49 protein-coding genes and 2 tRNA genes (2 of these 51 only partly in view) are annotated in these 56,366 nt (G+C 66.9%); 34 read left to right on the top strand and 17 right to left on the bottom strand.

All coding sequences use genetic code 11. From position 1 onward, the window contains the following. From tig to clpX, 3 genes are all read left to right on the top strand, one after another. On the top strand, nucleotides 1–1,138 hold the 3' portion of the coding sequence (tig, locus tag AC07WJ_RS31360; RefSeq protein ID WP_494938646.1) for a trigger factor. 218 nt of this gene lie to the left of the window's left edge; 1,138 of the gene's 1,356 nt are visible here — the last part of the coding sequence; its start codon lies off the left edge, out of view; its stop codon occupies nucleotides 1,136–1,138. A gap of 175 nt (nucleotides 1,139–1,313) precedes the next feature. After that, complete coding sequence (gene clpP, locus AC07WJ_RS31355) at nucleotides 1,314–1,949, top strand: ATP-dependent Clp endopeptidase proteolytic subunit ClpP (RefSeq protein WP_494938645.1); 636 nt, start codon at nucleotides 1,314–1,316, stop codon at nucleotides 1,947–1,949. Nucleotides 1,950–2,228: 279 nt separating this feature from the next. Beyond that, complete coding sequence (gene clpX, locus AC07WJ_RS31350; RefSeq protein ID WP_494938644.1) at nucleotides 2,229–3,485, top strand: ATP-dependent Clp protease ATP-binding subunit ClpX; 1,257 nt, start codon at nucleotides 2,229–2,231, stop codon at nucleotides 3,483–3,485. 181 nt (nucleotides 3,486–3,666) lie between these two features. Here the strand turns inward: clpX and AC07WJ_RS31345 are convergent, their stop codons facing one another. Continuing rightward, on the bottom strand, nucleotides 3,667–4,029 hold the full coding sequence (locus AC07WJ_RS31345) for a hypothetical protein (RefSeq protein ID WP_494938643.1): 363 nt from the start codon (nucleotides 4,027–4,029) through the stop codon (nucleotides 3,667–3,669). 610 nt (nucleotides 4,030–4,639) lie between these two features. On the opposite strand from AC07WJ_RS31345, the gene lon reads away from it, so the two are divergent. The 3 genes from lon to AC07WJ_RS31330 all read left to right on the top strand — a co-directional run bounded on the left by lon (nucleotide 4,640) and on the right by AC07WJ_RS31330 (nucleotide 7,741). Continuing rightward, complete coding sequence (gene lon / locus AC07WJ_RS31340) at nucleotides 4,640–7,066, top strand: endopeptidase La (RefSeq protein WP_494938642.1); 2,427 nt, start codon at nucleotides 4,640–4,642, stop codon at nucleotides 7,064–7,066. 196 nt (nucleotides 7,067–7,262) lie between these two features. Further along, on the top strand, nucleotides 7,263–7,538 hold the full coding sequence (locus AC07WJ_RS31335) for an HU family DNA-binding protein (RefSeq protein WP_494938641.1): 276 nt from the start codon (nucleotides 7,263–7,265) through the stop codon (nucleotides 7,536–7,538). A 127-nt stretch (nucleotides 7,539–7,665) separates the two neighbouring features. Then, nucleotides 7,666–7,741, top strand: a tRNA-Val gene (locus tag AC07WJ_RS31330). Nucleotides 7,742–7,778: 37 nt separating this feature from the next. On the opposite strand, the gene AC07WJ_RS31325 is transcribed toward AC07WJ_RS31330, so the two are convergent. Then, nucleotides 7,779–8,894, bottom strand: coding sequence for an oxidoreductase (locus AC07WJ_RS31325; RefSeq protein WP_494938640.1), 1,116 nt, complete (start codon nucleotides 8,892–8,894; stop codon nucleotides 7,779–7,781). Nucleotides 8,895–9,168: 274 nt separating this feature from the next. Here AC07WJ_RS31325 and AC07WJ_RS31320 point away from each other — a divergent pair, with 274 nt between their 5' ends. Together AC07WJ_RS31320 and AC07WJ_RS31315 are read left to right on the top strand one after the other, a co-directional pair. Further along, on the top strand, nucleotides 9,169–10,383 hold the full coding sequence (locus AC07WJ_RS31320) for an MFS transporter (RefSeq protein ID WP_494938639.1): 1,215 nt from the start codon (nucleotides 9,169–9,171) through the stop codon (nucleotides 10,381–10,383). Between the two features lie 226 nt (nucleotides 10,384–10,609). Then, on the top strand, nucleotides 10,610–12,754 hold the full coding sequence (locus tag AC07WJ_RS31315) for a sodium-translocating pyrophosphatase (RefSeq protein WP_494938638.1): 2,145 nt from the start codon (nucleotides 10,610–10,612) through the stop codon (nucleotides 12,752–12,754). Between the two features lie 311 nt (nucleotides 12,755–13,065). Here AC07WJ_RS31315 and AC07WJ_RS31310 read toward each other — a convergent pair whose 3' ends face one another. Beyond that, complete coding sequence (locus AC07WJ_RS31310; RefSeq protein ID WP_494938637.1) at nucleotides 13,066–13,518, bottom strand: outer membrane protein assembly factor BamE; 453 nt, start codon at nucleotides 13,516–13,518, stop codon at nucleotides 13,066–13,068. Between the two features lie 152 nt (nucleotides 13,519–13,670). On the opposite strand from AC07WJ_RS31310, the gene AC07WJ_RS31305 reads away from it, so the two are divergent. The 7 genes from AC07WJ_RS31305 (at nucleotide 13,671) to AC07WJ_RS31275 (ending at nucleotide 19,490) form a co-directional block, all read left to right on the top strand. Continuing rightward, nucleotides 13,671–14,210, top strand: coding sequence for a ubiquinol-cytochrome C chaperone family protein (locus tag AC07WJ_RS31305; RefSeq protein WP_494938636.1), 540 nt, complete (start codon nucleotides 13,671–13,673; stop codon nucleotides 14,208–14,210). Continuing rightward, nucleotides 14,207–14,752, top strand: coding sequence for a DUF177 domain-containing protein (locus tag AC07WJ_RS31300; RefSeq protein WP_494938635.1), 546 nt, complete (start codon nucleotides 14,207–14,209; stop codon nucleotides 14,750–14,752). Before AC07WJ_RS31305 ends, AC07WJ_RS31300 begins: the two co-directional genes overlap by 4 nt. A gap of 138 nt (nucleotides 14,753–14,890) precedes the next feature. Next, complete coding sequence (gene plsX, locus AC07WJ_RS31295) at nucleotides 14,891–15,955, top strand: phosphate acyltransferase PlsX (RefSeq protein WP_494938634.1); 1,065 nt, start codon at nucleotides 14,891–14,893, stop codon at nucleotides 15,953–15,955. Further along, complete coding sequence (locus AC07WJ_RS31290; RefSeq protein WP_494938734.1) at nucleotides 15,949–16,926, top strand: beta-ketoacyl-ACP synthase III; 978 nt, start codon at nucleotides 15,949–15,951, stop codon at nucleotides 16,924–16,926. The genes plsX and AC07WJ_RS31290 overlap by 7 nt, the downstream gene beginning before the upstream one ends. A 147-nt stretch (nucleotides 16,927–17,073) precedes the next feature. Continuing rightward, entirely contained in the window at nucleotides 17,074–17,388 is a 315-nt protein-coding gene (locus tag AC07WJ_RS31285) for an integration host factor subunit alpha (protein WP_494938633.1), read from the top strand. 143 nt (nucleotides 17,389–17,531) lie between these two features. After that, nucleotides 17,532–18,341 carry a MerR family transcriptional regulator gene (locus AC07WJ_RS31280; RefSeq protein ID WP_494938632.1) on the top strand — a complete coding sequence of 270 codons (810 nt, stop codon included), beginning with the start codon at nucleotides 17,532–17,534 and terminating at the stop codon, nucleotides 18,339–18,341. A gap of 669 nt (nucleotides 18,342–19,010) precedes the next feature. After that, the gene (locus AC07WJ_RS31275; protein ID WP_494938631.1) at nucleotides 19,011–19,490 is read left to right on the top strand and encodes a hypothetical protein; all 480 of its coding nucleotides are present in this window, start codon (nucleotides 19,011–19,013) and stop codon (nucleotides 19,488–19,490) included. 256 nt (nucleotides 19,491–19,746) lie between these two features. On the opposite strand, the gene AC07WJ_RS31270 is transcribed toward AC07WJ_RS31275, so the two are convergent. Then, nucleotides 19,747–20,151 (bottom strand): GFA family protein, encoded by a 405-nt coding sequence (locus AC07WJ_RS31270; RefSeq protein ID WP_494938630.1) that lies wholly within the window; start codon nucleotides 20,149–20,151, stop codon nucleotides 19,747–19,749. 201 nt (nucleotides 20,152–20,352) lie between these two features. Here AC07WJ_RS31270 and AC07WJ_RS31265 point away from each other — a divergent pair, with 201 nt between their 5' ends. The 3 genes from AC07WJ_RS31265 (at nucleotide 20,353) to AC07WJ_RS31255 (ending at nucleotide 21,917) form a co-directional block, all read left to right on the top strand. Further along, nucleotides 20,353–20,766 (top strand): cupin domain-containing protein, encoded by a 414-nt coding sequence (locus tag AC07WJ_RS31265; protein WP_494938629.1) that lies wholly within the window; start codon nucleotides 20,353–20,355, stop codon nucleotides 20,764–20,766. 121 nt (nucleotides 20,767–20,887) lie between these two features. Further along, nucleotides 20,888–21,169 (top strand): transglycosylase, encoded by a 282-nt coding sequence (locus AC07WJ_RS31260; protein WP_494938628.1) that lies wholly within the window; start codon nucleotides 20,888–20,890, stop codon nucleotides 21,167–21,169. Between the two features lie 154 nt (nucleotides 21,170–21,323). Then, nucleotides 21,324–21,917 (top strand): hypothetical protein, encoded by a 594-nt coding sequence (locus AC07WJ_RS31255; RefSeq protein ID WP_494938627.1) that lies wholly within the window; start codon nucleotides 21,324–21,326, stop codon nucleotides 21,915–21,917. A 179-nt stretch (nucleotides 21,918–22,096) separates the two neighbouring features. Here AC07WJ_RS31255 and AC07WJ_RS31250 read toward each other — a convergent pair. The 3 genes from AC07WJ_RS31250 to AC07WJ_RS31240 form a co-directional block, all read right to left on the bottom strand. Next, a tRNA-Pro gene (locus tag AC07WJ_RS31250) sits at nucleotides 22,097–22,173 on the bottom strand. 14 nt (nucleotides 22,174–22,187) lie between these two features. Next, nucleotides 22,188–23,441, bottom strand: coding sequence for an O-antigen ligase family protein (locus AC07WJ_RS31245; protein WP_494938626.1), 1,254 nt, complete (start codon nucleotides 23,439–23,441; stop codon nucleotides 22,188–22,190). Nucleotides 23,442–23,503: 62 nt separating this feature from the next. Then, complete coding sequence (locus AC07WJ_RS31240; protein WP_494938625.1) at nucleotides 23,504–25,069, bottom strand: undecaprenyl-phosphate glucose phosphotransferase; 1,566 nt, start codon at nucleotides 25,067–25,069, stop codon at nucleotides 23,504–23,506. A gap of 406 nt (nucleotides 25,070–25,475) precedes the next feature. On the opposite strand from AC07WJ_RS31240, the gene AC07WJ_RS31235 reads away from it, so the two are divergent. Continuing rightward, on the top strand, nucleotides 25,476–25,694 hold the full coding sequence (locus tag AC07WJ_RS31235) for a DUF1127 domain-containing protein (protein WP_494938624.1): 219 nt from the start codon (nucleotides 25,476–25,478) through the stop codon (nucleotides 25,692–25,694). 176 nt (nucleotides 25,695–25,870) lie between these two features. Here AC07WJ_RS31235 and AC07WJ_RS31230 read toward each other — a convergent pair whose 3' ends face one another. Beyond that, entirely contained in the window at nucleotides 25,871–27,022 is a 1,152-nt protein-coding gene (locus tag AC07WJ_RS31230; RefSeq protein WP_494938623.1) for a glycosyltransferase, read from the bottom strand. Next, a complete protein-coding gene (locus AC07WJ_RS31225) occupies nucleotides 27,022–27,654 on the bottom strand; it encodes a polysaccharide biosynthesis/export family protein (RefSeq protein ID WP_494938622.1) in 633 nt (210 codons plus the stop codon). Before AC07WJ_RS31225 ends, AC07WJ_RS31230 begins: the two co-directional genes overlap by 1 nt. A 162-nt stretch (nucleotides 27,655–27,816) precedes the next feature. On the opposite strand from AC07WJ_RS31225, the gene AC07WJ_RS31220 reads away from it, so the two are divergent. Next, nucleotides 27,817–30,099: a GumC family protein gene (locus AC07WJ_RS31220; RefSeq protein WP_494938621.1), complete on the top strand. Its 2,283-nt coding sequence runs from the start codon at nucleotides 27,817–27,819 to the stop codon at nucleotides 30,097–30,099. Between the two features lie 84 nt (nucleotides 30,100–30,183). On the opposite strand, the gene AC07WJ_RS31215 is transcribed toward AC07WJ_RS31220, so the two are convergent. Both AC07WJ_RS31215 and AC07WJ_RS31210 read right to left on the bottom strand, forming a co-directional pair. Further along, nucleotides 30,184–31,386, bottom strand: a complete 1,203-nt coding sequence (locus AC07WJ_RS31215; protein ID WP_494938620.1) for a GNAT family N-acetyltransferase — start codon at nucleotides 31,384–31,386, stop codon at nucleotides 30,184–30,186. A 381-nt stretch (nucleotides 31,387–31,767) separates the two neighbouring features. Next, entirely contained in the window at nucleotides 31,768–32,610 is an 843-nt protein-coding gene (locus AC07WJ_RS31210) for an AraC family transcriptional regulator (RefSeq protein WP_494938619.1), read from the bottom strand. 139 nt (nucleotides 32,611–32,749) lie between these two features. Between AC07WJ_RS31210 and AC07WJ_RS31205 the strand changes: the two genes are divergently transcribed. From AC07WJ_RS31205 to AC07WJ_RS31185, 5 genes are all read left to right on the top strand, one after another. Next, nucleotides 32,750–33,979: an MFS transporter gene (locus AC07WJ_RS31205; protein ID WP_494938618.1), complete on the top strand. Its 1,230-nt coding sequence runs from the start codon at nucleotides 32,750–32,752 to the stop codon at nucleotides 33,977–33,979. A 31-nt stretch (nucleotides 33,980–34,010) separates the two neighbouring features. Beyond that, nucleotides 34,011–34,535 (top strand): GNAT family N-acetyltransferase, encoded by a 525-nt coding sequence (locus AC07WJ_RS31200; RefSeq protein ID WP_494938617.1) that lies wholly within the window; start codon nucleotides 34,011–34,013, stop codon nucleotides 34,533–34,535. A gap of 162 nt (nucleotides 34,536–34,697) precedes the next feature. Next, nucleotides 34,698–35,753, top strand: coding sequence for a polysaccharide deacetylase family protein (locus AC07WJ_RS31195; RefSeq protein WP_494938616.1), 1,056 nt, complete (start codon nucleotides 34,698–34,700; stop codon nucleotides 35,751–35,753). Between the two features lie 120 nt (nucleotides 35,754–35,873). Continuing rightward, on the top strand, nucleotides 35,874–37,142 hold the full coding sequence (locus AC07WJ_RS31190) for a lipoprotein-releasing ABC transporter permease subunit (RefSeq protein WP_494938615.1): 1,269 nt from the start codon (nucleotides 35,874–35,876) through the stop codon (nucleotides 37,140–37,142). After that, complete coding sequence (locus AC07WJ_RS31185; protein WP_494938614.1) at nucleotides 37,135–37,833, top strand: ABC transporter ATP-binding protein; 699 nt, start codon at nucleotides 37,135–37,137, stop codon at nucleotides 37,831–37,833. The genes AC07WJ_RS31190 and AC07WJ_RS31185 overlap by 8 nt, the downstream gene beginning before the upstream one ends. 286 nt (nucleotides 37,834–38,119) lie before the next feature. On the opposite strand, the gene AC07WJ_RS31180 is transcribed toward AC07WJ_RS31185, so the two are convergent. Next, the gene (locus AC07WJ_RS31180) at nucleotides 38,120–39,085 is read right to left on the bottom strand and encodes a helix-turn-helix domain-containing protein (protein WP_494938613.1); all 966 of its coding nucleotides are present in this window, start codon (nucleotides 39,083–39,085) and stop codon (nucleotides 38,120–38,122) included. 261 nt (nucleotides 39,086–39,346) lie between these two features. Between AC07WJ_RS31180 and AC07WJ_RS31175 the strand changes: the two genes are divergently transcribed. Next, nucleotides 39,347–39,925: a hypothetical protein gene (locus AC07WJ_RS31175; protein ID WP_494938612.1), complete on the top strand. Its 579-nt coding sequence runs from the start codon at nucleotides 39,347–39,349 to the stop codon at nucleotides 39,923–39,925. Nucleotides 39,926–40,033: 108 nt separating this feature from the next. Here AC07WJ_RS31175 and AC07WJ_RS31170 read toward each other — a convergent pair whose 3' ends face one another. Continuing rightward, nucleotides 40,034–40,441, bottom strand: coding sequence for a YbaY family lipoprotein (locus AC07WJ_RS31170; RefSeq protein ID WP_494938611.1), 408 nt, complete (start codon nucleotides 40,439–40,441; stop codon nucleotides 40,034–40,036). A gap of 576 nt (nucleotides 40,442–41,017) precedes the next feature. Here AC07WJ_RS31170 and dnaE point away from each other — a divergent pair. The 3 genes from dnaE (at nucleotide 41,018) to AC07WJ_RS31155 (ending at nucleotide 45,570) form a co-directional block, all read left to right on the top strand. Continuing rightward, a complete protein-coding gene (gene dnaE / locus AC07WJ_RS31165) occupies nucleotides 41,018–44,452 on the top strand; it encodes a DNA polymerase III subunit alpha (protein WP_494938610.1) in 3,435 nt (1,144 codons plus the stop codon). A gap of 70 nt (nucleotides 44,453–44,522) precedes the next feature. Continuing rightward, on the top strand, nucleotides 44,523–45,104 hold the full coding sequence (locus tag AC07WJ_RS31160) for a nucleotidyltransferase domain-containing protein (RefSeq protein WP_494938609.1): 582 nt from the start codon (nucleotides 44,523–44,525) through the stop codon (nucleotides 45,102–45,104). 58 nt (nucleotides 45,105–45,162) lie between these two features. Further along, nucleotides 45,163–45,570, top strand: coding sequence for a VOC family protein (locus tag AC07WJ_RS31155; protein WP_494938608.1), 408 nt, complete (start codon nucleotides 45,163–45,165; stop codon nucleotides 45,568–45,570). Between the two features lie 178 nt (nucleotides 45,571–45,748). Here AC07WJ_RS31155 and AC07WJ_RS31150 read toward each other — a convergent pair whose 3' ends face one another. From AC07WJ_RS31150 to AC07WJ_RS31135, 4 genes are all read right to left on the bottom strand, one after another. Continuing rightward, nucleotides 45,749–46,237, bottom strand: coding sequence for a GNAT family N-acetyltransferase (locus tag AC07WJ_RS31150; protein WP_494938607.1), 489 nt, complete (start codon nucleotides 46,235–46,237; stop codon nucleotides 45,749–45,751). Between the two features lie 122 nt (nucleotides 46,238–46,359). Further along, complete coding sequence (locus AC07WJ_RS31145; protein ID WP_494938606.1) at nucleotides 46,360–47,991, bottom strand: methionine--tRNA ligase; 1,632 nt, start codon at nucleotides 47,989–47,991, stop codon at nucleotides 46,360–46,362. 197 nt (nucleotides 47,992–48,188) lie between these two features. Then, on the bottom strand, nucleotides 48,189–49,499 hold the full coding sequence (locus tag AC07WJ_RS31140) for an MFS transporter (protein WP_494938605.1): 1,311 nt from the start codon (nucleotides 49,497–49,499) through the stop codon (nucleotides 48,189–48,191). 130 nt (nucleotides 49,500–49,629) lie between these two features. Continuing rightward, complete coding sequence (locus AC07WJ_RS31135; protein WP_494938604.1) at nucleotides 49,630–51,078, bottom strand: amidase; 1,449 nt, start codon at nucleotides 51,076–51,078, stop codon at nucleotides 49,630–49,632. A gap of 480 nt (nucleotides 51,079–51,558) precedes the next feature. On the opposite strand from AC07WJ_RS31135, the gene AC07WJ_RS31130 reads away from it, so the two are divergent. The 5 genes from AC07WJ_RS31130 to AC07WJ_RS31110 all read left to right on the top strand — a co-directional run. Then, on the top strand, nucleotides 51,559–52,572 hold the full coding sequence (locus AC07WJ_RS31130) for a LysR family transcriptional regulator (RefSeq protein WP_494938603.1): 1,014 nt from the start codon (nucleotides 51,559–51,561) through the stop codon (nucleotides 52,570–52,572). Between the two features lie 183 nt (nucleotides 52,573–52,755). After that, nucleotides 52,756–54,072, top strand: a complete 1,317-nt coding sequence (locus AC07WJ_RS31125; RefSeq protein ID WP_494938602.1) for a lysine N(6)-hydroxylase/L-ornithine N(5)-oxygenase family protein — start codon at nucleotides 52,756–52,758, stop codon at nucleotides 54,070–54,072. Then, nucleotides 54,069–54,422 carry a cupin domain-containing protein gene (locus AC07WJ_RS31120; RefSeq protein ID WP_494938601.1) on the top strand — a complete coding sequence of 118 codons (354 nt, stop codon included), beginning with the start codon at nucleotides 54,069–54,071 and terminating at the stop codon, nucleotides 54,420–54,422. The genes AC07WJ_RS31125 and AC07WJ_RS31120 overlap by 4 nt, the downstream gene beginning before the upstream one ends. Then, entirely contained in the window at nucleotides 54,419–55,498 is a 1,080-nt protein-coding gene (locus tag AC07WJ_RS31115) for an NAD(P)/FAD-dependent oxidoreductase (RefSeq protein ID WP_494938600.1), read from the top strand. The genes AC07WJ_RS31120 and AC07WJ_RS31115 overlap by 4 nt, the downstream gene beginning before the upstream one ends. A 127-nt stretch (nucleotides 55,499–55,625) precedes the next feature. Further along, nucleotides 55,626–56,366 carry the 5' portion of an MFS transporter gene (locus AC07WJ_RS31110; protein WP_494938599.1) on the top strand. Its footprint extends 492 nt past the window's final position, so the window shows 741 of its 1,233 coding nt (coding positions 1–741); the start codon lies at nucleotides 55,626–55,628; its stop codon lies off the right edge, out of view.

Here is a 56,366-nt window from a genome sequence, read left to right as displayed (position 1 = left end):
AGCCAACAAGAAAATCATCGACGAGAACGGCTTCAAGCTCGCCATGGAACCGTCGGTGAAGCTGCCGGAGGCCCAGGACGAGGCCCAGGCGGTGTTCGACGGCAAGGCCGACCTCGACTACACCGTCGCCTTCGAGGTGCTGCCGACCATCACGCTGGCCGATTTCAAGGGCATCAAGGTCGAGAAGCCGGTGGTCGAGCCGGGCGAGGCCGACATCCAGGCCATGCTCGAGACCATGGCCAAGCAGAACCGTCCGTTCGAGCCGAAGACCAAGGGCAAGGCCGAGGCTGGCGATCGCCTGACCGTTTCCTTCGTCGGCACGATCGACGGCGAGAAGTTCGACGGCGGCACCGCTGACGACATCCAGGTCGAGATCGGCTCGAACTCGTTCATCCCGGGCTTCGAGGACCAGCTGGTCGGCGTCAAGGCCGGCGACGAGAAGGTGATCAAGGTCAAGTTCCCGTCGAACTACATGGCCCAGCAGCTGGCCGGCAAGGACGCCGAATTCGCCACCACGGTGAAGAGCATCGAGAAGCCGGGCGAGCGCGTGATCGACGACGAGTTCGCCAAGATGGTCGGCTTCGAGGATCTCGAGAAGCTGAAGGGCGCGATCACCGACAAGCTGAAGGACGAATATGCCAGCGCCTCGCGCCGCAAGGTGAAGCGCGTGCTGCTCGACGCGCTCGACGAGAAGCACGCCTTCGAACTGCCGCCGACCCTGGTCGAGCAGGAGTTCGAGAGCGTCTGGCGCCAGGTGACGCAGGATCTGGAATCGCGCGGCAAGACCTTCGCCGACGAGGACACGACCGAGGAAAAGGCGCGCGAGGACTATCGCAAGATCGCCGAGCGGCGGGTTCGTCTCGGCCTCGTCCTTGCGGAGATCGGTGACAAGGCCCAAATCAAGATCAGCGACGAGGAAGTGACGCGCGCGGTCGTCGAGCGGGCCCGTCAGTTCCCTGGCCAGGAGCAGCAGGTCTGGGACTATTATCGCAAGACGCCCGAAGCACTTGCTTCGCTCCGCGCCCCGATCTTCGAGGAGAAGGTCGTGGACTACATCCTGGAACTCGCCGAAGTGACCGAGAAGGTCGTCTCCAAGGACGATCTCCTGAAGGACAACGAGGACGAGGAGGCCGCGTAAGCGGCCCCCGCGACCTCAGCTTTCGTCCTGGGTCGGTGAGGGGCCGCGCGCCACGCGGCCCCTTCGCACGTTCGGTGGGGATCGGGTTCACCTGGATAACGCGATCCCGTTAGGATTGCGTCAAAGAGAATCGGCGAAAGACACGCCGGAATGGGCTCCTTGAGGACTTAAGACGATGCGAGATCCGGCCGACACCCTGATGAACTATCTCGTCCCGATGGTGGTCGAGCAGACCAACCGCGGCGAGCGGTCCTACGACATCTATTCGCGCCTGCTGAAGGAGCGCATCATCTTCCTGTCGGGTCCGGTCGAGGACGGCATGGCGACGCTGATCGTCGCGCAGCTCCTGTTCCTCGAGGCCGAGAACCCGAAGAAGGAGATCAGCATGTATATCAACTCGCCGGGCGGTGTCGTCACGGCGGGCATGTCGATCTACGACACCATGCAGTTCATCAAGCCGCCGATCACCACGCTGTGCATGGGCCAGGCCGCCTCGATGGGTTCCCTGCTGCTGACCGCCGGCGCGCCCGGCCAGCGCCTGGCGCTGCCGAACTCGCGCATCATGGTGCACCAGCCCTCCGGCGGCTATCGCGGTCAGGTCACCGACATCCTGATCCACGCCGAAGAGGTCAAGGAGCTGAAGCGGCGGCTGAACGAAATCTACGTGAAACACACCGGACGCAGCCTCAAGGAAATCGAGGAAGCCCTCGAGCGCGACAATTTCATGTCGGCTGCCAAGGCCAAGGAGTTCGGCCTGATCGATCAGGTGATCGAGCAGCGTCCCGACGAGGCCGACGCGACCAAGAGCTGAGGCCGGCAGTGCATGGTCGCCGCGCTCGTGTCACTTTTGGGACACATGCTGCGGCCCAAGGATTGCATAGTCTCACGATGGCGTGTGACGGGCTTTACCAGCCCCTCGCATGTGACGAAATAGCGTTAATCATTTCTTGATCCGGGTCGGGCCACCATGGTTGGCTAATCGACCAGCGGGCGGACAGGCCCGGATCCGAGAGCTCAGGAGGCGATCCCGAAAGGGGGATGCCTCGCATCAAAGAGCCCGCATGTTTCGCGGGTTCGCGTGGAGAGACAGATGAGCAAAGCCGGCAGCGACGCAAAGAATACGCTCTACTGCTCGTTCTGCGGCAAGAGCCAGCACGAGGTCCGCAAGCTGATCGCGGGCCCGACGGTGTTCATCTGCGACGAGTGCGTCGAGCTGTGCATGGACATCATCCGCGAGGAATCGAAGTCCGCGCTGGTGAAGTCGAAGGACGGCATCCCGACGCCGAAGGAAATCTGCAAGGTCCTGGACGACTACGTGATCGGCCAGTTCCATGCCAAGCGCGTGCTGTCGGTGGCGGTGCACAACCACTACAAGCGGCTCAACCACGCGACCAAACACAACGACGTCGAGCTGTCGAAGTCGAACATCCTGCTGATCGGACCGACCGGTTCGGGCAAGACGCTGCTCGCGCAGACGCTGGCCCGCATCCTCGATGTGCCGTTCACCATGGCGGATGCCACGACCCTGACGGAAGCCGGCTATGTCGGCGAGGACGTCGAGAACATCATCCTGAAGCTGCTCCAGGCCTCCGACTACAATGTCGAGCGGGCGCAGCGCGGCATCGTCTATATCGACGAAATCGACAAGATCTCGCGCAAGTCGGACAATCCCTCGATCACCCGTGACGTCTCTGGCGAGGGCGTCCAGCAGGCGCTGCTGAAGATCATGGAAGGCACGGTCGCCAGCGTGCCGCCCCAGGGCGGCCGCAAGCATCCGCAGCAGGAATTCCTGCAGGTCGACACCTCGAACATCCTGTTCATCTGCGGTGGCGCCTTTGCCGGCCTCGAGAAGATCATCTCGACCAAGGGGCAGGGCACCTCGATCGGCTTCGGCGCCAAGGTGCGGGCACCGGAAGATCGCCGGACCGGCGAGATCTTCCGCGAGGTGGAGCCCGAGGATCTCTTGAAATACGGCCTCATCCCGGAATTCGTCGGCCGCCTGCCGGTGCTGGCGACGCTCGAAGACCTGGACGAGTCGGCGCTCAAGCGGATCCTGACCGAACCGAAGAACGCGCTGGTGAAGCAGTATCAGCGGCTGTTCGAGATGGAGAATGTCGACCTGTCGTTCCACGAGGACGCGCTCGGCGCGGTCGCCCGCAAGGCGATCGACCGCAAGACCGGCGCGCGCGGGCTGCGCTCCATCATGGAGAGCATCCTGCTCGACACGATGTACGACCTGCCGGGCCTGGAAGGCGTCGAGGAAGTGGTGATCTCGGATGAGGTGGTGCAGGGCAAGGCGCGCCCGCTCTACATCTATTCGGAGAAGGAAAAGGCCGCGAGCGCCTGAGGCGCGGCGCGACCACGGACGATCGGAAAGGCGGGCTTCGGCCCGCCTTTTTCATTTTGGCACAGTCCGGGGGCCAGGACGCCGCGACCGTCCCAAAACGGAAGGCGGCTAAAAAAGAAAGGCGGGCCGGGGGCCCGCCTGAAGGTGGAGGTCTGCGGAGGAAAGGGTCGGCTGCGATGGCTCAGTCGTAGCTGAAACGGGTGCCGCGGCCGGTCCAGGTCAAGGTGACGTTGCTCACCTGGCACAGGTTGATTTCGCGGGCTTCGGACTTGTCGCCGTCGTCATAGACGATGCGCAGGTCGAACATGCAGGCCTGGGTCCGGCGCGGGAAGGTGATGTTGCGGCGGGTGCCGGACGGCATCACGCCGTCGCCGAGAATGTCGCGGCCCCAATTGTTGTTGGCCGACGGGCTGACATAGACCTCGTTGACCTGGAAGCCGGTGCGGTTGATCAGCGAGAAGTTCTGCTGGGCCTGCGCGAAGGCTTCGGTCGAGGCGACCACCGAGGCTGCGGCAAGGGATGCAAGGAGAAGGCGGCGGTGCATGGGGAACTCCCGTGAGGTGCTTGTAGGGCCGAATGACCGCGCCGAGACCCTGGCCGTGTCGCTGCGGTCCCTTGCCGCCGGTCCGGTGCGATCCTTGCGGATGCGGCGGTCTGGCGGGTTCGGCCGGCGGCCCGTCCCCCTCGTCGAGGCATGGCCATTGACTAGGGTCCGAATGTTTCAGGGTTTCGCCGTGCCGCGCCACGTCATGTGGCGGCCGAATGCGATTGTTTCAGCCGTGTGACCGGCGTCCGGAGGGCCGCCGCGCCGGCCGATCCCGCGGCGCCGGACCGAGCCATGCGCCCAGGGACTGCCGGCCAACTTGTGGGCGCTGCACAAACGACCCCATCGGCTGCCTTGACACCTCATGGGTGCACCGCCACCTAATGGTGACCGACAGACCCCCGGGCAGGGTTCATGCCAGGGGTCGGCCAAGCGCCACGAGCGCCTTTGGGTTGCCGCACCGGCTCCCCAGCAGGGCCTCATTCCCGCCGCCGTCCCCGCGCGACATATGTGGCAAGCAGGTCCATGCCCCGGATCATCCGAGCGCCGTGTCGGGACGGGCCCATAAGGGCCGTTTTCAGCGGCGTGTCGAGCAAAGGACGAGAGCATCATGAGCGAGACCAAGAAGCGTCCGCCCCTCACCCCCGGCGAAGTGAAGAGCTTCCCGGTCCTGCCGCTGCGCGACATCGTGGTGTTTCCCCACATGATCGTGCCGCTGTTCGTCGGTCGCGAGAAATCGATTCGCGCGCTCGAGGAGGTGATGCGCGCCGAAACGCATATCCTGCTCGCCACGCAGATGAACGCGCAGGACGACGATCCGGCGCCCGAGGCGATTTATGACATCGGCACGCTGGCCAGCGTCCTGCAGCTGCTGAAGCTGCCCGACGGCACCGTCAAGGTGCTGGTCGAGGGCGTCACCCGCGCCAAGATCGCCGGCTATTCGACCCGTGAGGACTTCTACGAGGCCGAGGCCACGGTCGTTGCCGACGAGATCGGCGACAAGGTCCAGGTCCAGGCCCTGGCGCGTTCCGTCGTCACCGAGTTCGAAGGCTATGTGAAGCTGAACAAGAAGGTCTCGCCCGAGATCGTCTCGGTGGTCGGCCAGATCGAGGATGCCTCGAAGCTCGCCGATACCGTCGCCTCCCATATCGCGGTCAAGATCTCCGACAAGCAGACCGTGCTGGAGACGCTCGACGTCGCCAAGCGCCTGGAAAAGGCGCTCGGGCTGATGGAGAGCGAGATCTCGGTCCTGCAGGTCGAGAAGAAGATCCGCACCCGCGTGAAGCGGCAGATGGAGAAGACCCAGCGCGAGTATTATCTCAACGAGCAGATGAAGGCGATCCAGAAGGAGCTCGGCGACGAAGAGGGCCGGGACGAGCTGGTCGAGCTGGAAGACAAGATCAAGCGGACCAAGCTGTCCAAGGAAGCCCGCGACAAGGCCCATCACGAGCTGAAGAAGCTGCGTCAGATGTCGCCCATGTCGGCGGAAGCGACCGTCGTGCGCAACTATCTCGACTGGATGCTGTCGCTGCCCTGGGGCAAGAAGTCGAAGATCAAGAAGGACCTCGCGGGGGCCCAGTCGACGCTCGACAACGACCATTTCGGGCTCGACAAGGTCAAGGACCGCATCGTCGAGTACCTGGCCGTTCAGCAGCGCGCCAACAAGCTCACCGGTCCGATCCTCTGCCTCGTCGGTCCTCCCGGCGTCGGCAAGACCTCGCTCGGCAAGTCGATCGCCAAGGCGACGGGACGCGAGTTCGTGCGCATCTCGCTCGGCGGCGTGCGTGACGAGGCCGAGATCCGTGGTCACCGGCGCACCTATATCGGTTCGATGCCCGGCAAGATCATCCAGTCGATGAAGAAGGCCAAGACGGCGAACCCGCTGTTCCTGCTCGACGAAATCGACAAGATGGGCCAGGACTTCCGGGGCGATCCCTCGGCGGCCCTGCTGGAGGTGCTGGATCCGGAGCAGAACGCCACGTTCAACGACCATTACCTCGAGGTCGATTTCGACCTGTCGAGCGTCATGTTCGTGACCACGGCCAATACGCTCAACATCCCGCCGGCCCTGCTGGACCGGATGGAGACGATCCGTATCGCCGGCTATACCGAGGACGAGAAGCGCGAAATCGCCAAGAAGCACCTGATCCCCAACGCCATCAAGAAGCATGGCCTGGCGGAGAAGGAATGGTCGATCGACGACGAAGCGCTGATGACCGTGATCCGTCGCTACACCCGCGAGGCGGGCGTGCGTAACCTCGAGCGTGAAATGTCCAATCTCGTCCGCAAGGCCGTGAAGGACCTGACTTTGACCAAGAAGAAGACGGTCAAGGTGACGCCCAAGGTGGTCGAGGATTATCTCGGTGTGCCGCGCTATCGCTACGGCATGGCGGAGACCGAGGATCAGGTGGGCGCGGTGACGGGCCTGGCCTGGACCGAGGTCGGCGGCGAGCTGTTGACCATCGAAGCCGTGATGATGCCCGGCAAGGGCCGCATGACGGTGACCGGCAACCTGCGCGATGTGATGAAGGAATCGATCAGCGCGGCGGCATCCTATGTCCGCTCGCGGGCCATCGACTACGGCATCAAGCCGCCACTCTACGACAAGCGCGACGTGCACGTGCACGTGCCGGAGGGGGCAACCCCGAAGGATGGCCCGTCGGCGGGCATCGCCATGGCCACCGCCATCGTCTCGGTCATGTCGGGCATTCCGATCCGCAAGGACATCGCCATGACCGGCGAAGTGACGCTGCGCGGGCGGGTTCTGCCGATCGGCGGCTTGAAGGAGAAGCTGCTGGCGGCGCTGCGCGGCGGCCTGAAAGTGGTGCTCATCCCCGAGGAGAACGCCAAGGATCTGGCGGAAATCCCGGACAATGTGAAGAACGGCCTGGAAATCATCCCGGTCGGGCGCATGGACGAGGTGCTCAAGCACGCCCTCATCCGCCAGCCGGTTCCGATCGTCTGGGACGAGGACGCGGAGCCGGTGGCATCGCCCAAGACGGGCGATGACGATGCGGCAGCTGCGCTCGCGCACTGAGCCTCACAGGTTGAAACTGTTGAAAGCCCCGGGCCTTGGCCCGGGGTTTTCTGTTGAAAGCCCCGGATTTCATGGCTTTGAGGCGTTGAAAACCCGCGCCAGCCTTGATTTCCGCCCGATCACACGGCACAGGATGTCGTCCTCGCCGGCAATGGAATCCCTGATTCCCGGTCCGGCTAGATCAAGGAGAAAAGCCGTGACCAAGAACGAACTCATCGCAGCTGTTGCCGAGAAGGCAGGCCTGACGAAGGCGCAGGCGGGTTCTGCCGTGGATGCCACGTTCGACATCATCGAGGCCACCCTGAAGGCTGGCGGCGACGTGAAGCTGGTTGGCTTCGGCGCGTTTTCGGTGAGCAACCGCGCAGCCCGCGACGGTCGTGATCCGCGCACCGGCAAGCCGGTGAAGATCGCCGCTTCCAAGGCGCCCAAGTTCTCGGCCGGCAAGGGCCTGAAGGACGCCGTCAACAGCTGACGGAACGAGCAGTGCTTCGCGAGCGCCGCCGGGCCCCCCGGCGGCGTTCGCCGTTTCAGGGGCCGGTATCAGACGAGCCCCTTGCCTCGATGGGCCGGGGCGGCTAAATGGCGAGCTTGATCGGTCCGGGCGGTTAGCTCAGTTGGTAGAGCGCCTGCTTTACACGCAGGATGTCGGCGGTTCGAGCCCGTCACTGCCCACCATTCCCTTTGCGAGAACGCCGCGCGCAACGAGTAGCGCTCACTCCGCATGCCGGCGCGCGAGCGCCGCGCCGGGCCAGAGCTTGGCGGCGGCGCGGGCATATTGCGGCGGCAGGCTGAGGCTGGCGCCCAGCGTCTCCGCGGCATGCCAGCCCCAGCGCGGATCGTCGAGAATGGCGCGGGCGAGCGCCACCTGGTCGGCGGCGCCGCTTTGCAGGATCTCCTCGGCCTGGTCGGCCCGGGCGATCATGCCGACGGCGCGGGTGGTGATGCCGGTCGCCGTCTTGACCGCCTTGGCGAAGGGCACCTGGTAGCCGGGCGACACGGCAACCCGGATCCTCGGGTTGATACCGCCCGAGGACACGCAGGCATAGACGAGGCCGGCGGCCCTGAGGTCGGCGGCGAGCGCCACCGCGTCCTCGACCTGCAGCCCGTCCTCGGCCCAGTCCTGGCCGGTGATGCGGGCGCCGAGCGCCACCCCCTCGGGGAGGGCGGCCCGGACCGCGCCGGCAAGCGCCAGCGGCCAGGAGAAGCGGTTGGCGCGCTTGCCGCCGAAACCGTCGTCGCGCTGGTTGGAGAGCGGGCTCATCACATTGTGCATGAGATAGCCGTGGGCCATGTGCAGTTCGACCACGTCGAAGCCGATCCTGGCGGCCCGGCCGGCGGCCGCGACGAAAGCATGGGTGATCCGCGCGACATCCTCGGCGTCGAAAGCCCTTGGGGTGTGCCAGCCGTCGTCGAAGGGGATCGCGGAAGCCGCCAGGACGGGCCAGGGATCGGCATCGGGGGCGAGCGCGTGGCCGCCTTCCCAGGGGCGCTGGGCCGAGCCCTTGCGGCCGGCATGGCCGATCTGGATGCCGAAGCGGGTGCCGGGCAGGGCGACCGTGCGGGCGGCCGCCAAGGCGCGCGCCAGGCTCGCCTCGTTGGCGTCGGAATAGAGGCCGAGGCAGCCATGGGTGATCCGGCCCTGGCGCTCGACGGCCGCGACCTCGAGCACGACAAGGCCCGCGCCCGACATGGCGAGCGTCATCAGGTGCTGCAGATGCCAGTCGCTGGCGCAGCCGTCATTGGCCGAATACTGGCACATGGGGGCGACCACGATGCGGTTCGGAACCCGCACCGGGCCGAGATCGAGAGGCGTGAACAGCAGGCTCATCGGGTGGTCTCCTCGGGGCCGAACGCCATGGGCCGGCATGGCGGCGCCACTGCATTCGCGCGCCGATCCGATCAGGCCGCAAAGCCGGCGCCGCGGCAAGAGCCGCGGCGCGGCGGGCGCATGTGTGCGGCGCAGGTCACCCTGGACCGACCGAATGTGGCTTTGCGTGGCTATTCCGGGTAATCCACCTGTCCGTTCTCCGAAGAGGCCGTTCCGTGGAACGTCCATGCTCCGGGACTGTGCAGCCAAGGCAGCGGAATTCTTCGGAAACGCCATGACAACCACGACGCAGGACATGCTGGCGGCCGGCGACCGGCTCGCCCGCCGCAACGCCTTCATCCTCTCGCTGGCGACCGCGCTCGCCGGAGCCAACACGACCGTCATGTTCGCGACCGGCGCGATCGTCGGCGCGGGGCTCGCGCCGACGCGTTCGCTGGCGACATTGCCGATCTCGATCTTCGTGGTCGGCCTAGCCGCCGCGTCGCTGCCGGTCGGCATGCTGATCCACCGGGTCGGGCGCCGGGCGGCCTATCAGATCGCCACCTCGGCCGGCGTGCTGACCGGCCTGTTCGGTTATCTCGGCGTGACGCTGGCGAGCTTTCCGATCTTCTGCCTCGCCACCTTCTGCGCCGGCTTTTATGCCTCGGCCGCCCAGAGCTACCGGTTCGCGGCCGCCGACACCGCCTCCGACGCGTTCCGGCCCAAGGCGATCTCCTGGGTCATGACCGGCGGCATCATCGCCGGCGTGGTCGGGCCGCAACTGGTGGTGTGGACCAAGGACGCGCTGCCGCCGGTGCTGTTCGCGGGCACCTATATCGGCCAGGCCGTGGTGGCCATTCTCGCCGGCCTGATCCTGTCCTTCATCGACATTCCCAAGCCGAAGCCGGTCGCCGCCTCGGCCCGCCGGCCGGTGTCGCGCTTCTTCCGCGACCGGGCCTTCCTGACCGCGGTAATCTGCGGCGCCTCGACCTACATGCTGATGAACTTCGTCATGACCGCGGCGCCGCTCGCCATGATCGGCTGCGGCCACGGGGTCGATGACGCGGCCTACGGCATCCAGTGGCATGTCATCGCCATGTACGGCCCGAGCTTTTTCACCGGCAGCCTGATCACCCGCTTCGGCGCGCCGCGAATCGTTGCCGTCGGGCTCGGGCTGACCGCGCTGGCGGCGGTCACCGGCCTCGTCGGGCTGACGGTTGCGCATTTCTACGGAGCCCTGGTGCTGCTCGGGCTCGGGTGGAATTTCGGTTATATCGGCGCCAGCGCCATGGTCGCCGCGACCGCGCGGCCGGAGGAGCGCACCCAGGTCCAGTCGATCAACGACTTCTGCGTGTTCGGCGTGATGGCGGTCGGATCCTTCTCGTCGGGCCAGATTCTGACCAATTACGGCTGGGACATGGTCAATTGGGTGGTGTTCCCGATCGTTCTCGTCGCCGCCGTGTCGCTGGCGCTGGGAACCGCGCGCCGGGCGCCGGCCGCGGCGCATTGAGTCGATCGCGACTTCGACCACACGAACCTCTCCCCGGTCGCCTAAAGGCCGAGGCTCGGCATAGCTCTCTTTCGTTGCTTACCTGAAAGGACTTTGGCAAAAAAGCGACGGTCCCGCGACAGCCGGTCACTCCAGCGCTGCGCGCGGTGAACAAGAGGCAAGAAGAGCCGGCCGAAGTGGTCGGACGGTCGTTCATTCGGACGGCTGGTCGAGAGGAACGTTGTCAATGAGCACAGCCCTTTGGGTGGTTATTATCGGCTGCGGATTATTATCCGTGGTCTACGGCGCTTGGGCGACCAAGTCGCTGATGGCGCAGGATCCCGGTTCCGCGCGAATGCAGGAAATCGCCGGCGCGATCGCCGAGGGCGCGCAGGCTTATCTCCGCCGCCAATATCTGACGATCTCCATTGTCGGCGTCGTCATCCTGATCGGCCTGTACTTCCTGCTCGGCACGGTCGTCGCCATCGGCTTCCTGATCGGTGCGCTGCTCTCGGGCGCCGCCGGCTTCATCGGCATGAACGTTTCGGTGCGCGCCAATGTGCGCACGGCCCAGGCCGCGACCAAATCGCTGGCGGCCGGTCTCGACATCGCCTTCAAGGCCGGCGCGGTTACCGGCCTCCTGGTCGCCGGTCTCGCGCTGCTCGGCGTCGCCGGCTATTATTGGGTGCTCACCGGTCCCATGGGCCTCGGCGTCGCCAGCCGCACGGTGATCGACGCGCTGGTGGCGCTCGGCTTCGGCGCCTCGCTGATCTCGATCTTCGCCCGGCTCGGCGGCGGCATCTTCACCAAGGGCGCCGATGTCGGCGCCGATCTTGTCGGCAAGGTCGAAGCCGGCATTCCCGAGGATGATCCGCGCAACCCCGCCACCATCGCCGACAATGTCGGCGACAATGTCGGCGACTGCGCCGGCATGGCCGCCGACCTGTTCGAAACCTATGCGGTGACCGTGGTCGCCACCATGGTGCTGGCGGCGATCTTCTTCGCCAAGGCGTCGCCCGCGGTGCTGCAGGCGGCCCTGATGTATCCCCTGGCGATTTGCGCGGTGTGCATCGTCACCTCGATCGCCGGCACCTTCTTCGTCAAGCTCGGTGCGTCCAACTCGATCATGGGCGCGCTCTACAAGGGCCTGATCGCCACCGGCGCGCTGTCGATCGTCGGCCTGGCGGGCGCCACCCAGTTCGTCACCGGCTGGGGCGAGCTCGGCATCGTCGCCGGCCAGTCGATCACCGGCAAGGCCCTGTTCGTCTGCGGCCTGGTCGGCCTGGTCGTCACCGGCCTGATCGTTTGGATCACCGAATATTACACCGGCACGGGCAAGCGCCCGGTGGTGTCGATCGCCCAGGCGTCGGTCACCGGTCACGGCACCAACGTGATCCAGGGCCTCGCCGTGTCGCTCGAATCGACGGCACTGCCGGCGATCGTCATCGTCGGCGGCATCATCGCCACCTTCCAGCTCGCCGGCCTCTACGGCACGGCGATCGCGGTCACCACCATGCTCGGCCTCGCCGGCATGATCGTGGCCCTCGACGCCTTCGGCCCGGTCACCGACAATGCCGGCGGCATTGCCGAAATGGCCGGCCTGCCGAAGGAAGTGCGCCAGTCGACCGATGCGCTCGACGCGGTCGGCAACACCACCAAGGCGGTCACCAAGGGTTATGCCATCGGTTCGGCCGGTCTCGGCGCGCTCGTGCTGTTCGCGGCCTATACCAACGACCTGCAGCAGTTCATCGATGCGGGCCTGCCCTATTTCAGGGATGTCGGAAAGGTCTCCTTCGACCTGTCCAACCCCTATGTGGTGGCCGGCCTGATCTTCGGTGGCCTCATTCCCTATCTGTTCGGCGGCATCGCCATGACCGCCGTGGGCCGCGCCGCCGGTTCGGTGGTCGAGGAAGTCCGCCGTCAGTTCAAGGAGAAGCCGGGCATCATGGCCGGCACCGACCGGCCGGATTACGGCCGGGCCGTCGACATGCTGACCCGCGCGGCGATCAAGGAAATGATCATTCCGTCGCTGCTGCCGGTCCTGGCGCCGCTCGTCGCCTATTTCGGCGTGCTGTGGCTGTCCGGCTCGAAGGCCTCGGCTTTCGCGGCTCTCGGCGCCTCGCTGCTCGGTGTCATCGTCAACGGCCTGTTCGTCGCGATCTCGATGACCTCGGGCGGCGGCGCCTGGGACAATGCCAAGAAATCCTTCGAGGACGGCTTCGTCGACAAGGACGGAGTGAAGCACCTGAAGGGCTCGGACGCCCACAAGGCCTCGGTGACGGGCGACACCGTCGGCGACCCCTACAAGGACACGGCGGGCCCCGCCGTGAACCCCGCGATCAAGATCTGCAACATCGTCGCGCTGCTGCTGCTGGCCATTCTCGCGCACTGAGCGACAGCGACGTCATCGAAGCGAGCCCCGCGGAGCGATCCGCGGGGTTTTTCGTTGGGGGAATGGTGAATGGGGAAGGCGCGTCAACCCTCGCCCACGCCTGCGTGGGAAAGGGTGGGAGCGGAGCCGCCAAGTGAGGGCGGCTGCGTCGGTGCGTTCGGTGCATGTCGGGTGAAATCGAGGGCTCAGCCCCCATCAAACCCTCAACCGGCGCCTGCACAGCGTCTCGCCATGCGAGGCCACCCTCTCCCGCAGGGGGGGCGAGGGCTTACGCGGCAACGACCGGATGTCGAGCGCTGCGTGGGGGCGCGTTACGAGCGCGGGCCCTGCAGGATCTGGCGCAGCAGGCTGGCTTCCTCGCCGCCGCTGGTGGTCGTGCGGTTGATGAAGTCGAACACCTTGCCGTCCTGCAGGCCGTAATTGGCGATCCGCTCGACCTTGCGCTCGCGGGTGAAGTAGACCGCGATGACGTTGCGCTCGACGGTCCTGAGCGGCTGGAACAGGAACGAGCGCGTCTGCTTCTCGTTGATGTAATAGAACACGTCGCCGCTGATCGTGGAGATCGTCGTCGGCGTGCCGAGCGCGACCAGCACCTGGTCCTGGCTGTTGCCCGGGCGGACCTGGGCGAGCGCCTCCTCGGAGACGATGTAGCCGCGATTGAAGGTCTCGCCCGCGGTGAAGGAGGGCGCCGAAGGCAAAGACGGCATGGTCAGGGACGGGCCGTTGGAACATGCGCCGGTCAGGAGGGCGGCACCGATCACCATCGCTGCCTTAGAAAAAGAGAACTTCACGGGCACCATTCGCACAACCTTCAACACCCTGCGGCGTCGTGGACGCCGCCCCGCGCTTGAATGCGGGGTCGCGTTGACGTACCCCGCATGCGCATTCTTTTCAACCCAAAGCCGGACTGAACCTCATGATCTTCGGCCTTTTCCGCCGGAACAAGGGCGACGAGACGATCCGCAGCCTTTACGGCGCCATCGTGGCGCAATCGCGCAATCCCGCCTTCTTCCGCGACCATGGCGTGGCCGACACCGTGGAAGGTCGCTTTGAGATGGTGGTGTTGCATATTTTCCTCGTGCTGCACCGGCTGAAGGAAGAGGCCCCGGAGCGCCGGGAGCTGGGGCAGGCGCTGTTCGATCTGCTGTTTTTCGATCTCGACCGCGGCCTGCGTGAGCTGGGCGTCGCCGACACCAAGGTGCCGAAACGCATCAAGAAGATGGGCGAAGCCTTCTACGGGCGGGTCAAGGCCTATGACGAGGCGCTGGCGAGCGGCGAGCCGAAACAGCTCGAACAGGCGATCGCCCGCAATGTCCTGGGCCGGCCGGATGCCGAGGCTTCCGCGCTTGCCGCCTATGTCCGGGCCGCCGCCGCCGATCTCGCCGCCTTGCCGTTTGAACATCTGGCCACCGGCCGGATATCCTTCCCGCTGGTTCGCCACGGAGGCCAGTCATGACCGCACGACAATCCGCCGCACACCTGCCGCGCTGGCCGGTGCGGATCCAGGAGGTGCCGGCTGGTGGGCGCCATGTCCGGCGCGACCGGCTGGAGCCCGCCGACGGCGCGGCGCTGGCGGCGGCGATCGGCGTCGAGGCGATCGAGGCCTTCCTGCTCGACGTCGAGATCCGGCCGTATCACGGCGATGGCCTGGCGGTGACCGGTCGCGTCCAGGCAACGGTGTCGCAGACCTGCGTGGTCAGCCTGGAGCCGGTCGCCAACGTCATCGAGGAGGAGATCGATGCGACCTTCCGGCCGGTCGACAAGCTGAAACCGCATCTCGTTCATGACGAGGAGGACGGGCTGGCGATCGATGCCTCGGTCGCGGCCGACGATCCCTTGATCGGCAACGAGATCGATCTCGCCGCCATCGCGATCGAATTCCTGGCGCTGGTGGTCGATCCCTATCCGCGCCGGCCGGACGCGGCCTTCGAGGCGCCTCAGGCCGCCAACGAGGCATCGCCCTTCGCCGGGCTCGCCAAGCTGAAACGCGAACCCTGATGCCCAGCATCAAACTTTCGCCGCAGCCACCCTGCCTCTTGTGCCGCCGGAGCCAGACGCTATTGTCCCGGCTCCCTGGGCCGATCGGTTTCCAGCAACGCAACTGGCGTCCGAAGCGACGCTCGAACGGGATGGCGAATGTCTGAGAAGGTCAGGCTGGCCCTTGATGCCATGGGGGGCGATTTCGGCCCCTCGGTCATCATTCCGGGCGCCGAGATCGCCTTGTCGCGCCATCGCGACCTGGAGTTCGTGCTGGTCGGCGACGAGCGGCAGATCCTGCCGCTGCTGGCCGCCAATCCACGCGTCAAGGCGCATGCGCAGATCGTTCATACCGATATCGCCATCCGCATGGACGACAAGCCGTCCAAGGCGCTGCGCTACGGCCGCCGCGTCTCGTCGATGTGGAAAGTGCTCGACGAGGTCAAGTTCGGCCGGGCCGCCGCTGCGGTGTCGGCCGGCAATACCGGCGCGCTGATGGCCATGGCGGCCTTCAACCTGAAGACCATGGCCGGCATCGAGCGGCCGGCGCTCGCCGCGCTCTGGCCGACGCTGAGGGGCGAATCCATCGCGCTCGACATGGGAGCGACCATCGGCGCGGATGCCCGCGCGCTGGTCGACATGGCCGTGATGGGCGCCGCCATGGCGCAGGTGGTGTTCGACCTGGAGCGGCCGACCGTCGGCCTGCTCAATATCGGGGTCGAGGAGGTCAAGGGCCTCGAGTTCATTCGCGAGGCCGGCCAGATCCTGCGCGACGCCAATCTGTCGAGCCTGGACTATCGGGGCTTCGTCGAAAGCGACGATATCGGCAAGGGCGTCGTCGACGTGGTGGTGACCGAAGGCTTCACCGGCAATATCGCGCTGAAGACCGCCGAAGGCACCGCCAAGCAGATCGGCGAATATCTGCGCGGCGCCATGTCGCGCACCTGGCGGTCGCGCCTGGGCTATCTGCTCGCCCGCACCGCCTTTGCCACGCTGCGGGAAAAGATGGATCCGCGCAAAAGCAACGGCGCCGTGTTTCTCGGCCTCAATGGCGTCGTGATCAAGAGCCATGGTGGTACCGATCCACTTGGCTTTGCGAGCGCCGTCGATATCGCCTACGACATGGCGCGCTACGACCTCCAATCCAAGATTCGTTCGATGGTTGATGCCTATCATGCGTCGCGGGCCGAGCCCGCACCCGTTTCCCTCGAGGCCGCATCGTGACACTGCGTTCCGTTGTCCTCGGCGTCGGCAGCTATCTGCCGGAACGTGTCCTGACCAATGCCGAATTGTCCGAGCGTGTCGACACCTCGGACGAGTGGATCGTCCAGCGCACGGGCATCCGTGAGCGCCATATCGCGGCTGATGGCGAGACCACCTCGGATCTCGGCCTGAAGGCCGCCGAGGCGGCGCTCGCCCATGCCGGCATCACCGCCGCGGATATCGACCTGATCCTGCTGGCGACCTCGACGCCGGACCGCACCTTTCCGGCCAGCGCCACCGCCATCCAGGCCCGGCTTGGCATCACCCACGGCGCCGCCTTCGACCTGCAGGCGGTCTGCTCGGGTTTCGTCTTCGCGGTCACGACGGCGGACAAGTTTCTCCGCTCGGGCAGCCACAAGCGGGCCTTGGTGATCGGCGCCGAGACCTTTTCGCGCATTCTCGACTGGGAAGACCGCGGCACCTGCGTGCTGTTCGGCGACGGCGCCGGCGCCATCGTGCTGGAAGCCCAGGAACAGCCCGACGGCATCGCGGGGCGGGGCGTGCTGACCACCCATCTGCGCTCCGACGGGCGGCATACGCCGAAGCTCTATGTCGACGGCGGGCCGTCGCTGACCGGCACGGTGGGACATCTGCGCATGGAGGGCCGGGAGGTCTTCAAGCACGCCGTCGGCATGATCACCGACGTGATGAACGACGCCTATGCCGCTACCGGTACGACATCGGCCGACCTCGACTGGTTCGTGCCGCACCAGGCCAATAAGCGGATCATCGATTCCTCCGCCGAGAAGCTGAAGATCGCGCCGGAAAAGGTGGTCATCACCGTCGACCGGCACGGCAACACCTCGGCGGCGTCGATCCCGCTGGCGCTGGACGTCGCGGTCAAGGACGGGCGTATCCAGAAGGGCCACCTGGTCATGCTGGAAGCCATGGGTGGCGGCTTCACCTGGGGCTCGGCGCTGATCCGCTGGTGAGCGGCGAAACGTCCGGTGCCGCCCTAAGGTGGTTGACCGGGGCCTCTTGAGGCCATAGTGATAATGAAATCAGGGTGATAAGCATGGCCGTCGGTTCCTGGAACCGGTGGCCGGGTGGCTTTTCCGGGGCTTGCATTGGGGGTCGACATGACGGGCAAAACCGTCACGCGCGCGGATTTGTGCGAGGCTGTCTATCAAAAGGTGGGGCTGTCGCGGACCGAATCGGCGCAGCTCGTCGAACTGGTCCTGAAGGAAATCACCGACTGCCTCGCCGAAGGCGAGACGGTGAAGCTGTCGTCCTTCGGTTCGTTCGTCGTGCGTTCCAAGGGCGAGCGGGTCGGACGCAATCCGAAGACCGGCCAGGAAGTGCCGATCGCACCGCGCAGGGTGATGGTGTTCAAGCCGTCCAATATCCTCAAGGCGCAGATCAACGGCCACAGCACCGCCGGCCTCAAGGATTGACGGATCGACGGCGCGGCGCCGAAATCGGCGCGACCGGACCTGGTCGGGCGTGGTTTTGGATTGTCGGGCGGTCACGAATCCGTCACCGTTTCGCCGCCGGTCCCGGCTAAGGGATCGAAGCTCCGAAACAATTGGTTCGCTCAGTGGACAAGGCACCGGACGCATATCGCACGATCAGCGAGGTCGCCGAGGATCTCGACCTGCCACAACATGTCCTGCGCTTCTGGGAAACGCGATTTGCCCAGATCAGGCCGCTGAAGCGCGGCGGCGGGCGGCGTTATTACCGGCCCGACGATATCGATCTGCTGAAGGGTATCCGCCATCTGCTCTATGGCGAGGGCTACACGATCCGGGGCGTCCAGCGGATCATCAAGGAAAGCGGCATCAAGGCCATCCAGGCGCTCGGACGAGGCGAGGGCGGTTCGGCCCTGCCCAAGCCCGGCGGGCCGGAAGTGGTCGCCTCGGACGATCAGGTTGCGGGCGAGGCGATGCGTGGCCCTCAGGCTTCGGGCCTGCGCGCCAGCCTGAAGGGGTTGCTGCCGGTCCTGCGCGGCGAGCCCTCCCATCCGGCGGACGAGGCGCGCACGCGGTCTGAGCCGGCTTTCGGCGACGATGAATTCGAAGCCGAGGATTTCAACGAAGACGAGGACGACGACCAGCCGGTCGGGCCGACGCGGACGCAATCGTCCGCCGGCGACCTGCAGCAGCCGCTTCGGCCGGCCCCGACCCAGCGACCGGGCCAGGACCTGTCGGCCGGCCAGCCCTGGGCGCCGGCGGGATCCGGACCCCGGCCGGCTCCGCCGCCGCGTGGCGAGGGACCGCTTGCCGCTCCGAGCCATCACGCGGCGCCGACCACGCTGCTTGCCGCCGACGATATCCGCAAGCTGCAGTCGGCGCTCTACGAACTGACCGAGTGCCGCAAGCGGCTCGACCAGGCCTTCGAGACGCACTGAGGCGGCAGAAGGCCGATCCTGCCGCGCGGGCCGTGTCGGTGCAGCGGCGGCTGGCGTTCGGCCGGGACATGCCGGCAAACAGGACAGGTCGGCAAACAGGACATGCCGGCAAAAAGGAGCCGCCCCGGAGGGCGGCCCAGTTTCATGAAGAAGATGCACTGCGAAGGACGATACACCGCGCTTGTGGCTAATAGCGGGCAATGATCGCCGCCGGCCCGGTGGTGAAACGGTGGTTGAGCCCGACGCGGACCGCGTGGTCCTGATATCCGGCGCTGACCAGGAAGGGATAGGTCTTCTTGGCGACGTCGGTGTAGCGATATTCGACCAGGCCCGAGACGTTCGGCGTGAAGCGGCATTCGACGCCGACGCTGGCGGTTCAGCCGATATGGGTGTTCGAGGCGTTGACACCGACGGCCGGTGCCGCCCCCTTGGCGGCGTCGGGCAACGCGGGACTGGCGGTCGGTCCGGCGATCAGGCCGTCTCAAGGCTGATCGAGCGACGATGACCCATTGACGATGAACCCGGCCGTGGCTCGAGGCTCCGCCTGCGCTCGTCGTCTGTTGGCTACCACGGCAGCCTCTCGTTGTCTTTCTGTGGAAAGACCACTTTTCCGATTGCCGCGGCGGTGCTCTCGTTGTCGTTAGGTCCCAAAGTATTCTGGGAGGCAATATGAAGTTTTCGGTTCTCGCTTGTCTGTCTTTGGCCCTGGCCGGCTGCGCGGGAGCGCAGGCGACGCGGACCTCAGCAAATACGATGGTGGTTCAGGCGAGCGCCGCGCCCGCATGCGGACCTCAGGGAGCCGCGCGGGTCGCGGCCCTGACGGTCGCCGTGGAGACCATTCGCGCCGGCTACGATCGTTACATCATCGGCGGCGCCCGGGCGCAGGACAACGTCCAGGTGACGCAACTGCCTGGACACGCGCAGACCTCCGGGACGGTGACCTCGTATGGCGGTGGGCTCGCGACATATCGCGGGACCACGACCTATGTCCCCGGACCTACCGTGATCAGCGGCAGCCATGATCAAGATCTCCAGGTCATGATGTTTCGGGCGGGAGATCCGGGTTATGACAACGCCCTGGACGCCAAGCAGATGCTGGGACCCGAGTGGCAGGAGCGGGTGAGGAACGGGATACGGACCTGCCTGTGATCGGCCAATGAGGCGGCGGCGCATCGGCAGGGCTGGACGCGACGCGCCACCTTCGCGGAACTGAACCGGTGCACGAACGGGCCGGGGGGAGCCTTTATGGGTTGATGTTTGTTCGGCTGTGGCGCGGCCTCGGCGCGCGTGAGGACCAACATCGACAACCCGGGCGTTGTTTTTCGGAGCGGACTTGCGCGCCATGCCCATCCCGGGGCTGTGGCGCGCAGGGGCTTTCGCTCGCGGAGTTCAGCCGCCGGCACGATCAGGTGGCGCCTTTCGGAAAGCGGGGCAGGGCCGGGTCGAACACGGCCCATTCCGGCGCCGAGCTGGTCCAGATGACGGCCTCGGGGCGAATGGCCTCGGAGTGATCCAGCGCGCCGACCCGGACGACGATGAATTCGGTGTTTTCCAGCGACTGGCTGAACAGCTGCGTGCCGCAGGCCGCGCAGAACGACCGGCGCATGTGACGGCCGCTATCGGCCGGCGAATCGTAATGGGCCGGCGCCCCGTCGATCGCCAGGCCCGCCTGGGCCACGATGACGTTCATCGTGGCATTGCCACTGGCCCAATACTGGCAGTCGCGGCACCAGCAGAGTCGCGTCGCGACCGGTTGTCCCCGGTAGCGGAAGCGGATCGCGCCGCAGCGGCATCCCCCTGTCGTCGTCATTCCCGTCGCCCCATCCGATCCACCTGCGTGCCGGCAGATTATGCGAGAGGACGGAGCCGGTGTCAGGGCCCGGAGCCCGGTATGCGCCCTCGGCAGGCCGCGCACCCTAGGGTTCATGCGGATAGGCGCGACGCAACGTCAGCCTACCGTGGCGGAGACCGGATAAAAGCCGGCCGCCGCAAATCCCTGGGGGAGGACTTCATGATCAGTCGCCGCATCTTCGCGTCCTGCACTATCTGCGCCGTCTCGGGCTTCGTGGCCACCGAGGTCTCGGCGCAAGGCGCGCCCGCGGCATCGACCGGCATCACCCGCAAGGTGCTCTCGCAGACCGACGGGCCGGCACCGGGCTATGTCACCATCATCGCGGAAGTGGAGATCGCCGCCGGCGTGGTCGCCGGCCGTCACACCCATCCCGGCATCGAGACCGGCTACATCCTGGAAGGGTCTTTCGATCTGCCGATACAGGGCCGCCCGACATTGTCGCTGAAGCCGGGGGATGCCTTCCAGGTGCCGCCCGAAACGGCCCATGCCGGCGGTCCCGCCAGCGCTTCGAAGATCCGGCTGATCAGCACGTTCGTCGTGGAGAAGGGAAAGCCGCTGGCGACGCCGGCATAGGGGTTTGGGGCGTGCCGGCCTGCCGGGCGCTGATCTGCCTCTGCCCGTCGGTTTCGATTGCCCTTGCCATCGAGGCCGGCGCGTCGCCTAACTGGCGGCTTGCGAAGGGAAGGTCTGATCCATGCGCGCCTCCGATCCCGCCGTCACGTTTCTCCTCATTCTTGTCGTCGGCATCGTCGCGGGCGTGCTGTTCGACCGCATGGCCGGCCCCTCCTGGCTCGCCCGCCAGCTCGCGGGGTCCCGGCGGGGCCTGATCACCAGTGCCCTGGTCGGCATCGCCGGCGCCTTCGTCGGTTCTCACATCGCCCTGCTGCTGACGCTCGGGGGCGGGGCGGTGACGTCGGTCATCGCGGCGGCCCTGGGGGCGGCGGCGGTGCTCTTCGCCTGGCGCGCCGCCAAGTAGCGGTGGCCGGTCACTCCTCGCGATGGCGCCGGCCGCGAATCCGAGCGGCGGCCGTAGAGATGCGCCGCCAGGCACCTTATGATCATGTTTGCGGCTTCGAGCGGAAGATGACGGTGACCGCGTGCGGCGCCCGCTTGTTCAAGGGGCAGATGTGTTGACGAAGGCCTGTTCGTTTCTGTTTCGATCGATGACATCTGCGGTATTGGTCGCAGGCCTGTTGTTGGGATCCGTCCCCGGCGGTCAATCCAGCGCCCGGGCTTCCACCCTGGAACTGGTCGCCGCCGTCAACGCCACCATGCATCATTCCGATGAACGGCTTGGCCCGGAGGCTCGGCTGGCCATCGCACGAGCGCTTCTCGACTACTGGCAGTCATTCGCCAGCAGGCTGCCCCGGCTGTCTCCCGCCGAGAACGCGTGGGTCAACAGTGAGAAGGGCAGCGGAAATGGCGAGCGCGTGACGGCCATCCTGGGTCGTCGAGAGGGCGCCCTGTGGGTGCTGGCGCAAACCGCCGATGCCTGTGTCGGCATCTATCGTTCCCTGGTTCAGCCCGGTACCGGGCAGTCGGACACGCATCTCTGGGTCCAGAGCCTCAATTGCTACATCGTCGGACCGGATTTGGCCAAGTATCTGGAGATCGCCGGACTTTCGAATGGCCGCTATGACGGCCCCGTCAATGTCGCATGGTTCGCACCGTGGGCGGGATACACCATCAATAACGTTCTTGAATCATTGCTTCTCAGCCGTTGATGGCAATGCTCCAGGCTCGCATGCGAGGTGGCGTCGTCCGGTCAGCGGCGCTGACAATGCTCGGTGCGGGGCCTCAGCCGGGGCGACATGGTTCGATCGGACATGTTTCGACTGCCCGGCCACACAATCGCGTTGATCGACGCTCGGCGATAATCAAAGGCATCAGTTCTGGGGGAAATTGGTCGGAGTGCAGAGATTTGAACTCTGGACCCCTTGCACCCCATGCAAGTGCGCTACCGGGCTGCGCTACACTCCGACCGTGCTGGGGATTTAGGCGCTTTCGCGCCGCGCCGCAAGCGGGCCGAAGCGAATATCCAAAGGGCTGTGGCGATTGGCCAGCGCGATGCCCCAGATCAGGCCCGACAGAACCCAGAAATGGCGCCAGTGGTCGGTGTCGATGATTTTTCCCTCGAAGGCGAGGCCGCAATAGGTGGCGAAGATGGCGATGGCCGCGGGCTGCCAGGGCGCGCGCTTCAGGCAGGCGAACAGGCCGGCGAACAAGGTGAGGCCGACGAGCACGTGATAGGCGATGCCGGAAATCCAGCCGCCGGCGATGAACGCGTTCAGATAGACGTTGTGGACGTCCTCGGTGAAATATTTGGCGAATTGCAGCGGGCCGAGCCCGAAGGGCCGGTCGAGCGCCAGCTGCCAGCCATAGACGTGGCGGCCGAAGCGGCCCATCGGGCCGTTGTCGTAGCTCTGGTTGAAATTCGCCCGCTCGCGCATGAGGTCGGCGACCTTGTCGATCGACAGGAGCACGGCGACCAGGGCGAGCAGCAGCACGACGCCGACGGCGACGATCAGCACCATGCGCCGGCGTTCGGCCGCGGATCGGGCGGTGACGAACATCAGGCCGATCATGACCGCCGCCGACAGGCCGAAATGGATCCAGGCGCCACGGGAAAAGGACAAGAGCAGGGCGATCATCAACACGCCGAGGATGGCGCCGGCGCGCAGCATGGCTTTCGGCGAGCCATGAAAGAAGGCCTGGATGGCGAGCAGCATGGGGACAATAAGAAACGGCCCGAAAACATTGGGATCGTTGAAGGTTCCCTTGGCGCGGCCATACAGGGTGAAAAGGTCGAAGGCGCTCGGGAACAGCCGGAAATAGCCTGCGATGCCGGCCGCCGCGGCGATCAGGGCGGCCACCGTCCAGCCGCGCAACAGCGCGTCCAGCCGCGCTTCGGTCCGTTCGGCCAGGATGGCGGCGAAAAAGATGGTGGTGACGGCCAGATACCAGGAGACGGCGACCCAGGGCACGATCTTGGCCTCCGACAGCACCTGGACGGCGCAGACCGTCAGGCCGAGGCAATAGACCAGCAGCACGAAGATGAGCGGCAGCAGGGCGGCCTGCAGCACGATGGCGCCGGTCGCGGCGAAGGCGCCAATGGTGATCAGCGCGCCGATCTCATAGGGCGAGGGCTCGGCGAAGACGAAGGCGCCGCCGATCATCATCAGCCAGAGCAGCTTGAGGCGCAGGCGTTCCGTCGGCAGGGCGGCGAGCGAAGGGCTCGTCCCATGCAAAGGGAGCCGCGGTTTCGATCCCGCGGCTCCGGCTTCAGTCCCGATCAGCGAACCGCTGGCGCTCAAAAGGCGTTCTCGCGGTGGCTTGCCAGCGACAGCGGGGTCTTGGCGAGAATGTAGAGGTCGAACAGCACCGACCAGTTCTCGATGTAATAGAGATCGTGTTCGACGCGCCGCTGGATCTTTTCCTGGGTGTCGGTCTCGCCGCGCCAGCCATTGACCTGGGCCCAGCCGGTAATGCCCGGCTTCACCTTGTGGCGGGCGAAATAGCCGTCGACCACGTCGTCATAAAGCTGGTCCGCCGCCTTGGCATGGACGGCATGCGGCCGCGGGCCGACCAGCGACAGGTCGCCCTTGAACACGACGTTGAACAATTGCGGCAGCTCGTCGATCGAGGTCTTGCGGATGAAGCGGCCGACGCGGGTGACGCGCGGATCGCCCTTGGTCACCAGTTTCGAGGCGGTGGCATCGCTCTTGTCCGTATACATCGAGCGGAACTTGAACACCTCGATCAGCTCGTTGTTGAAGCCGTAGCGCTTCTGCCGGAAGAACACCGGGCCCTTGGAATCGAGTTTCACGGCGATCGCGGTGAGCATGAAGATCGGCGACAGGGCGATCAGCGCGCAGGTGCCGACGATCTTGTCGAAGATCCATTTCAACACGACGTCCCAGTCCTGGATCGGCTTGTCGAAGACGTCGAGCACCGGGACATTGCCGATATAGGAATAGGCGCGCGGGCGGAACCTGAGCTTGGCGGTATGGGCGGCGAGGCGAATGTCGACCGGCAGCACCCAGAGCTTGCGCAGCATGTGCAGGACGCGCGCTTCCGCGGTCATCGGAATGGTCACGATGACCAGGTCGACGCGGGTGCGGCGGGCGAATTCGACGAGGTCGTCGACGGTGCCGAGCTTTGGCACATTGGCGGCATGGGCGGGCGAGCGGGCATCGGTGCGGTCGTCGAAGGTGCCGCAGACGGTGACGTCGCTGTCGGCCTGGGCCTGGATCGACTGGATCAGCTCTTCCGCCGCCTCTCCGCCGCCGACGATGACGGCGCGGCGCTGCAGCCGGCCGGCGCGCGACCAGGTCCGGACGACCTGGGCAAGCCCGATGCGGAAGACGGTGAGCACGCCGAGGCCGACCAGGTACCAGGAGCCGAGCCAGACCCGGGACAGCTCGACGCCGGCCTTGGTGAAGAAGGCAATCGCCGTGGCGATGAGGAAGACCAGGGTCCAGGCCACCAGGAGGCGGCCGAACTGGGCGACATGGGTACGGAAGACGTGAACGTCGTAGAGACCGGCCGCCTGGAAGGCGAGCAAGGTCAGCATGGTGAGCCCGAACAGGCCGACGCTGGAGGCCCATTGGATGCCCTGGGTCGGATAGACCCAGCCGAGATAGATGGTGGCGCCGAGGAACATCACGATGGTGAATTCGATCAGCCGGACGATGCCGCCGAGCACGACCGGCGAATAGGCCGTGCCGACCGCCTCGTCGGCGATCTTCGAGGCGAGTTCAGAAAGCTGGCGCCTGGCCCCGCTGGCCGCCTGCGGCGGCGTGGTGCCCGCCGACGTGGCTTCAGCCGTTCGGGCCTCGACCGCCTTGATGATGTCTCGTCCCGTGAAGCCCAACATGATCGGGTCTCTTGCCTGTTTCCTGGGGCCGCCATCGTCGGCGGACCTGACGTCTGGGGCTCACCCTAGGGGACAATCCTTGCTTTTCGCTTGAGCATGCGGCTGCCGCCGGGCAGGGGCGTTTCTACCGCATTGCACCATAAACCTATTGTTAATCGTGACTTAATAGATCTCCAACAATCCCGACCACTATCGAGAAAAAGCCCCAATTCGGCCCGGGCTCAAGTTGATTCGATCACGGACTGAAACAATAGAAACGTTTTCTGTAACAATTGATCGGCGCCTTCAAAAACTTTGATCGATCCCGTCTGAACAACTTCACAATCACCCGATACTAACAGGATGAACGGCGCGGCTCGATCCGCGGACGTCCTTCCTTTCGCAAACGCACATCATGGAGATCCCAATGACCCTGTTCACCCTTCACTCTGACGCAGTGCACAATTCCCGTTCCGGTCTGCTCGCCCGGTTGCAGCAGCGCGCCATCGGGCTGTTCGAGGCCGTGGCCGAGGCCTATGCCGCGCGCCGCACCGCCGCCGAATTGCGCATGCTGAGCGACCACGCGCTGCAGGACATCGGCATCAGCCGCTCCGAGATCGACCGGGTCTCGCGCTTCGGCCGTTGATACCGGGCCTTCGGGCCCTCACGCCGTCCCATCGCTCCGCGTCAGCTGCCCGCTGGCGCGGAGCGATGCGTTTGAGGAGGCAGGCGGCGACCGTGCGCGCCAACCCTCGCCCGCGTCTTCGTGGGAGAGGGGGCGTCGGCGCGGGCGAGGGTTCACGCGCGGCGTCGACGCGGCGATTAAGACCTTGAGCTTGTGAGCTTGCGCGCCTCGGTGAGGCCCTCGCGCGCGTCGAGCGCTTCGGCGTAAGCCGCGAGGACACCGTCGGTCATGGCGGAGATCGAGAAATTCCTGCCGATCCGGGCGCTCAGGCGGGCTGCGCCGGCGGTCGCTCCGGCCGGATCACCAAGACGGGCGTCGATCGCGGCCGCCAGCACCGCCGGGTCGCCGGCCGGGATCAGCAGGCCGGCATCCGGGCCGAAGATCTCGCCGATGCCGCCGACCGCGGTGGCGATCTGCGCCAGGCCGCAGGCGCCGGCCTCGAGCACCACATAGGGCAGGGATTCGGCGCGCGAGGGCACGATCAGGAGCCGGCCCCGGGCGAAAGCCTCGCGGGCGGGCAGGGCCCCCGGAAAGGCGATGCTACCGGTGAGGCCCTGGCGTTCGGCCTGAGCCCTGAACGAGGCAGCCTCCGGCCCGGCGCCGACGATCGTGGCGGTCAGCGGCCGGCCCCGGTCGCGCAACAGCGCGATGGCGTCGACCAGCACGTCGACGCCTTTCAGGTGGCGCAGCTCGCCAATGAACAGCAGATCGGTCGCGGTGTCCTGGTGCGGCACCGGCTCGAACTCGGCCGGTCCGACGCCGTTATGGACGACCCTGACCACGCCGCGCGGCTCGCACACCTTGGCGCGGAACGCGTCCCGGCCAAAGGCGCTCTCGAAAAGGAACAGGTCGGTGCGCGCGGCGAGCAGGCCTTCGAGCGTCAGGTAGACCAGGCCGACCGGCGTCTTGCGCGAGTAATGCAGGCTGCCGCCATGGGGCGTATAGACCTTCAGCCGGCCGCCGCCGGCAAGGCGAGCATAGGCGCCGCCCTTGGAGCCGTGGCCATGCACCACGTCGACGTCGTTTTCGGCGATGCGGCGGGCGACATGCTGCCCGGCAGGCCAGTCCGAGAAACCGAGATCGCGGCTCATGGCGACACGGGTGACGCCGAGGGCGAGGTCGGCGTCGAGCGCGGTCAGGATCGCGCCGGCCCGTTCGCCGCCGGTCGAGGCATCGGCGACAATGCCGACCCGGTGGCCGCGGGCGGACTGCTCGCGGGCGAGGTCGACGACATGGCGAAACAGCCCGCCAACCGGCGAACGCATGATGTGCAGGATGGCGAGCGACATCAGAACCAGCGTTCCCGGACGACCACGGTGTCGCCCGGCATCAGGGGATGGGTCAGCGGCACGTCGGCCCGGTAGGGCTGGCCGTTGACCTTGCGGGTGACCTCGATCTTCCAGCGGTTGGCGCGCGGCGAGAAGCCGCCGGCAATGGCGACCGCGTTCTGCACGGTCATGCCGCTGACATAGGGAAACTGGCCGCCGGCCAGGACTTCGCCCATGATGAAGAAGGGGCGGTAGGTGTCGACCTCGACCGAGACGCTGGGATCGCGGATGAAGCCGCCACGCAGCTTGCCGGCAATGTCGCCGGCGAGGCCCTGGGTCGAGCGGCCGGCGGCGCGCAACGCGCCGATCAGCGGCATGGAAATATTGCCCGAGGCATCGACCGCATAAGAATTGGTCAGCCCTTCCTGCCCGAACACGACGACGCGCAGGCGGTCGCCGGTGTCGAGCAGATAGGGGCCGTCGGGCGCGATCGCCTCATGCGGCACGACGGTGCCGGTATCGCCGTTCAGCGGGCCGACGACGCCACGGGTCGTATCGACCAGCGTGCCAGGGCCGGAATTGGGCGTGCCGCCGGCGCAGCCGCCAAGGGCCAGCGCGATGGCGCAGGTCGTAAGCGCGGGGAACCGACGCATCACGTTCAGTCCTTGATAGCCACGGTCTTCATGAGCGCGATCATGCGTGGGCGTGGTTAAGAAAAGCCCAACGCGCCGCTCGCGACGCGGCTAAATTAACGCGATGGCAACCCTAATGATTTCTGATGCAGGCTTGCAGTACAGTAGATCAAGGTGCCGATCATGCGCGGGTTTGGTGGCCAACAGGGCACGGACGAGACGGGGGCCCCGCAGCGCGGCGAGCTCGATCTCGGCGCGCTCGGCCAGGCGATTTGGGCCAAGCGGCTGTGGATCGCCATCCCCTCGGCGCTGGCGCTCGCCGGCAGTCTCGTCGTCGTCAACATGACCACGCCGACCTACCGCTCGGAGGCGCGGATTCTCGTCGAGAGCGGCGAGAACCCCTATACCCGCTCGGAAATCGACCGGAACAGCGCGAGCGACCGTACCGCGGTCGACCAGGAGGCGGTGCTCAGCCAGGTTCAGGTGCTGATGTCCAGGGATATCGAGCGCAGCGTCGCGACCCAGCTCGAACTCGGCCGCCGGGCGGAGTTCGATCCGGTGCTGCGCGGCTTCAATCCGGTCAAGCAGGCGCTGATCCTGGTCGGCCTTGCCGAGGATCCGCTGCGCATGACCTCGGAAGAGCGCGTCATGCGCAGCTATTTCGAGAAGCTCACGGCCTATCAGGTCGACAAGTCGCGGATCATCGCGGTCCAGTTCGAATCCCACGATCCGCATCTGGCGACCGAAGCCGCCAACGCGGTCGCCGACCGCTTCCTGGAGGCCCAGCAGGCCAATAAGCGCTCGCAGACCCGCTCGGCCTCGCAGTGGCTGTCGGGTGAGATCGACGGTCTCCGGCGCAAGGTCGAGGAGGCCGAAGGCCGGGTCGAGAGCTTCCGCGCCCGGGCCAACCTGTTCGTCGGCTCCAACAATACCAGCCTCACCGCGCAGCAGCTGGCGGAGGTGAACAGCCAGATCGCCACCGCGCGCGCCCAGCAGACCGACGCCCAGACCCGCTCGCGGCTGCTGCGCGACTTCCTGCGGGCCGGGCGCCCGATCGAATCCGGCGACGTGGTCAATTCCGAAATCATTCGCCGGCTCAATGAGCAGCGTGCCTCGGTCCAGGTCCAGCTGGCCGAGCAGTCCTCGACGCTGGGGCCGCGCCATCCGCGCATCGCCGAGCTGCGCGCGCAGCTGACCAGCCTGGACCAGCAGGTGCGCACCGAGGCCGAGAAGCTGGTGCGCGTCTTGGAGAACGACGCGCGGCTCGCCGGGGCGCGGGTCGAATCGCTCGGCCAGACGCTCGACCAGGTCAAGCGCCAGGCCTCGGAGGCCAGCGAGCAGGAAGTGCAGCTGCGCGTGCTCGAGCGCGAGGCGAAATCACACCGCGACCAGCTGGAAGGGCTGCTCGCCCGCTATCGCGACGCCACCGCGCGCGACAGCCTGAGCGCCATGCCGGCCGACGCGCGCATCGTCTCGCGCGCCACCATTTCCAATGTGCCGGCCTTTCCGAAGAAGCTGCCGACCATCCTGATCACCACGCTCGGCACCATGCTGCTGGCGATCGGGTGCGTCGCCACCGGCGCGCTGATGAGCGGCGGAGCGCAGCGCCCGGGCCGGGCCGAAGAAGGCGATACGCCGCCGGACGAGCGGATGCCGGTGCTCGAAGGCGAGGACCGGGCACCCGACCTGGTGCCGGACCACGGCCCCGACGCCACGGCGTCGCCGGAGGCCACGCCGCACGAACTCGCGCCGCGCCGCGTCGCTTCCGCCGAGGGACCGGCGCCGGACGACGGCAAGGCCTTCGATGAGGACCTGGCCGAAGATCTCGCCGGCGTCGCCCCGCTCGCCCCCTCGGCCGAGCCTGACGGCGAGGCTCCCGCCGAAAGCATCAGCAGCCTGGCCGCGCGGCTCGACGCGGCCGGCCAGCCGGTTCGCCGCACCTTGATTCTGGCGACCGGGCCCGGGCTTGCCGCCACCGGCGTGACGCTGGCGCTGGCCAGGCAGTTCGCCGCCGGCGGCCGGCGCGTGGTGATGGTCGATCTCGACGGCGACAATGCCGCGCTGTCCTCGCTCGCCGGCAATGGCGCGCCGGGGCTCGCCGATCTCCTGGCCGAGCGGACCTCCTTCGCCGAGATCATTCACCGTGACCCGGCGTCCCGGGCTCATCTGGTGCCGCTCGGCCGCCGTCTTCCGGGTGGCCGGGAGGTCACCGATGACGAGCGCCTGTCGTTCGCGGTCGGCGCCCTGACCCGCACCTATGACGTCGTGCTGATCCTGGCCGGCCAGCTGGCGGTCGACAGCGCGGGCTTTTCGCGGGTCGCGGCCTTTGCCGGCGACGCCGTGATCATCGGTGACAGCAATGCTTCCGACCCCGCAGTGGTGGCCGCCTATGCCGCACTCGATCGCGAGGGACTGAAGCCGGTGACGGTCATGCTGACGGTGCCGGAGGCTGCCGTCGCGGCCTGATGGAGCGGAGGCAGCTTGGTGAAGCTTTGCAGTTCGCCTGGCCGGACTGCGAAGATTCGATCTGAAGCCATCAGGCTCCGGTCATCAAGCCTGGACCTGTCCGCGCGCGCGGCGCAGCGCCTGGACCAGCGGCCACAGCCGATCCGACTGCTTGATCGCACGCTTCACCCGTGTCGCCGCGCCATAGGCCGCGGCCGCCGCCTGGCCGCGCCAGGTGATGGGGATGAACTGGTCGAACAGCATGTCCTCGCCGTCGCACAGGCTCGACTTGTAGCGCGCCTTGCCGGCGCCGAGATCGAAGACGGTGAGACCGCTGACGCAGCAATGGCGGATCAGGTGGATGAGCAGGATCTCGCCGGGGCTCTCGCGGGTCATCGGGCCCGAGGTCATGGCGTTGAACATGCCGGAGAAACGGCCATTGGCGATCGTGCCGCCGAAGGTCGCCACCGGTTCGCCCGAGACCGTCAGGGCGTAGAGCTCGATGACCGGCCGATCCTGGACGAGGCCGCGTGTCGCGGCGGCGAGAATGAAGCCGCGCGCGTCGGGCTCGGCGAAGACGTTGGGAATGCCCAGCTCGCGGCAGCGCGCGGCCTTCTGCTCCAGGAAGGCGTTGGCGAAGGTCTCGACCTCGGTCGCGGTCCGCGCCTTGACGAAGGCGACCTCACCATAGGCGGCCAGCGCCTTTTCCTTCTTGCGCAGCTTCTTGCGGGCCGGCCCGGACATGGCGGCCGCGAGCGTCGCGTCCGGATCCGGCCCGAGCGCCAGGTGGTAACCGAAGGAGGGGGCCGGCTGATGGGCGAGCAGGCGCAGCGGATTGTCGAGGCCGGCCCAGGTGACGGGCTGGCCGGTCAGGCGGAACAGGTCGATCCGGCGCGGCGCCTGGCGGGCAATCGCGCCGAGGGCATCGCGCAGCAGGGCCGGCGTGCAGGCTTCGGCAAAGGCGGGGCGCCACAGGCCGAGGCCGAAATTGCAATGCTTGCCGCCGATGAAGCTCGCCACCGACAGCCCGCTCTCCGCCGCTATGGCCAGCGGCAGCAGGGCCTGCGGCCGGCCGGACGCATCGGTCAGGAAGGCGAGGCACGGGGTGGTGCTTTCGCCGAGCGTGGCATGAAAACAGTCGGCCCAGTCGAAGCGCTGATAGGCGCTGAACACGGCATCCGCCTCGAGGCTGCGCCATACGGCTTCCGCCTCGGCGAAGCTCGCAACGACCCGCAGGCCGAAGCTTCCGGCCGAAGCCACGCCGCGCCCACCGTCGCCATAGGTCGCCGTGTCGATGGTCAGGGTCATCGCTTCGTCCGCCGCGCGCTCCGATCAGCTATCAAACAAGTCTCAACAATCTGTTGTTAGGGCGTCATGGGCTTAGACAGGCCGAGCCGGGACGGGTGCCATCCTGCCCCATCTTGGCAGCCCGCGCCTCGGAATGGATGCCAGTGGCACGTCGGTGCCGTCCTTGATCTCCCGACCCTCCATCGTCTTGCCCGGACTTGGCCCGGGCATCCACGCATGCCTTGGACCGAAGCAATTCGTGGATGGCCGGGACAAGCCCGGCCAAGACGAAGCGCGAGGCGGGCGAGGTTCGGACTGGGCTGGATCAATTGATCCGCGATCCACGATCGGCCTCTCGCCATTCGCTCGTCGCCTTCACATGGGGCTTCGGCATGGACGGGCTCAGGCTTGCCGCCTGCCGCCACTGTCGGGCGTCTCGCGCAGGTAATGGCTGGGCGGCACCCCCAGCATGCGCTTGAACATGGTGGTGAAGGCGGCGACGCTCTCGTAACCGAGATCCAGCGCGACGCTGGTGACCGGTTCGCCATCGGCGAGGCGCGGGAGTGCCGCGAACAGGCAGGCCTGCTGGCGCCAGGCCTGCAGGCTCATGCCGGTCTCGTGGCGGAAGGCGCGGGTGAAGGCGCGCCGGCTCATCGCCAGCTGGTCGGCCCAGTCGTCGATGCGGGCATGGGGCGCGGGCTTTTCGAGGAAGCGCCGGCACAGCGTCGCGATCCTGGGTTCGGTCGGAAAGGCGAGACCCAGCGGCTGTTCCGGCAGGCGGGGAATTTCAAGCGTTATCAGCGCCATGACCAGGCCGGCCCGGCTCATCGGTTCATGCGCGAGCGGCAGCGTCACCGCCTCGACGATGAGGCTGCGCATCAGGTCGGTGACGGCGACCACGCGAATGCCCTCGGGCAGCCCCTCGATCGCGTCCGGAGTGACATAGACCGAGCGCATGCTGACCCGGCCGAGCATCTCGACGGCATGCTCGATCCGCGCCGGGATCCACAGCGCGTGGCCCGTCGGCACCACCCAGCGGCCGATACCGGTCGTGACCGTCACCACGCCGCGGAGGGCATAGAGCAATTGCGCCCGCGAATGGCGATGCGCCTTGACCAGGTAGCCCTGGGGATAGTCGCTGGCCAGCGCGATGGTCTGCTGCTCGGTGCTTTCGATCCAGGCGCGCCGCACGCCGTCGATATCGACGTCGGGCCTCGGGACGAGATCCTTGTCGGGACGTTCCATGGATTGGCCCAGTCGCGAAAGAACTAGACCAGATCACGCAAGCAGGTCAGGGCGCAAGCTCTATTCTCGGCTTCAACCTCAGGGCCATGCGCGCCGCCCGCGCCGCAGGACCCGCATGCCTTCGACAATGGAGTATCCCGTGACCCCTGCCGCCACGACGGCCGATCCGGCGGCCGCCGACAACACCGCTTTCAAGGTCATTGCGGCGCTCGGCTTCTGCCATTTGCTCAACGACATGATGCAATCGCTGCTGACCGCGCTCTATCCGATGCTGAAGAGCGATTTCGGACTCGATTTCGGCCAGATCGGCCTGCTGACGCTGACCTTCAACATCACCGCCTCGCTGCTGCAGCCGGTGGTCGGGCTCTATACCGACAAGCGGCCCATGCCCTATTCGCTGTCGCTGGGCATGGGGTTCACGCTGGTCGGCCTGATCCTGCTCGCCCTGGCCCATCACTACTGGCTGCTGCTGGTCGCCGCCGCCCTGGTCGGCATGGGGTCGGCGGTGTTCCATCCCGAGGCTTCGCGGATCGCGCGCCTGGCGTCCGGCGGCCGGCACGGCCTTGCCCAGTCGCTGTTCCAGGTCGGCGGCAATGTCGGTTCGGCGATCGGCCCGCTGCTCGCCGCCTTCATCGTGCTGCCCAAGGGGCAGTCGAGCGTCGCCTGGTTTTCACTCGCGGCCCTGCTTGCCATGGTGGTGTTGTGGCAGGTCGGCGGCTGGTATTCCCGGCATCGCGCGGCCAGCGCCAAGCGGCCGGCGGCGGTGGCCCACATCGCGCTGTCGACCAACAAGATCGTGCTGGCGCTGGTCGTGCTGGGCGTGCTGGTCTTCTCGAAATATGTCTACATGGCGAGCCTGACGAGCTACTACACCTTCTACCTGATCCATAAATTCGACCTGTCGGTGCGCGACTCGCAGCTGTTGCTGTTCCTGTTCCTCGGCGCGGTGGCGGTGGGCACCATTGTCGGCGGCCCGATCGGCGACCGCTTCGGCCGCAAGCTGGTGATCTGGGGCTCGATCCTGGGCGCGCTGCCGTTCACGCTCGCCTTGCCTTACGCCAATCTGGCCTGGACCGCGGTGCTGACGGTGCTGATCGGCCTGATCATGGCCTCGGCCTTCTCGGCGATCATCGTGTTCGCCCAGGAGCTGGTGCCGGGCAAGGTCGGGCTGATCGCCGGCCTGTTCTTCGGCTTCGCCTTCGGCATCGGTGGCATCGGCGCGGCGGTGCTGGGCGCGCTGGCCGACGTCAAGGGCATCGACTATGTCTACTGGGTCTGTTCATTCCTGCCGCTGGTCGGGCTCCTGACCGTGTTCCTGCCCGACATGGCCGAGGCGAAGGCCAGGGCGGCGCAGGTGCGGCCGGCCTGAGCGGGGGTCTTGCCGATCGGGGAAACAGGCCTTGGTCACCGATATCGTTACCGAGCGCCTGGTGCTCAGGCACCTGTCGGCCGCCATGCTGGAGGCGACCGGGCAAGGTGACCGGCCGCGGCTGGAGCGACTTCTGGGCGCCGCGGTTCCCGACGCCTGGTTTCAGGAAAGCGACCTCGCGGCCTGGCGCCGCGAGGATCTGCGCGGCGATCCCGGTTATGCGCCCTGGTCGCTCCGGGCGATCTGCGCGGCCGGCGGCGTCATGGTCGGGCATGCGGGTTTCCATGAGCAGCCGGCGGCCGGCGTCGTCGAGATCGGTTACCTGGTCTTCCCCGACCAGCGCGGACAGGGTATCGCCACCGAGGCGATCCGCGGGCTGATGGACTGGGCGCGGACCGCGGCGGTGATCCGACGCTTCGTCCTGTCGGTCGCCCCTGGCAATGCCGCCTCGATCGCGATCGCCAGGCGGCTCGGCTTCCGCCACGACGGTGGCCACGAGGATCCCGTCGACGGTTGGGAAGACGTCTATGTGCTGGATCTCCCGGCCGGCCCGTGACCGGTGTCCGGCGCCGCCGCGCCGGGGCAGGCCGGCCGCAACCTTCGCGAGAAATGTTTCCGGCCAGATACATTTCCACCAAATCTCAATCTATGGGACCGATGGTGGCTGGAGTAACAATCACGTCATCGACGTGGCCGGCCAGAGGACCAGCAAAGCGACATGAGCGGGATCCGGATGTCCGCCTTCAAGGCGGGTCTCGAGACGCTGTATTTCACCGGCGCGCACCGGGCGCTGCGCCCGGTGTTCGGCGGCGTCGGCGCCATCCTGATGCTGCACCATGTCCGGCCGCAGGAGCGCCGCGACTTCGCGCCCAATGCGCTGCTTGAGGTGACGCCCGAATTCCTGGAAGGTGTCGTCGAGCGGGTGAGGGCGCGCGGTTTCGACATCGTCTCGATCGACGAGGTCCGGCGGCGGCTGATCGAAGGCGACGACAGCAGCCCCTTCGTCGCCTTCACCTTCGACGACGGCTATCGCGACAACCTGGAATTCGCCTATCCGATCCTGAAGCGCCACGGCGCGCCGTTCACCATCTACCTGCCGACCGCCTTCACCGAGCAACGCGGCGAATTGTGGTGGCTGGTGCTGGAGCAGACGATCCGCACCCAGCGTGCCGTGGTGGCGCTGATCGCCGGAAAAGTCGTGCATTTCGACTGTTCGACCGCATCTCTCAAGCGTGACGCCTATCAGGAGATCTATTGGTGGCTGCGCTCGCTGCCGGAAACGGAGCTGCGCGCCTATGTCCGCGACCTCGCCGCCCGCCACGGGCTCGACTTCCGCGACACCTGCCGCAAGCTGTGCATGACCTGGGACGAGATCCAGGCGCTTGCCGCCGACCCGCTGGTCACCTTCGGCGCCCATACCGTCAATCACTACATGCTGGCGAAATTTCCGCTGGAGACGGCGCGCAGCGAAATGGAGCAGTCGAAAACGATCATCGAGGCGCGGCTCGGCCGGCCGGTGAAGCATTTCGCCTATCCCGTCGGCGACCCGACCTCGGCCGGTCCGCGCGAATTCGAGCTGGCGCGCGAGCTCGGCTTCGAAACGGCGGTGACCACCCGGCCGGGGCTGATCTTCGCCGAACACCGCGACCATCTGACCGCGCTGCCGCGGGTTTCGCTCAACGGCTATTTCCAGTCGCTGCGCTATTTCGACGTGCTGCTGTCGGGCGCGCCCTTCGCCTTCTTCAACCGGTTCCGCAAGGTCAACGCGGCCTGAATCGGCGGCCCGCTTCGACGGCTTTGGAAAATCCGCCTGAAGCCCGTCGCGAGAAGGCCTGAATCAGATAGTTTGTGCAGGACGCGCCCGCGCCCGCGGTTCGCCCAAACCGAACGCACGATGTCTGATCAAACCGGAACAAGACCTTTCTCGCCCTTCGAATGGATGCTGTCGCTGCGCTATCTGCGCGCCCGGCGAAAGGAAGGCTTCATCTCGGTGATCGCCGGCTTTTCGTTCATCGGCATCATGCTGGGGGTGGCGACCCTGATCATCGTCATGGCGGTCATGAACGGCTTCCGCAAGGAACTGCTGGGCAAGATCCTCGGCGTGCAGGGCCACATGGTGATGCAGCCGATCGACCAGCCGCTGACCGATTATGCCGAGGTCGCCGAAAAGCTGATGCGCGTGCCGGGCATCCGGCTCGCGGCGCCGATCGTCGAGGGCCAGGCGCTGGCGACCTCGCCGTTCAACGGCGGCGGCGTCATCGTGCGCGGCATGCGGGCGGCCGACCTCCGACGCCTGCCGCTGATCTCGTCCAGCATCAAGCAGGGCGGGCTGGAGGATTTCGACACGACCGAAGGCGTGATGGTCGGCCAGAGATTGGCCAACCAGCTTTCGCTGAGGCTCGGCGACATGCTGACCCTGGTCTCCTCCAAGGGCGCCTCGACGCCGATGGGCACGACGCCCAGGATCAAGGCCTATCCGATCGTGGCGATCTTCGAGGTCGGCATGACCGAATATGATTCCGCCTTCGTGTTCATGCCCTTCGCCGAGGCGCAGGCCTATTTCAACCGGGATGGCGATGCCACCAGCATCGAGGTCTATACCGACAATCCCGACCAGGTCGACCGCTACCGACGAGAAGCCTCGGCGGCGGTGGAACGGCCCACTTTCTTCGTCGACTGGCGGCAGCGCAACGCGACCTTCTTTTCCGCCCTGCAGGTCGAGCGCAACGTCATGTTCATGATCCTGACGCTGATCGTGCTGGTGGCGGCGCTCAATATCGTCTCCGGCCTGATCATGCTGGTGAAGGACAAGGGCAGCGACATCGCCATCCTGCGCACCATGGGGGCGACGCGCGGCGCGATCATGCGGGTGTTCCTGATCACCGGCGCCTCCATCGGCGTGGTCGGCACGCTCGCCGGTTTCGCGCTCGGCGTGCTGGTCTGCCTCAATATCGAAAGCATCCAGGAATTCGTCTCCTGGATCACCGGTACGACATTGTGGGACCCGACCGTGCGCTTCCTGACCAATATCCCGGCCGACATGTCGACCGGTGAGACGTTCTCGGTGCTGGTCATGGCGCTGGTCCTGTCGTTCCTGGCCACGCTCTATCCATCGTGGCGGGCCGCCAAGCTCGATCCGGTCGAGGCGCTGCGTTATGAGTGAAACGACCGAACAGGAACCGCCGGTGCTCTGGCTGAAGGCCGTCGAGCGCCGCTACAAGCAGGGCGAAGCCTCGCTCGAAATCCTGAAGGGCGCGGATTTCGCGGTCTGGCCGGGCGAGAGCGTGGCGCTGATCGCGCCGTCCGGCACCGGCAAGTCGACGCTGCTGCATGTCGCGGGCCTCCTGGAAGCCCCCGACGCAGGCGAGGTCTATATCGGCGGGGTCGCCACCTCGGGCATGGCGGATGGCGACCGCACCCGCATCCGGCGGACCGATATCGGTTTCGTCTACCAGTTTCACCACCTGCTCTCGGAGTTCTCGGCGCTGGAAAACGTCATGCTTCCGCAGATGATCCGCGGGCTGACGAAGACGGAAGCCAAGACCCGGGCCGGCGACCTGCTCGGCTATCTCGGCCTGGCCGAGCGCCTCAACCACCGGCCGGCGGAACTCTCCGGCGGCGAGCAGCAGCGCGTCGCCATCGCCCGCGCGGTCGCCAATGCGCCGCGCCTGCTGATGGCCGACGAGCCGACCGGCAATCTCGACCCGAAGACCGCCGACCACGTGTTCCAGGCGCTGACCCAACTGGTCCGCGCCTCGCGGCTCGCCGCCGTGGTGGCCACCCACAACATGGAACTGGCGGCGCGGATGGACCGGCGGGTGACCATTCGCGACGGCCTGGTGGTGGAGCTTTAGGCAGCGCGCATCTGGCGCCAAAGGCGTGAATGGCGTTGCCGTCTGGCTGGTTTTGGTAGCGGAATTCGTGGATGGCCGGGACAAGCCCGGCCAAGACGAAGCGAAAAGCGAAGCGCGATCAATCGGTCGTCTGTGATGCCTCGACCGGTGCCACTGTTAGACCCGCGTCCGATCGCACCGCCCATTCGTCATGGCCGGCCTCGTGCCGGCCATCCACGAATTCCTTCTCGGCGAGGACGTAGGTGGGCCGTGACGAGCCCGGCCATGCGCGGTGGAAAGCCTCGCCTCAATCGCCTGAATGCGCGCCCTTGCGGACATCCGAGGGCGTCGCGCCGAAGCGGCGGCGGAAGCAGCGGTTGAAATAGGAGAGATCGCCGAAACCGACGTCATAGGCGATCATGCCGATCGGCCGGCCGGCGACGCGCGGATCGGTCAACAGCTGGCGGGCGCGCACCAGGCGCTGGGCCAGCAGGAAATGCGAGAACGAGCTGTCATCCGTCGCGAACAGCTTGCGCAAATAGCGTTCGGAAATGCCGTGATCGGCGGCAATGGTCTCGGCGGTCAGGCCGGGCTCGCCCAGGCGCCTGGTGACGTCGCGCTTGATGGCATCGAGCCGGGCGGCACTGAGCCCTCCCGCACGCGCCGTCTCGGCGGCGTCCCTGTTGGCGCCAAGCGTGAGCGCCAGGAGATCGTGGACGTGGCTCACCACCGGCTGACGCAGGCCGGCGGCCGGCGGCCCGTTCATGGCGAGCAGCATGCCGAGATAGCCGGTGAGCAGGCGCTGCGCCTCGAGATCGCGCGGCAAGGTGCGCATGAGCACGCCGGAGAGGTCGCCGACCATCGGGGCCAGCACACGCTTGGGCACGCGCAGGCTCATGAAGCGCAGGTCGGACCGGTAGGTGAAGCTGCCGGCCTCGGCGCTGGTCGTCATGATCGCGTCGCCACCGCTGATCTCGACCTCCCGGCCGCGGTGGCGCATGACCCCGCCGCCCGACAGGGCGGCCAGCCAGATCAGGTCGTCGCTGTCGGCCAGTTTCGTCGGATGCGCGCAGCATTGCCGTGCGGCGGTGCCGGTCGCGAGGCTCAGATCCGGCATGGTGCGCAATTGCATCTCGACGTCGAACGGACCGTCGTCCAGGGGCTCGATCTCGACCCGCAGGATGGCGCGGCCATAAACCTCGCGCAGGACGTCGACACGCTCGGCGGCCGGGATGTCGCGGCTCGAAAATCCGAAGGATGCACATTCGTCCATGCAGGGCCGTCCTGTCCGTATCGATGTTCCGCTGCGCCCAAGTCCGGCTGGCCAGCCCCATTTAGGGTGCTCCCCGATCAGCGCCAAGCGGACCGTATCGAAGCCCGGGCGCATTTCAGCCCGATGAGCCTTTGGCACACGGGCCGTGTCGTCATTGCAACAATGGCGCGCCGATCTCCGCGATGTGCCGCCGGCAGGCGCGCTCGGGAAGGCCGGTGGCGCATCGGCGGAAGTGAGGCCGTGGTGACTGGGGAACAATGGATGGGGATGGATGTGCTCTGGCGGCACCCGCTGGCGGCGCTGGCCAAGGCGTCGATGATCGGGCTCGTCTCGGTCGGCGGACTGCCGGACAAGGCCGAGGCGGTTCAGCTTGCGCCGGTCGTGCCGGTCGCCGAGCGGGGCGTTCCGGCCGATCTCGTCGGCACCTGGGCCTTCAGCGTGGCGAGCGGCAATTACTGCAACCCGCTCGGGCATTGCGCGCCCGGCAGCGGCGGCAGCATGTCCTTCACCGTCAAGGCCGACGGACAGGCCGAACATGCGCTGTTCGAGACGTCGCATGTGGAGGGCTGCGGCCAGATCCAGACGCTGACGCTCAAGCTCGGCACGATCAAGGTCAGGGAGGCGACGCTGGTCTTCCTGACGCGGAACGGCACCTACAAGTCGTCGAACGGCTGCCGGCCGGATCTCTCCGGGACCTGGAGCCTGGAGGCCCGCGACCTGGCGCCGCGCGCGCTCAACTGGCAGTTCGTCGCCGATCCCGGCATGCCCGGCCGGCAGGCGCTGCGGCTGGTCGATCCCGAGGGCCAGATGAGCGGCACCTATCGCCGCGCCGAACGGTGATGCCCGGCCTGCCCGGATCCTGGCGGCCGCCCGGCGCCGCGGCTGCGATCTTGATTCAGCCGGGCCGTCTATCCCCTTGGCGGAACAGGCCTTGCGGGCCGCGCGGCGTCAGTAGGCGAGGGGCTTGAGCTGGACCGGGCTGCGCCCGCCGGGCCGGACCTCGGTGCGCGTGTCGTTGAAGAACACCAGCCGGTCGCCGACCTTGACCTGGGCCGACAGTGACGGCTGGATCGGGCAGCGCTTGTCGCTCCTGACCCGGATCGGTACGACGATGGGAAACCGCCGGCCGGTGACCGGCCTGCTGACCGCGGCGACGGCGGTCATCGACATCGGCGCATCCGCGAGATTGCCGTCGAAGATGGTCAGGTGCAACCGCGAACCCGCGGGCATGCGGGCCGCCGGCGGTCCTTGCACCACCACGGTGGTGTCGAAGCGGCAGGCGGCCAAAGCCGGCGAGCCGCCGAACAGGCCGGCCGCCAGAACCACGGCGACGGCTGCAGCGCCATTCCACCTCATCGCAGTCTCCTTATCGGCCCAAGGATCCGGATCCGCCGGTCTTCACCACATCCGGTGATGATGCGAGCCTCGCGGCATCCCATGCCGGCCGGTTCGGGCGATCATGCGGCGAGGATGTGGGCAAGTACAGGCCGGGACGATCGGACCATGGCCCGGGCCGGATCAAGGCGCGCGCGCGGCGACCGCTGAGGCGCCGGACCGCAACGTCGCTCGGGCATGGTCCCGGTTGCCGTGGAAGCTTTTGTTCACCATTCATGTTGCTTGTTTGTTCTCGGTGCTTGCCGTTGGAACAAATTGAGAACATCATCCTCGGGTCAACGGATGACCAAGGAGGCACTGATGGTGCGGACATTCATCGAGGACATGGCGGCGCTTGCGGCGCTCGGACTGTTCACCGGCATGGTCGCGGTCTGGGCGCAGGCGATCCAGGGGCTGTAAGTCAGCCTGTACCGGAGCGCGTCGCGCAAGAGGCTTGTGAAGTGCGGGGAGCCTCGCGTCAGCGGCGATTGATCGCCGCCGCGGCGCGGGGCAAAGCTGGTGGCGAACGAGACTCACCCGACAGAGGAGGCGGCGGCCGTGGCTTCATCGTGCTTCGTGCATCTGCGCGTCCACTCATCCTTCTCGCTGCTCGAAGGCGCGCTCGGCATCGCCAAGCTCGCCAAACTCGCCGCGGCCGACCGCATGCCGGCCCTGGCGGTGACCGATACCAACAATCTGTTCGCGGCGCTGGAGCTTTCCGAAAAGCTCGCCGGTGCCGGCATCCAGGCCATCGGCGGGTTGACCCTGGGGGTCGATTTCGCCGACCGCGAGGTCGATCCGCGCCGCCCCAACCTGGGCGGCATCAAGCCGCGCATCGCGCTGCTCGCCATGAACGAGGAGGGCTATCGCAACCTGATGGCGCTGACCTCCGCGGCCTTCATGGAGAGCAGCGATCCCGGCGACCCGAGCGTCGGCCTGGCCGTGTTGCAGCGCCATGCCGGCGGCCTGATCGCCTTGACCGGCGGCCCCGGCGGCCCGGTCGACATGGCCTTCCGCGATAACCAGAGCGATCTCGCCCGGAGCCGGCTCGACCGGCTGACCGCGATCTATGGCGATGCGCTCTATGTCGAGTTGCAGCGCCACGGGCTCGACGAGGAGCGGGCGGTCGAACCGGCCCTGATCGCCGAGGCCTATGCCCGCGGCCTGCCGCTGGTCGCCACCAACCAGTGCTATTTCGGCAGCACGACCGATTATGAGAGCCATGACGCGCTCGGCTGCATCGCCGGCGGCCGGGTGGTCGCCGACCCCGAACGCAAGCAATTGACGCCCGAGCACCGCTTCAAGACCCAGGCGGAGATGGTCAAGCTGTTCGCCGATCTGCCCGAGGCGATCGACAGCACGGTGGAGATCGCCCGGCGCTGCCACTACCGCGTCCGCACCCGTAAGCCGATCCTGCCGCGCTTCTCGCTGGTCGCCGGCGGCGAACCGGTCGACGAGGTGACCGAGCTCAATCGCCAGTCGCGCGAAGGGCTGGAGCGCCGGCTCGCCGCCCATGGTCCGGCCGAAGGCCTGACCGTCAAGGATTACCAGGACAGGCTCGAGTTCGAGCTGTCGATCATCGAGGGGATGAAGTTCCCCGGCTACTTCCTGATCGTGTCCGACTTCATCAAATGGGCCAAGCAGCGCGACATTCCCGTCGGTCCGGGCCGCGGTTCGGGCGCCGGTTCGCTGGTCGCCTATGCCTTGACCATTACCGATCTCGACCCCTTGCGCTTCAAGCTGCTGTTCGAGCGCTTCCTCAATCCGGAACGCGTGTCGATGCCGGATTTCGACATCGACTTCTGCCAGGACCGGCGCGACGAGGTGATCCGCTACGTCCAGGAGCGCTACGGCCGCAGCCAGGTCGCGCAGATCATCACCTTCGGTACGCTGCAGGCGCGCGGCGTGCTGCGCGACGTCGGCCGGGTGCTGCAATTGCCTTATGGCCAGGTCGACAAGCTGTGCAAGCTGGTGCCGCAGAATCCGGCGGCCCCGATCACGCTGGACAAGGCGATCGAGGGCGAGCCGAAGCTGCAGGCCGCCGGCGACGAAGAGCCCATGGTCAAGCAGCTGTTCGACATCGCGATCAAGCTGGAGGGCCTCAACCGCCACGCCTCGACCCACGCGGCGGGCCTGGTCATCGGCGACCGGCCGCTGGTCGAGCTGGTGCCGCTCTACCGAGACCCGAAGACCGATATGCCGGTCACCCAGTACAATATGAAATGGGTGGAACAGGCCGGCCTGGTGAAGTTCGACTTCCTCGGCCTGAAGACGCTGACGGTGCTGCAGAAGGCGGTCGACCTGATCAAGCTGCGCGGCATCGCCGTCGATCTCGCCGCCATCCCGCTCGACGACGCCAAGAGCTACGAGATGATGGCGCGCGGCGAGACGGTCGGCGTATTCCAGGTGGAAAGCATGGGCATGCGCAAGGCCCTGGTCGAGATGAAGGCGAGCCGCTTCGAGGACATCATCGCGCTGGTGGCGCTGTACCGGCCGGGCCCGATGGCCAATATTCCCGTCTATTGCGCGCGTAAGCACGGCCTGGAAAAGGCGGAATATCCGCACCCGCTGATGGAGCAGGTGCTGGCCGAAACCCACGGCATCATCGTCTACCAGGAACAGGTGATGCAGGCGGCGCAGATCCTGTCGGGCTATTCGCTCGGCGAGGCGGATCTGCTCAGGCGCGCCATGGGCAAAAAGATTAAGGCCGAGATGGACAAGCAGCGCGAGCGCTTCGTCTCCGGCTGCACCGAGCGCGGCATGGCCAAGGCCAAGGCCGACGAGATCTTCGACCTGCTGGCGAAATTCGCCGACTACGGCTTCAACAAGAGCCATGCGGCGGCCTATGCGCTGGTCTCCTATCACACGGCCTGGTTGAAGGCGAATTATCCGGTCGAGTTCATGGCGGCGTCGATGACGCTGGAATTGTCCAATACCGACAAGCTGTCGGAATTCCGCCGGGAGACGATCCGGCTGGCGATCACGCTGGAGCCGCCCTGCGTCAACCGCTCGGGCGTGCATTTCGATGTCGCCGACGGCAAGATCCTCTATGCGCTCGCCGCGGTGAAGGGGGTGGGCGCCCAGGCGGTGGAGGCGATCGTCCAGGCGCGCGGCGACCAGCCGTTCCGCGACCTCACCGATTTCGCCCAGCGCATCAATCCGAAGACCCTGAACCGCAAGACCTTGGAAAATCTCGCGGCGGCCGGCGCCTTCGACGCGCTGGAGCCGAACCGGGCGCGCGCGGTCGCCGCCGTCGAGCAGGTGCTGGCCGAGGCGCAGCGCACATCCGAGGGGCGGGCGATCGGTCAGGACGAGCTGTTCGGCGCCGGCGGCGCCTCGGCGATCCGCTTGCCCGACGTCGAGCCCTGGCTGCCGGCGCGTCGGCTCGACGAGGAATACAAGGCCATCGGCTTCTTCCTTTCGGGCCATCCGCTCGACGACTATCAGGCGTCGCTGAAGCGCCTGCGCATCGAGCCCTTCGCCGATTTCGCCCGCAGCGTGCGTGGCGGCGCCAGCGCCGGCCGGCTCGCCGGGGTGGTGACGGCACGCCAGGAGCGGCGCACCAAGACCGGCAACAAGATGGGCATCGTCACCCTGTCGGATCCCTCGGGCCATTACGAGGCGGTGCTGTTCTCGGAAGGCCTGGCGCTCTATCGCGACCTGCTGGAGCCAGGCCAGGCGATTCTGATGTCGGTCGGCGCCGAACTGCAGGGCGAAGAGGTGCGCGTACGCCTGTTGACGGTGGAGCCGCTGGAGGCGGCCGCCATTCGCGTGCAGAAGGGTTTTCGCGTCTTCGTCGAGGAGCAGAGCGCGATCGAGAGCATCGCCAAGCGGCTGGTCGCCAAGGGCGACGGCGAGGTCAGCCTGGTGTTCCGGCTGCCTGACGCGCAGAGCGAGGTCGAGGTCAAGCTGCCCGGCCGCTTCGCGGTGTCGCCGCAGATCGCCGGCGCGATCAAGGCGGTCGCGGGTGTCCAGGCGGTGATGGAAATGTGAGGGCAGGGGCAGCGCTGCCGTGATCGGTGAGGCACAGCGCCCCTGGCATCCGCTGACGCCGCGAGCCATCATGGCCGTGTTTGCCCGAGCCGGGTTCCCGTGGTGGATCGCCGGCGGCTACGCGATCGAGCATTTCGTCGGCCGGGCGTTGCGCCCGCATGCCGATATCGATGTGCTTCTGCTGCGGCCGGATCTACCGGCGGCCGGCGCGATGCTCGCCGGCTGGGATTGCTGGGCAGCGGATCCGCCGGGCCGGCTCCGGCCCTGGCGGGGGGACGAGATATTGCCGCCCGGCGTCTGCGACATCTGGTGCCGCGAGAACCGCGACGGGCCGTGGCATTTGCAGCTCATGCTGGACGAGGGCGACCATCGTCACTGGCGCTCGCGGCGCTGCCACGAGGTCACCAGGCCGCTCGCGACGCTCGGCCTGCGCGATCGGCAGGGGATCCCCTTTCTGGTTCCCGAGATTCAGCTCTTCTACAAGGCGAAAGCGCCCCGGCCCAAGGACGACCTCGATTTCGCGGCAGCGCTGCCGCTGCTGGACAGATCGCAACGGATCTGGCTCGGCGAGGCTCTCAGGCGAGCCCATGGGGTGGAGAATGGCTGGTTGAAGGCCGTTGACGACGGGACGATCCGGCCGGACGAAGACTGACATGGCGGAACGGAAGCGCGCGCAAGCGGTTCCAAGGCAAGACGACGGAGGCAGAGTCATGGAGCTGAAACGCGGGCGATTGATCGACCACGTGCATTTGCGGACGCGCGACCTGGCGGCCAGCAAGCGCTTCTACACCGCCGTGCTCGATGTTCTGGGCATTCGGGTCACCGATGGCGGCAAGCATTTTTATGCCGACGAGCTGTGGGTCGATGTCGGTGAACAGGCGAGCCGCATCCATCTGGCGTTTCAGGCGCCTGATCGCGCGACTGTCGACCGTTGGTACGAGGCGGGCCTGGCGGCCGGCGGCGCCGACAATGGCGGTCCGGGCGAGCGGTCCTACCATCCGGGCTATTATGCCGCTTTCCTGCTCGATCCGGACGGCAACAATATCGAGGCGGTCCATCACGGCCCGGCCGACCGCTCGTCGGATGCCGTGACGATCACCTGGGGGCCGCCGGCATAGGCGGCGAGATCGGACGCGGCCCAGGCATCGATACCATCGCTGGCTCGCCGCTTTGCGCGTCGTCATGGCCGGGCTGGTCACGGCCATCCACGTCTTCCGTGGTCAAGGTCATGCGTGGATGGCCGGCCCAAGACCGGCCATGACGAAGAGGGCGGTGTCGTTGCGGTCGCCTTCTTGCCTATCCCGTCTCGACGAGCGTCTTGCGCAGTGCCAGGTTGAACACCGCGAAGCCGAGCGCGGCAAAGAAGCGCTGCGCATCGTGATTGGCCGCCCAGGTATCCAGAGCGATCTCGTCGATGCCCTCGAACATGGCGCGGGCCTCGACATGGCGCATCAGGGCCGTGGCGACGCCGCAGCGTCTGGCATCCGGGGCAACCGCGATGTGCTGGACATGAATACGGGCCCGGTTGGGCGTCAGCGGCGTCTCCGGCCGGACCTGCACCTCGAACAGGACATAGCCGACCGGCACGGCGTCGATCTCGGCGACGGCGGTTCCGGCATGCGGCCCGTCCAGCCGCGCCGCGAAATAGGCCCTGAGCGCCGCGGGATCGACGGCGGCCTTGAAGTCGTCGGGATAAAGCGCCGCGTGCAGGCCCTGGACCACCTCATTGAGCGCGACGAGGCTGTCGAGATCCGCCTGCGAGGCGGCGCGAATCTTGGCCGGCATGAGCCCCGTCTCCCGTCTGGGACGAGGCTGCGATGGTGGCGCGCGGCCTGTCAACGAAACACGGAATTGTCTCGGCCGCGCCGGCGCGCGAGGCCGGTGCGGCGACGAGGTCGAGGCCGGCGCTAAACGGTTTCCTCCAGGCCGATGCTGTCGGGAAGACAGGGCCGCAGGAGCCCCAGCGACAGGGGCTGGAACCGGACGGGCCTGCCGGTCTCTTCACGGGGGATGGTCGGGACGGTGATATGCTGGCGCAGGATCGGCAGGTCATGCCCGACCGTGTGCCAGAGGGAACCGGCCAGGCGCGGCATGATCGGCGCGGCGAAATAGGCGAGCCCCTTCAGCCAGCCATAGGCGTGGTCGGGCCGCGACAGGTCGATGCCGTCGAGATCGGCCCAGGCCTGCAGGACGGCGCTCGCCGCGCGCGCCGAAAAAGCATCGAGCCGGAACGCCTGGTCGAAGGCCGTCATCGACGCCTCCAGGCGGGTACGCAGCGGCGGCGGGACCGAGAGCGGTCCGGGCGGTGCCGCGCCGAGCGTGCCGCGGGCCCGGTCGATGCGCGCCTGCAGCGTGCCGGCGAGCCGGCGCGTCGCGAAGGCGATGAAATCGCCGACGTCGAAATTGGTGGTGTCCCGCTCCGGGCTCTCGCGCGCCAGGAAGCCGCGCACGGCATCGCTCGAGGCCGGCGTCATCTCGACGATATCGATGGCCCAGATGACGTGCCGGCGGCTGGTCGAGAATTTCGATCCCTGCAGGTTGTAGAAGTAATTCGTCAGGACATAGTCGAAGGGCTTGCGGTCGCCCGAGGCGGTCATGAGCGGGATATTGCCGGCGAGAAGCAGCACCGCGTTGTCGATGCCGAAGCTGACCAGCGTCGTCACGCCGCTGTCGCGCGCCATGGGATGGCGGTGGTCCGGATCGGTCTCGGCATAGCGGTCGCCGCAGGTCAGCGCATATTCCCAGGCGGCCTCGAACAGAACCCGCGGGTTGCCCCAGCGATCGGCGGACCAGGCGACGCCCCAGGTGCCGGGCGCGGTGAGCCGGAACAGGCGGTTTTCCTGATCGAGATGGCGCCTGACCAGGGCGATGAAGGCGTCCGGCGCGCCGCAGGATCGCATCCGCCGCTCGAGGTCGGGCTCGTCGCCGATGCGCAGGAACAGGCTCTCGACCTGCCGCCACTCGAGGCCGGAATCGTCGGCGCGGGGCCGGGGATTGAGCATTTGCTCGGGCCGGAACAGCGCGCCGCAAGCCTCGCAGAAATAGCCGGCCGCCGGTGTCCGGCAGGCGGGGCACTCGCCGGTCAGCCAGGCACCGGTCAGGTAGCGCCCGGTGGCGCGGCTGAAGAGAACCTTTTCCGTCACGGTTTCAGTGAGGCCGAGCCCGACCAGTTCGGTGATGACGGCCGTCGCATTGCGGGCGTGCCGGGCGGCATAGGGCCCCTGGACCAGGTCGAGAAAGGCGTCGACCTCGATGTCGAGCGCCGTGAGATCGCGGGCGATCCGGGCGTGATAGGCACGGCACACCTCCTCGGGCGGGCGGTTTTCCTGGGCGCCTTTCCAGAGCACGTAGGAATCGAAGCCGTCCACCGCCGAGATCACGTCGACCTGGTGGCCCTGGCAGCGCAGATAGCGCCCGATCATGTCCATGCGCAGATAGGGGCCGGCGATATGGCCGAGATGCAGCCCGCCATTGGGCGTCGGCGGGATCGGCATCAGAAAGAATTTCCGGCGCGGTGCGCTGTCTGTCGTCGGGATCATGGATCCTCCCAGGAGCTGTAGCGGTGCGGGAAAACAGGGGCTTGCGTGCCGGGGCCCGGGCGGATCGACCTCGCCGCGGCGGGCCGGCATGGCGGCGCCGGCCAAAGGGGTGGTCGGCGGGCGGCATCGGCCGGCGGGGCCGAACCGCGGCCAGGCGGTGAGGGGCGGTTGCCTGGCCGCGGGCCGCCACCGGGCGGTCAGAGCGCGTCTTCGCGCACGGTGTAGCGCTTGACGAAGAGGCCGGCGATCACGGCGATCGCCGCCGCTGCCGCGAGGAAATAGCCGGGCGAAGCGGGATCACGGGTCGTGGCGATCAGCGAGCCGACGATCAGCGGCGCGAAGCCGCTGAAGGCCGCCGCCGAGACGTTATAGGCGATGGCGACGCCGCTGAGCCGGACATCGGTCGGGAACAGATCGGTGAGGATGACGGCATAGGTCGCATAGATGAAGGGGCCGACCAGGCCGATCAGGATGAACAGCAGGTAGAGATTGATCGTGTGGCCGACCATCGCCTGATAGGCCGGATAACTCAGCGTCGCGAGCAGGACCGCGCCGATACGGTGGAGATGGCGGCGCGGGATAAAGTCGCTGGCGTAACCGACGACGAGAATGCCGAGCGAGGAGAGCCCGATCGAGATGTTCAGGACCATGGCCGCTTCGCGCGGATCGTAATGCAGGACCTGCGTCAGATAGGGCGCCATGGCGCCGAACATGATGCCGTTGAGGACGCTGACGACGCCGGTAATGCCGATGCCGATGAGGATCGGCACGGGAAAACGCTTGAGCACGTCGATGGCGGGCATGGTCACCACCTTGGTGCGCATGGCCTGGAAAGCGGCCGATTCCTCCAGCGAGGTGCGCAGGACATAGCTCACCAGGCCGAGCAGGCTGCCGACCCCGAAAGCCAGCCGCCAGCCGTAATCCTGCATCTCCGGAGCCGAGAGGACCGAATGCAGCACCGAGCTGACGCCGCTGGCGAGGAAGACGCCGGTATTGACGCAGAAGAACACCACGCCGCCGGCAAGGCCCGCCCGGCGCGGCGCCGCCTCCACCACATAGGTGATGGCGGTCGGCAACTCGCCGCCGAGGCAGGCGCCCTGAATGAAACGCAGCGCGATGAAGGCGATGCTGGCGGTGATGCCGAGCGTCGCATAGCTCGGCATCAGCGCCATGCCGAGGGTCGCCATGGTCATGATCAGCAGCGACAGGAGGAATGACACCCGGCGGCCGCGGCGATCGCCGATATGGCCGAGGATCAGGCCGCCGAGCGGGCGCGAAACATATCCGACGGCGAAGACCGCGAAGGCGTTGATCAGCGAGATCAAGGGGTCGGCGGAGGGGAAGAAGGCCGCCGCGATATATTGGGCGAAGATGCCGTAGACGATGAAATCGTAGAATTCCAGCGCGCCGCCGAGGCTGGCGAGAATGATCACGCGCCAGTTGAGCTTGTCGGCGGCGACTTCGAGCGTCCGCGGCGCGGCGTCGAAGACCTCATTGGTGGTCGTCATGGTTCCCCTCCTCGCGTTTGTTTTTCGTCCCTTGGGCGCGCATGCCGTCGCGGCCGAAGAAGCGGCCGGGGCGACCTGAGCGAAATCCTGCTTTCGCGACGTGTCTTTCCTGGGCGATCGACGGATCGGCCTAGATCTCGGTGAACAGTTGCTCGCAGGCCGCCGCCGCGCCGAGCACGCGCCAGTCGGCGCCGCGCGGCCCGATGATCTGCAGGCCGATCGGCAACCCCTGGGAGGAGCGGCCGCACGGGATCGAGCAGGCGGGTTGCTGGCTGAGATTGAGCGGGAAGCTGAAGCTCGCCCACTCGGTCCAATGGTTCAGGCCCGAGCCGCGCGGCACGTCGGCGCCGACCGCGAATGGGGTGACCGCCGTGGTCGGCGAGATCAGCAGGTCAAAGGCGCTGAACAGGTTTTCCATCGCGGCGCCGAACTCGGCCCGGCGAACGCCGGCATCGACATAGTCAGCGGCCGAAAAGCGCTTGCCAGCATCGGCGATGGCGACGAGCCCGAGGTCCATGCCGGACTGGTCCGATGCCCTTACGCCGCGCAGCACACGGGCGGCCCCGGAGAACCACAGGAGATGGAACAGCTCCAAGGCGCCGTCCAGCGGCGGAGTGACCGGTTCGATCGCGGCGCCGCGCTGTTCGATCAGCCGGACCGCCTTGTGAAACTGAACCGCGACATCGGCGGCGACGACCCCGGCCGGTGGGGTCGTCCAGACGCCGACGCGGGCGCCGGCGAAGCTGAAGGCCGGCAGCGCTTCGCGCGGGGCGAAGGCCAGGGGGTTTTGATTCCAGTCGCGCGGGTCCTTTCCCGACAGCACTTCGAGCATCAGGCTGGCATCCGCGACCCGGCGGGCGAGCGGACCGATATGCGAGACCGTGCCGAAGGGGCTCGGCGGATAGGCCGGCACGCGCCCGAATGTCGGCTTGTGCCCGACGACGCCGGTGAACGAGGCTGGCACCCGAATGGATCCGCCGCCATCGGTGCCGAGATGCAGCACGCCCGCGCCGGTCGCCGCCGCCACCGCCGCGCCACCGGACGATCCGCCGGGCGTCAGCTCCGGGTTCCACGGATTGCGCGTGATGCCGTAGAGCGGCCCGTCAGTCAGCGCCTTCCAGCCGAATTCGGGGATCGCCGTCTGGCCGAGCAGCACGGCGCCGCTGCGGCGGAGCAGGCGAACGGATGGCGAGTCGCTGCGTTGCGGCGATGCGTCGGTGGTCCGGCTGCCATAACGCGACGGCCAGCCCTGCGTCGTGACGGCATCCTTGATGGTCACCGGCACGCCGTCGAGCGGTCCGATCGGGCGGCCCCGGCGCCAGCGCTCTTCGGAGGCGCGCGCCGCCTGCACCGCGCCGTCATGGTCGATGAGCGAGAAGGCGTTGAGCGCCGTGTCGACCTCTTCGGCTCGCGCCAGATGCGCCTTGGTCACGTCGACAGGTGAAAGCGCGCCATTGCGATAGGCGCCGACAAGGTCATTGGCGCCGGGCCGGCACAGTTCCGGCAAATTCAGCAGAGAGTATATTTCGGTCCTTTCGAGAAAAGACCGTGTATTCGATGAATTTTCCGTCGAATTCATGGGGATCACTCCGCAATTCGGCACGAAAATTCATAGGCAGTCTCCGCGCGACCGCATAAGGTATTTTATGGTGCAAATTGCCTCACGCGATGTCTCAAGCCATCGCATGGCCGGTCCCGGGACGGGGCAAGGCGCCGGCCGGCGTCCTGCCGTGACCCGTCCCGCGAGGGGCAGACGAATGCGGCGATCCGGCGCCGGTGCCCGGGGGCGGGAAAGACGGGGGGCGCGAGCGGCGACACGCGCTCCGGCGAGCAAAGGCGCTCGGCGGCCGCCGCTGGTCAGTCGCGGGGCGCCGGATGGTTATCGACAAGCTGCCGATGCGACATTGACTTGGCCGCCCAACGCCATAACCTGCATGCGATGTGGCGTGGTGGGTCAATTCTAAATTGACCCACCACGTTACCGCCTGAATAACGTCGATTATTTGGTAAATATACCTACTTTTACTCTCCCTGCGAGACGTTTGAGAGGTTGAACACCATGCGCCTGTCGATAAGGCAGATCAAATATATCAGGGATGTCGCGCAGCTCGGCAGCATATTGGCCGCCTCCGAGGCCTCGCGGATTTCGGCGTCGTCGATCGTGGCGGCGATCAATCTGGCGGAGGGTGAGCTGGGCACGCCCATCTTCGAGCGGCGGCCGTCACGCGGGGTGGTCACCACGCCGGCCGGCGAACGCTTCGTCGCCGCCGCGCAGATGCTGCTGGCTTCGGAAGCCGAGTTCGAGCGCGCGGTCGCCGCGCTCAAGACCAAGTCCAGGAACAGCAGGGAAATCCGGATCGGCTGCTTCGAGCCGTTCGGCTCGCTGTTCATGCCGGACCTGATCCAGACCTATGTCAATCGCGGCGGCGCCTCGAACGTCTCGCTGTTCGAGGGCGACCAGACCGAATTGCAGAACTGGCTGGTCACCAAGACGGTCGATCTGATCATCTCCTACGATATCGGTCCGAGTTTCGGCGGCAATATCACGCCGATCTGCCAGGTTCCGGCGCATGTCATCGTCGCATCCGACGATCTCCTGGCCTCGCGCGAGGCCGTGTCGCTGCGCGATATCGCCGACCGGCCGCTGGTGCTGCTCGATCTGCCGCATACCGGGAATTATCTGCTGGCGCTGTTCGACGATCTCGCGCTGCATCCCAGGATCGCGTTCCGGACACGGTCCTATACCACGGTGAGCCGGGCGGTGGCCGCCGGGTTCGGGGTTTCCGTGGGCAATACCAGCCCGCTGTCGGCGGCCGACCATGAGGTCGACGGCATCGTCCGCTTGCCCCTGCTCGACAAATTGCCGCCGCCGACCCTGGTCATCGCCGATGCCTATGGGGCCGACAAGCCGGATTTCGTCCGCGCCTTCATCGACACCGCGCAGGAGCTGTTCCACAACAACGGCCGGCCCGGCGGCCTGCGCCGGCCGGCCCCGGGCGAGGGGCTCCCCCCGGCCCATGCGGTTGCCGCGGCGGGCGCGCAGGACGGGCCCGCCCGGAGATGGCGCGAATAGGCCGCGTGGGCGGCACCATCGCCTTGCCGGGCTTTGGCGCCATGAAATGCATCATCACCCATCACAGAATGCATTTTACGACCAACCGGGCGTCCATATGATCCCGGCCATGGTCAGGCGCCCACGTCGCCGGGCCTTCCGTCCTTCGTCCAACGATCGCGATCAAACCGAGCATGGTCGATCATGGCGTCCACGATATCCGCAGTCTATGACGTCGTCGGAATTGGCGTCGGCCCATCCAATCTGAGCGTAGCTGCACTTCTCGACGGTATTCCTGAAATTTCGGCGGCCTTCTTCGAACGCAACGATGCCTTCGCCTGGCATCCCGGGCTGTTGTTTCGCGATGCCCGCCTGCAGACCTCGTTTCTGAAGGATCTCGTGACCTTCGCGGATCCGGTCAGTCCGCACTCCTTCGTCAATTTCCTGCACAGCAAGCAGCGCCTGCACCAATTCATCAACGCGGATTTCGACAAGATCACGCGGGCTGAATTCATCGAATACATGACATGGGTCGCGCTGCGCCTGCCGAATCTCAGGTTTTCGCATGACGTGCGGGAGATCCGCTTCCACAACGACATGTTCGTCGCGCGCATCGATCCGAATATCGAGGTCTATGCCAAACACGTCATTCTGGGCGTGGGGCGGCGCCCCTATGTGCCGCCCTGCGCGCGGCCGCATCTGGGCGACGCGGTGTTCCACGCCAGCGAGTTCCTGGCCCGCGCCCCGCGCTCACGGCCGGGTTCGGTGACCATTGTCGGTGGCGGGCAAAGCGCCGCGGAAATATTTCTCCACTGCGTTCGCAATATCGATTCCGGGCTGAAGCAGCTGACTTGGGTGACCAAACGCGACAATTTCAGTCCGTTGGACGATTCACCTTTCACCAACGAATATTTCACGCCGCTTTACTCCAAATATTTCTTCGAACTGGAGGTCGACAAGCGGCTGGCCCTGCTGAACGCGCAAAAACTGGCGAGCGACGGTATTTCGGCCAGCACCTTGCGGGAGATCTATCAGGAGATTTACCGCGTGAAGTTCATCGAGGGCCGCGCGCTCGACCTGCGCCTGCTGGTCGATCACGAACTGACGGCCCTGGACCGGGCCGGCTTCAAGTGGGCGGCGAGCATTTGCGACACGACGACCGGCGAGCGGAACGCGGTACTCTCGGACCAGGTGGTGCTCGCCACCGGTTATGAAACCGTCGTGCCGCGGCAGATCGAGGGCATCAGGCACCTGTTCGAACTGGAGCGGGAGCAATTGCGCCTGAAGCACGACTTCTCCGCCAGCTGGCGGGTGCCGTGCCGGAGCCGGCTCTACCTGCAGAACGCCGGGCGTCGCAGCCACGGCATCGCCGACCCGAACCTGAGCCTGCTGGCGTGGCGCAGCGCGACGATCATCAACAGCCTGCTCGGGCGCGAGCACTTCGTCGTCCCGCAGAACGAACACCTCATCGAGCGGAACGCACCGCAACAGGCCCGTCAACCCATGGAGCAGATCGCATGATATCCGGTCCTCTCGTTTCGGTTCACCATGTCGACGACTACTCGGGCGGCATCCAGGTCAAGGAGCTGGACCTGGAGCAGGCAGGCGAGCGGGTAACGCCGTTCAAGGCCTCCATCATCACGGTGCCGCCGGGGATCTCGACCCCGCTGGACCAGCACGATGTCCGGGAATGCTGGGTGGTGATCGCCGGGCAGGGGGAACTGATGACCGATGGCGTGGCCTCGCCGCTCGAGCCCGGTGCCGTCACCTATTTCGCGTCGCGCTGTTCGCATCAGGTCCGCAATACCGGTGGTGACGAGTTGAAGCTGTTCTCCGCCTGGTGGACCCCGGGCAACCAGGTCTCGCAATGACGACCGACCTGGCGGTGATCGGCGGCGGGGTCATTGGCGCGGCCATCGCGTCCCTGGCCAAGAAGGCCCATCCTCACCTCACCATCGCCATCCTGGAACGGCATCTCGTCGGCATGGGGGCCTCGCTTTATGGCGGCGCCGTTCGCGTGCCGATCGGCACGACGCCGGCCCATCGCGAACTCGCCCGGCGCAGCGAGAGGCTGTTCAGCGAACTCGCCGCCTGGGCGGGGCCTCTGCCGGGCCGCGCTGTGCCGGTTTTCTGGGTGGTTCCGGCCGGCCGCGAAGCCGAATTCGCGGACTATTGGGTCGGCGGAGCCTGCCGGCGCGCGACATCCGGCGAGCAGGCACGCCTTGGCCGCACCATGCCGGCGCTGAGCCTTGCGCCCGACGATCTGCTGCTGGTCGACGAGACCGCCTGGTGCGGCAATCCCGGCGCCACCGCGTCGCATCTCATCGGCCATCTGCTGCGGCAGCCCGGCTTTGCCTGTCATGAGGGGGTTCACGTGGTGGCGATCGAGGACCAGGCCGGCGGTTGCGATCTCGTCGCCGCCGATGGACAGGTGTTTCGCAGCCGGTACGTCGCGCGCGCCACCGGCCCCTGGCTCGACCTGCACGACCGGCGCGTTCCGGACAGCGGGCTGCGCACCAAGAAGGTCGCGGCCCTGCATGTCGACCTCGTCCCGGCGGCCGGCGATCCGATCATCGTCTTCGTCGAGGAGGACGCCTATCTGCTGCCCGATCCGGCGGGCCGGCGCTGGATCCTCTGCATCAGCAGCCCGGCCTGGGATGTCGCGCCCGCGCGGTCCGGGCTCGCCTGCGATGCCGAGGACCGGGCCGTCGCCGCGCGGGCGCTCAACCGCCATGCGCCGGCATTGCTGGATCGCTGCCGGGGCGAACGGGTGTTCTGCGACGCCTATACGGCGACGCGCCTGCCGGCGATCGGGCGGGACCCGCAATCGGCGCGGTCGGTTTACGCCCTGGGAGGATCCGGCTCGGGCTACCGGTTCGCGCCGGCCATCGCCGAGAGGGCGATAGGCCTGCTCCTGGGCTCACTTTCCACCATGGCCGTGTCTTAGAAATCCCGGCATCTCCGGGACCGTCCGCATCGTCATCGAAGAACCAGGCCGAGAGGCCGCGGCGCCCCGCGGCGCCCGGCTCATCGATCCTGCCTGCCTGCCCGCGCTGGAATAGGGATGCCTGCTCATGACTTCGCTCTCGCCCAATCCACAGACACTGCCCCGGATCCTCGTCTATCTCGCCTGTTTCTGTATCGCCTCGGCCTATGGCCTGTTCCTGACGCTGCCCTTGTACATCAAGATGCTCGGCGGGGACGAAGAGGTCGTCGGCAGGATCATCTTCGTCGGCGCGTTCGGCACCTTGCTCAGCGTCGGTTTCACCACCCGGCTCATGACGATCTGGAAGCCCTATCTGGTGGTTGCCGGCGGGGCCCTGTGCTACGCGGTCGGCAGCAGCTTTTTCGCTTTCTCCGCCAGCATCTCGTTTCTTTACGTCATTGGCGGTTTTCTGCTCGGCGTCGGCTGGGCGCTGGCCTTCACGATCTCGCCGATCATGCTGTCGGGCCTGGTCACCGATGCCAACCGGGCCGTGCTGTTCAGCGTGCTGTCGGCCTTCAACGCCCTGGGGCTGGGACTGGCCCCGATCACCGCCCAACAATTGCTCGGCGCGGGCGTCGCTCATTCGCACATCTTCCTGATGGCGATCCTGCTTTCGGTGGCCAGCGCGGGCCTGTTCTACGCGGCCGGCCGAACGCTTTCGCGCATCGTCCTGCCGCATTACGAAACCGTCTCGGGCGGCGAGACCGAGGCCTTCCTGCGGATCCTGCGCTCGCCCGCCATCTACCCGCTGGTCATGGTCTTTCTCGGCGCCTGCGTGTTGAGCTCGATGTTCAACTTCCAGACGACCTTCGCCCAATCCGAGGGCCTC

It is taken from the genome of Phreatobacter sp. GW821-FHT04C01, from assembly GCF_059420385.1.
This window is presented reverse-complemented; position numbering and strand designations above follow the sequence as displayed.

Excerpts from the sequence above, each read along its gene's own strand:
- clpX (WP_494938644.1), top strand. The coding sequence starts at position 2,229 with ATGAGCAAAGCCGGCAGCGACGCAAAGAATACGCTCTACTGCTCGTTC.
- AC07WJ_RS31240 (WP_494938625.1), bottom strand. The coding sequence starts at position 25,069 with ATGTTGGGCTTCACGGGACGAGACATCATCAAGGCGGTCGAGGCCCGA.
- AC07WJ_RS31145 (WP_494938606.1), bottom strand. The coding sequence starts at position 47,991 with ATGATCCCGACGACAGACAGCGCACCGCGCCGGAAATTCTTTCTGATG.
- AC07WJ_RS31275 (WP_494938631.1), top strand. The coding sequence starts at position 19,011 with ATGAAGTTTTCGGTTCTCGCTTGTCTGTCTTTGGCCCTGGCCGGCTGC.
- AC07WJ_RS31135 (WP_494938604.1), bottom strand. The coding sequence starts at position 51,078 with ATGAATTCGACGGAAAATTCATCGAATACACGGTCTTTTCTCGAAAGG.
- AC07WJ_RS31315 (WP_494938638.1), top strand. The coding sequence starts at position 10,610 with ATGAGCACAGCCCTTTGGGTGGTTATTATCGGCTGCGGATTATTATCC.
- AC07WJ_RS31170 (WP_494938611.1), bottom strand. The coding sequence starts at position 40,441 with ATGAGGTGGAATGGCGCTGCAGCCGTCGCCGTGGTTCTGGCGGCCGGC.
- AC07WJ_RS31175 (WP_494938612.1), top strand. The coding sequence starts at position 39,347 with ATGGGGATGGATGTGCTCTGGCGGCACCCGCTGGCGGCGCTGGCCAAG.
- AC07WJ_RS31140 (WP_494938605.1), bottom strand. The coding sequence starts at position 49,499 with ATGACGACCACCAATGAGGTCTTCGACGCCGCGCCGCGGACGCTCGAA.
- AC07WJ_RS31270 (WP_494938630.1), bottom strand. The coding sequence starts at position 20,151 with ATGACGACGACAGGGGGATGCCGCTGCGGCGCGATCCGCTTCCGCTAC.
- AC07WJ_RS31150 (WP_494938607.1), bottom strand. The coding sequence starts at position 46,237 with ATGCCGGCCAAGATTCGCGCCGCCTCGCAGGCGGATCTCGACAGCCTC.
- AC07WJ_RS31130 (WP_494938603.1), top strand. The coding sequence starts at position 51,559 with ATGCGCCTGTCGATAAGGCAGATCAAATATATCAGGGATGTCGCGCAG.
- AC07WJ_RS31195 (WP_494938616.1), top strand. The coding sequence starts at position 34,698 with ATGAGCGGGATCCGGATGTCCGCCTTCAAGGCGGGTCTCGAGACGCTG.
- AC07WJ_RS31210 (WP_494938619.1), bottom strand. The coding sequence starts at position 32,610 with ATGGAACGTCCCGACAAGGATCTCGTCCCGAGGCCCGACGTCGATATC.
- AC07WJ_RS31190 (WP_494938615.1), top strand. The coding sequence starts at position 35,874 with ATGTCTGATCAAACCGGAACAAGACCTTTCTCGCCCTTCGAATGGATG.
- AC07WJ_RS31260 (WP_494938628.1), top strand. The coding sequence starts at position 20,888 with ATGCGCGCCTCCGATCCCGCCGTCACGTTTCTCCTCATTCTTGTCGTC.
- AC07WJ_RS31285 (WP_494938633.1), top strand. The coding sequence starts at position 17,074 with ATGACGGGCAAAACCGTCACGCGCGCGGATTTGTGCGAGGCTGTCTAT.
- AC07WJ_RS31320 (WP_494938639.1), top strand. The coding sequence starts at position 9,169 with ATGACAACCACGACGCAGGACATGCTGGCGGCCGGCGACCGGCTCGCC.
- AC07WJ_RS31230 (WP_494938623.1), bottom strand. The coding sequence starts at position 27,022 with ATGTCGCTCGCCATCCTGCACATCATGCGTTCGCCGGTTGGCGGGCTG.
- AC07WJ_RS31180 (WP_494938613.1), bottom strand. The coding sequence starts at position 39,085 with ATGGACGAATGTGCATCCTTCGGATTTTCGAGCCGCGACATCCCGGCC.
- AC07WJ_RS31305 (WP_494938636.1), top strand. The coding sequence starts at position 13,671 with ATGATCTTCGGCCTTTTCCGCCGGAACAAGGGCGACGAGACGATCCGC.
- AC07WJ_RS31220 (WP_494938621.1), top strand. The coding sequence starts at position 27,817 with ATGCGCGGGTTTGGTGGCCAACAGGGCACGGACGAGACGGGGGCCCCG.
- AC07WJ_RS31125 (WP_494938602.1), top strand. The coding sequence starts at position 52,756 with ATGGCGTCCACGATATCCGCAGTCTATGACGTCGTCGGAATTGGCGTC.
- AC07WJ_RS31300 (WP_494938635.1), top strand. The coding sequence starts at position 14,207 with ATGACCGCACGACAATCCGCCGCACACCTGCCGCGCTGGCCGGTGCGG.
- AC07WJ_RS31155 (WP_494938608.1), top strand. The coding sequence starts at position 45,163 with ATGGAGCTGAAACGCGGGCGATTGATCGACCACGTGCATTTGCGGACG.
- AC07WJ_RS31225 (WP_494938622.1), bottom strand. The coding sequence starts at position 27,654 with ATGCGTCGGTTCCCCGCGCTTACGACCTGCGCCATCGCGCTGGCCCTT.
- AC07WJ_RS31185 (WP_494938614.1), top strand. The coding sequence starts at position 37,135 with ATGAGTGAAACGACCGAACAGGAACCGCCGGTGCTCTGGCTGAAGGCC.
- clpP (WP_494938645.1), top strand. The coding sequence starts at position 1,314 with ATGCGAGATCCGGCCGACACCCTGATGAACTATCTCGTCCCGATGGTG.
- AC07WJ_RS31325 (WP_494938640.1), bottom strand. The coding sequence starts at position 8,894 with ATGAGCCTGCTGTTCACGCCTCTCGATCTCGGCCCGGTGCGGGTTCCG.
- plsX (WP_494938634.1), top strand. The coding sequence starts at position 14,891 with ATGTCTGAGAAGGTCAGGCTGGCCCTTGATGCCATGGGGGGCGATTTC.
- AC07WJ_RS31160 (WP_494938609.1), top strand. The coding sequence starts at position 44,523 with ATGGCCGTGTTTGCCCGAGCCGGGTTCCCGTGGTGGATCGCCGGCGGC.
- AC07WJ_RS31265 (WP_494938629.1), top strand. The coding sequence starts at position 20,353 with ATGATCAGTCGCCGCATCTTCGCGTCCTGCACTATCTGCGCCGTCTCG.
- AC07WJ_RS31115 (WP_494938600.1), top strand. The coding sequence starts at position 54,419 with ATGACGACCGACCTGGCGGTGATCGGCGGCGGGGTCATTGGCGCGGCC.
- AC07WJ_RS31235 (WP_494938624.1), top strand. The coding sequence starts at position 25,476 with ATGACCCTGTTCACCCTTCACTCTGACGCAGTGCACAATTCCCGTTCC.
- AC07WJ_RS31120 (WP_494938601.1), top strand. The coding sequence starts at position 54,069 with ATGATATCCGGTCCTCTCGTTTCGGTTCACCATGTCGACGACTACTCG.
- AC07WJ_RS31310 (WP_494938637.1), bottom strand. The coding sequence starts at position 13,518 with ATGGTGATCGGTGCCGCCCTCCTGACCGGCGCATGTTCCAACGGCCCG.
- AC07WJ_RS31215 (WP_494938620.1), bottom strand. The coding sequence starts at position 31,386 with ATGACCCTGACCATCGACACGGCGACCTATGGCGACGGTGGGCGCGGC.
- lon (WP_494938642.1), top strand. The coding sequence starts at position 4,640 with ATGAGCGAGACCAAGAAGCGTCCGCCCCTCACCCCCGGCGAAGTGAAG.
- AC07WJ_RS31345 (WP_494938643.1), bottom strand. The coding sequence starts at position 4,029 with ATGCACCGCCGCCTTCTCCTTGCATCCCTTGCCGCAGCCTCGGTGGTC.